Raw genomic sequence first — 57,506 nt, 5'->3', positions numbered from 1 at the left:
CGACCGCGCCGCGCGAGCCGAAGAACGGCCAGATCAACGCGGCCACGATCAGGCCGATGATGATGTAGCGCTGGGTGCGCGGCAGGGTCAGGAATTGGCTGACCTTGGGCGACACCAACGGCGCACGGTTGCCCTTGAGCAAGGCGCCGACCTGCTGGGTGAACAGCACGCGCAGGAACATCAGCACCGAACACAGGGCGATGATGGTCAGGGTCACGGGACCGGTGCCATGCACTTCCAGGTTGATGCCGACAATGCTCAGCTTGAGGCCGAGTACCGGGAAGGCCACGGCCCACACCAGCAAGGCGCTGAAAAACGCCGATTTAAGATATCTGCTCATACTTTCTCAACCTCCGGACGGCCCAGGATGCCGGTCGGACGGAACAACAGCACCAGAACCAACAGGCCGAACGCCACGACGTCCTTGTACTGGTCGCCGAAGATATCGGCGCCAAAGGCTTCGGCCACGCCCAGCACCAGCCCGCCGAGCATCGCGCCCGGGATGCTGCCGATGCCGCCCAACACCGCCGCGGTAAAGGCCTTGAGGCCTACCAGGAAGCCGGCGTTAGGGTTGATCACGCCGTACTGCATGCTCAGCAGCACCGCCGCGACGGCCGCCAATGCGGCGCCGATCACGAAGGTCAGGGCGATGATGTTGTTGGTGTTGATGCCCAGCAGGTTGGCCATCTTGATGTCTTCGGCGCAGGCCCGGCAGGCGCGCCCCAGACGGGAGCGAGAGATGAACAGGGTCAGGCCCAGCATGGCCACCAGGGTGACGACGAAGACCAGGATCTGCATATACGAAATCAGCACTTCTTGTGCGCCACCTGGGCCGAAGGAGAAGCTCCCCGGAATCAGGTTGGGAATGGACTTGTCCTTGGAGTCCTGGGACAGCAATACGGTGTTCTGCAGGAAAATCGACATGCCGATGGCGGAAATCAGCGGGATCAAACGGTTGCTGCCACGCAAGGGGCGATAGGCAACGCGCTCGATACTGTAGCCATAGGCACTGGTCACGACGATCGACGCAAGGAACGCGGCGGTCATCAACAGCGGCAGGGAATGGATACCCATCATGGCCAACCCGGCAAGGGCGATAAAGGCCACGTAGGAGCCAATCATGTACACCTCGCCATGGGCGAAGTTAATCATTCCAATGATGCCGTAAACCATTGTGTAGCCAATGGCTATCAAGGCATAGGTGCTGCCAATGGTCAGGCCATTAACCAGCTGTTGGAAAAAATGATAGATCTCAGGCATTACAGCGCTCCTAAAAACCCGATACGCATTTCACTGGTGGAGTCATTTCCGGCCTGTGCCCTGTTCTGTGAGCAGGTTGCACAAAGCGTTTGCCAGCGAACCGCTGGTGACGGTTTTAAGATTTTCAGGTGAGCCAGCGCCCGGATCGCGGGTGACAGGCCCATAAACCTCGTAAAACAAAGCCCACTGCTCTCACAGTGGGCTTGTTGGACCAGTAATGCCTGGCTTACTGAGGGGAAACTTCGGTTTTTGGCTTACCGAAGTGCCATTCGTAGACCACGAATTTGAAGTCTTTCAGGTCGCCCTTGGCGTCGAAGCTCAGCTCGCCGGTAGGGGTCTTGAAGGTGCCCGCGTGGATGGCGGCTGCCACTTTGGCGGTGTCTTCGCTCTTCGCTGCGGCAATACCGCCGGCGATCACTTCGATAGCCGAGTAGGCTGGGAACACGAATGGACCGGTTGGGTCCTGCTTGTTCTTGGCGAACTCTTCAACGATGGCTTTGTTGGCCGGATCGGTGTCGAAGGATTTAGGCAGGGTCACCAGCAGGCCTTCGGAAGCGCCCTGGGCGATTTGCGAGATGGAGTCGTTGCCGACGCCCTCTGGGCCCATGAACTTGGCGTTCAGGCCTTTTTCCTTGGCTTGGCGCAGGATCAGGCCCAGCTCAGGGTGGTAGCCGCCGTAGTAGACGAAGTCGACGTTGGCTTGCTTGAGTTTCTGGATGACCGAGGAGAAGTCTTTGTCGCCGGCGTTCAGGCCTTCAAAGACGGCAACCTTGGTGCCTTTTTTCTCGAGGGTCTGTTTAACGGCGGTGGCGATGCCTTCACCGTATTGCTGTTTGTCGTGCAGGACGGCAACGATTTTCGGCTTGACGTGGTCGGCGATGTAGTTGCCGGCCGCTGGGCCTTGTGCGCTGTCCAGGCCAATGGTGCGGAAGATCAGCTTGTAGCCACGTGCAGTGATTTCCGGGCTGGTGGCAGCCGGGGTAATCATGATCACGCCTTCGTCTTCATAGATGTCTGAGGCTGGCTGAGTGGAGCTGGAGCAGAGGTGGCCGACCACGAACTTGACGCCGTCGTTGACCACTTTGTTGGCGACAGCCACGGCTTGTTTAGGGTCGCAAGCGTCGTCGTACTCCTTGGCTTCGAGCATTTTGCCATCGACGCCGCCTTTGGCGTTGATGTCGGCGATTGCCTGCTTGGCACCCATGAATTGCATATCGCCGTATTGCGTCACTGGGCCGGTTTTAGGGCCTGCGATACCGATCTTGATGGTGTCGGCTGCGAACGAATGGCCGGCAACCCCAGCCAGGACCATAGCGGCAAACAGTTTGGAAATCTGCTTAGTAGCCTTATTCATAGTGCTCCACTCTTACTGTTGTATTTTTTATAGTTCTAGCGGCCTTGTGAGCTGCAGAACCGGATCAGATATCTCGGATATCCCCCCGGCAGTGCCCTGGCAACTGTACCGGTACAGTGTAGAGCGCCGGTTGATCGCTTGAAAAGCTGGCTGCTGGGGGCAAAACCCGGTGGTGTCGCATAAATGAAAGAAAAAGACAGAATTGCGGCGAGGTGATGCCAGAGTTCCGGGCAATCCTTGGCTTTCCTGACACTTTCTATCGATGACTCATTTGCAACTGGGTTTTTCTACCTGATGCGTGACGTTATGATTGCGCCGTTTTTTTCTTCAGGTGAAGTCCCATGACGCAAGAACCTAGCACCCTCTATGCCAAGCTGCTCGGTGAAACCGCCGAAATATCCTGGAAGGAGCTTGAACCGTTCTTTGCCAAGGGTGCCCTATTGTGGGTCGATGCCGGCCTGGATTTGATCGAGGCTGCCGAGGGAATGGCTGAGGACAACCGCGACAAAGTCGCTGCCTGGCTGGCTGCCGGGAGCCTTGGCGAAGTGTCTGCGACGCGGGCATTGGACCTGGTGGAGCGCGACCCGAGCTTATGGGCGGTGGTGGTTTCGCCCTGGATCCTGATCCAGGAAAGGGCAGTGCCCGCAGGCTGAGCACCGAAATGGTGCGTGCTTTGCCCGTTTGAAAGTGTGTAGCGGGGTAACCGCTGGCGCGGTGATGGCACCTTGCCGTGGAGAAAGGTCACAGCGCAGGGTGACGGGCACGTCATAGGAACAGTTTTCCGATGACCGAACAGGTCGGAGAATTGTTTCCCGGTGTGAATATATGCCCGGCAGCTGTCAGATCGCAGGGTAGGAAAGACTGAAATCCGGTAAAGTCCGCGGCTTGTTACTCGGAGCCAGTCATGCCCTCAACGCTGCCCCTCTCAGCGAAACCCTCGCACCAGTTGCTTTACCTTATCTACGGTAAACAGGATGTTTACCGGCGTGAGGCCAAATTCAGCATTCTCACTGCCCTGGCGCAGCTCAAGCAGGGTGAGTCGCTGTGCATCCGGGTCATGACTGACCGTCCCCAGGACTTCATCGGCTGGCCGGTGGAAACCATCGAGCTGGATGAGCAGACCCTGACCCAATGGCAGGGCGAAAACGGCTACCTCCACCGGCGCAAGGCGTGTGCAATCGCACAAGGGTTGAAGCTGGCGGACAAAACCCTGTTCGTCGACACCGACACGCTGTTCCTCAAATCCCCCCATTGCGTGTTTGAACTCATCAAGCCTGGCCAGTATGTGATGGACGAGCTCGAGTACGACTGGCATTACGTCTGCAAACGCCCGGACTACCTCAAGCTGGGCCAGCACCTGCACTCCCATGGAGTCTCTGCCAGCAACAGCTTCAAGCTCTACAACAGTGGCCTGTGCGGTGTGTGCGCCAGTGATACCGCGCTGCTCGAAACGTCGATCCGCTTGATCGACGAGTGGACCCAGGGTTCCTTTGATATCCACACCATCGAGCAAATCGCGATTTCCTTTGCGATGCGTGGCAAGACGGTGCGCGAGTCGAAGAAAATCGTTCATCACTATTACGCCGAAAAACGCTTCTTTCACGCCATGCAGGCGCATTTTTTCAGCCTTCACGGTGAAACCTTCGGGCCTGAGTTGGTCATGCGTTGCCTGGACGTGCCGCAGGTCAAGCCCTTGCCATCAGCCTGGCAGCGGCTGCTCATCAAATGGAAACTGCGCAATCAGCGCAAACACCTGAAAAGAGTCGGCCGCGACTTGCTCTACGGCAGCGCGGCACCAGAGAACCCCTATTACGACGTGTGCCGGCAGGGCTGGTGGGAGTCGGCTTCGCGTGAAATCCGCGGCTGGGATGAGGCTGAGCAGACGCAGTTTTTCGGCACGCAGGGTGCCGGTTGGCCAGAGCAGCTGCCCCGGCCAGCTAAGCCTGCAGACGAACAAGTCATCGTCGATTATCTGCAGAAACGAAGAGCCTGATGAAACAGTAACGGTACCGAGCGGTACCGTCGCAATGCCTCAGCCGGTCTTACCGGTGTGGTTATTCAACGATATAACCTTGGTCTTCCCGATCCGGTGACGATAAATCTCACGCAAGTACTTGATTGCCTTCTTCACACAATCCCGCGACAGGCGGATGTCATTGATTGACACGAACTTGTCTTTGTCGTTGATCAACTCGCGGTACTTCTTCTCATACATCGGCTTGATCGCGTACCAGTTGGTATCGAGGATCTTCGCCGGGTTCTCGAACTCGTTGAGCAGCTCGTCGATACGGTCTTCGTCGAAGTCTTCGTGGATGATGAAGTCCAGGATCGAGTTGTCCAGCGTGTCGTCGAAACGGTACGGGTTGCGCGCAAAGCAGCGTTTGATGAACGCCACGATCAACGTCAGGAAGTCATCCGACAGGCACGGGCTTTTCGCGATCAGGGTGGTCAGGGACAAGTTGGCTGAGGCGCCGATCACCAAGGCGTAGCGCTTGAGGGTGGTGTTGGGGAACAGGCTGTTAAGGTGGGTCTTGAGCCGGTTCAGGTCCATGTAGGACAGCTTGTAGTCCTTGGGCAGGGACACGATCGACACCACTGACGAGCAATTTTTGAAGAAGTGCAGGTCATGCAGCGCCGCCGCGTCGTAGCCGGAGTTCTTGTACTGCTCCAAGGAAGCCTTGTAGCGCTTCGATTCGATCGGCAAGAGGCTGATGCCTTCGATGGCCTGGGTGACCTTGTTGAAGTGCGGCAGGTCGATGGAACGGAAGAACAGGTCGTCGATGTTCAGGCGCTGTGGCTCTTTCTCGAAGACCTTGAATTTGTCATTCGACGGTGCCGGTGTTTCCGGAACCACTGACTCGGCGTAGGCAATCGCTACCGGTCCGGCCAGGCTCATGAACAGGTCGTTGGCATCCAGGCGAATGGTTTCGCCGATGTCGATACCGGCGCGGCGGAAGTAGTTCTGGTCGTAGTCGGTGGTGACAGCCTGGGCCGTGAGGATGTTGAAGATCTGCTGGGAAATGTATTGGTTGGCGTGTTTTTCCATGGCATTGACGTCAATGTTCTGGATATTGCCGTCATCGCTTTCTTCGGCGTAACGCATGATGTCGTTGGAGATCAGCATCATCGCGTTCCACGGCCGGATGCGGCCCTTCACACTGGCTTCGCTGCTGTCTTCGTTGTCGAAGTTGTAAGAGAAGTCCCATTCTTCCGACAGGTATTTGCACAGCAGTCGCCCGGCGTTGATGTGCAACGCCTCGGACATTTCGCTGCGGTGGTCGGAGATATTCGGCAGCACGCAGATGCCGCTGGTGAAGATCGGCTCGAACACAAAGGCGTGGCCGCTTTTGCTGTCGTGCTCGTCGGCGGGCTTGGTGTCGAACGTCTTGTTCATGTACGAGTGTTGCTGAGCCAGGCCGAATTCCGAGGCCATGCCCGAGCCGGTGCCGCCGCCGGCGCTGAAGATCGAGAAGTACAGGCGCGACTGGTTGGCCTTGATGCCGCAGGAGTCGATCAGGTACGAGTGGATCATCTTCCAATCGGGGCTGGAAAAACGCTGGGTGTCTTTATTGAGGATGATCTTGGCCAGGTACTGGCCGAGGATCGGCGCGTTACCGGCGCCGCCGGCATGGACTTCCGAGAGGTCCATGATTTTCATCTTGCTGTAATCGCGCAGGAAGCCGCTTTTTTCGCCCTTGCGCGAGAAGCGGATGCGCCCGGCGATGTCCTTGTCCAGGTCGCCGAGCATCACCAGCGGTTCCACCAGGAACACCGGTTTGCTCGCCTTGCCACTGCCTAGGCGCAGGTTGTTGCGGATCCACTGGGCCGGGCTGTAGCCCTTGTCCTGCGACTTGTCTTCGTTGCTGAACTCGTTCAAATAGAACTTGCGCGCGTTGTACACCAGCTCCGCCACGTCCAGCGCGATGTTCGAACCGCAGCGGCCCAGGCCGATCAGGCACACCGAGGGGAATTCCTGCTCGTTGCGCGGATCGCTGTCGCCTTCCAGGTGGGGCGGGCGCGGGAACACCATGTCGCGCAGGCCATCGAGATTGTCGAGGATGCGGTCGGTATTGGTTTCGGTGAAGTACAGGTATTGCTGGGTGGCCAGCGGCCGGGCGGTGCTCAATGACTTTGAACCTGAGGGCTTGTCCGCAGGAGCTGGGAGCAACACGTCGGATACCACGGTGGCAGAGTTATTTTTAGAGGTCATTGTGCGCCATGTGCCTGAACGGATGGCTGAAACAAATCAAAGGGCCATCACGGAATGGGTGTTCGCGACTTTGCAGTGCGTCCTTGTCCTGGCCGAAGGGGGATAACCCTGGTTTCTTCAGGGAAAACCCGGCCGGACTCTGATGAATCGGCCGTTCGTCGGTGTTCTTTAGGCGAATGATGGCGAAATGCCAAATATTGGGCGTCAGCGAATTGGCCTGACGATGGACGTAGAGCCACCGCGGCTTGAGGACGTTTCTTTCGGCGAGCTGTTGTCTTTGGCGCCCACCACGCTGTGCGGGTAGAGCGGGTTACGCATGTTGATGCTCTGGATCACACCCATGATGTCACTGGCCGCCACTGCCGGGCTCAGCAGGTAACCCTGGACGAAATCGCAGTCATGCTTGAGCAGCAGCTCGAATTGCGCCTGGGTTTCGACGCCTTCAGTGACTACCTGCAAGTGCAGGGTGTGGGCCATCCCGATAATCGCCTGAACGATCTCGATATCCGCAGTGGACTTGGGAATATCCTGGATAAACGAGCGGTCGATCTTCAAGGTATTGAGCGGCAGGCGCTTGAGGTAGGCGAGGGACGAGTAGCCGGTGCCAAAGTCGTCGATGGCCAGCGACACGCCCAGCGCGCGAATTTGCCGCAGCAGCGTCAGGGTGCTGCTGATATTGCCCATCAGCGCATTTTCGGTGACTTCCAGCTCCAGGCGGTTGGCGGCGACGCCGCTGAAGCGCAGCGCATCTTCGATTTCATCCGCCAGCTCGTCACGGGTCAGGTTCAGGGCCGAGCAGTTCACTGACATCGTCAGTTCGGTATAGCCTCTGTCAGAAAGCATGCTCAGGTCATGACAGGCTTGGCGCAACACCCAGTGGTCCAATTCGGCAATCAGCCCATTGCTTTCGGCGATGCCGATAAACCGATCTGGTGCCAGCAGGCCGTGCTTTGGGTGTTGCCAGCGTACGAGGGCCTCCAGCCGCGTAACTTTGCCCAGCTTCATGTCAAAGATCGGTTGATAGAACAGCACCAGTTGGTCGTGGGTGCGCAAAGCGCCGCGCAGTTCCTCTTCCAATTGCAGTTCGAGAAAGGCGCGGGTTTTCAGGTTGGAGCTGAAGAAGTTCAGGGTGTTGCGCCCAGTGTCCTTGGACTGATACAGCGCCAGGTCGGCAGTTTTCAGCAGCTCCTCGCAGGTGAGGCCGTCATCGGGGAACAGGCTGATGCCGATGCTGGTGGTCATTACCATGCGTCGACCGGCCAGCTCGATGGGTTCTTTCATCTGTTGCATGATGCGCTGGGCCAGGTGCCGGGCTTCGTCGCGGTGGTGGATGCTGATCAAGATGCAGAACTCATCGCCGCCGAACCGCGCAACCACGTCGGCATGGCTGCGCACCGAGCCCTTGATATGCGCGGCCAGCACGGTGAGCAACTGGTCACCTGCGTCATGCCCGAGGCTGTCGTTGATGCGTTTGAAGTGGTCGATATCAAGAAAAATCACCGCCATCATGCCGTGGGAGGCGGTTTTTTCGGCAAGCTTCTCTGCAAAGATTTGGTTGAAGCCCCGTCGATTGAGCAGGCTGGTCAGGGCGTCGTAATGGGCCACTTGTTGCAATGAAGCGCGCGCCTGATCCAGTTCGCTGAGCAACGCATTAACCCGGCGCAGGTCGCGTTCCTTATGCTGCAGTTTCTTGTCGGCCAGGGCAGCACTGATGCTGCTGCCAATCACCAGCAGGGTGATGACCGCCACCGACAAACCCAGCTGGATAGGGTTGTTATCCGAAGGCAATGAGAGGTCAGCCCCAGTGGGAACAATTAATTGCATCGCGGCCATGCCGGTAAAATGCATGCTCAGGATTCCCGCACCCAAGACCAGGCTGGCGGCGTATTTGAGCAGTTGATGAAACACGCCGGTGCCGGTGCGCAGGTAGCTCGACAGCAACAACGCAGCCAGGCTTGCGCCCATGGCGATGGCCACCGAGGCTATGAACAACTCCGTCTCAAAATACAGCTGGGCCTGGGAACGCATGGCCGACATGCCGACGTAATGCATCAAGGCGATGCCGACACCCATCCATAGGGAGGCCAGCCCATATTGGTGGAACCGCAGGTGAGGATGGCTGAGGGTCTGCATGGCGATCAACGAGGCGATCAGCGCGATGAGCAAGGACGCGAACGTCATCAACAGGTCGTAGTGAATCGCGATAGGCGCCTGGAAGGCCAGCATGCTGATGAAGTGGGTGGACCAGATCCCGCCCGCCAGGCAACTGGCGCCGAGCCAGCGCCAATGGCGCTGCGCGGTCGGGTTCTCGACATGACCTACGCGTTCAGCCATGTCGAGCGTGCCAAAGCCTGCCGCGCAAGCGACGAGGTAGGCCAACAGCACCAAAAAGGGGTTATGACTGCAATTGAGTAATAAATGCCCGCTTTCCGGAATCCCGGTGAACAAATGCAGACCCAGCCATTCCATAGCATGTCCCGTCATAGCGTCACGTCACTGCCTACGGCGATGACCTATGAGGTCAAGTATAGAAGCCTTACGGAATTTGCCAGGAATGATGGCACTTTGCTCTGAATTATTTTTGCATGCTGCTCATAGCGTTTGATGCTAAGCGCTGATGGGCAGCTCCAATTCGAATGGCGCATGCAACGGCGCCAAGCCAAACGCGGCGCGTGCGGCATCGCAATCGACGTTCTGCACGCCCTGGCTCCACGACGCTTCAAACTCGCGGCAGGGGCTTGAGCGTTGCTCATAGATCGAGCAACTCGTCCCTTTACCCACTTCACCTTCAAGGCTGCAGCAGCGGGCGGGTTTCTGGTCGGTACCGATCATCGCCACGCGCGTTGGGTTGATTTGCACCACCAGGTCGTCGGGCACCGTGCCACCCGATGAGGCGCACTCTCCCCAGAAGAAAGACACACGAAAGTATGAACAGCAGGCACCGCAACTCAGACACGGACTGGCTTCGGACATGGGCGTCATCAATAGGATAAGTAGAGGGGGGACTACGGGAAGGCTCGCCATTCTATCCGCGCCATGGCTGTTGGGAAGGGGGGCGCGGACTTATATTTTCGTAGGCAAAGTCCCGCAGCACCGGGTGAAATCATGCCCTATCAGCTTTACGAATCATTACAGACAACCGCCGCCCGCCTGACTATGTTGCAGGTACCGGGCAGGATGCAGCGGGCATCGCAGCTCTCATAACAATAAAAGAGACGGACCCATGCAGAACTCGACCCAAGCGGCGAATGCCTGGCGCATTCTGTTCCTGCTGTTCCTGGCCAACCTGTTCAACTTCTTCGACCGCACCATTCCGGCGATCATCATTGAGCCAATCCGTATGGAATGGCACCTGAGCGACTTCCAGCTCGGCATCATCGGCACCGCCTTTACCCTCGTCTACGCCATCGCCGGCTTGCCCCTGGGGCGTATGGCCGACACCGGCTCGCGCAGCAAGCTGATGGGGTGGGGCCTGTTCGCCTGGAGCGGGCTGACGGCGGTCAACGGCCTGGTCGGCAGTTTCTGGACGTTTTTGCTGGTGCGCATGGGCGTCGGCATCGGCGAGGCCAGCTATGCGCCAGCGGCCAACTCGCTGATTGGCGACCTGTTCCCGGCGCACCGTCGCGCGCGGGCCATGGGCATTTTCATGCTGGGCCTGCCCTTGGGGCTATTGCTGGCGTTTTTCACCATCGGTTGGATGGTCAAGGCGTTTGACAGCTGGCGCGCACCGTTCTTTATCGCGGCAGTGCCGGGGCTGATCCTTGCGGTGTTCATGTTCTATATCAAGGAGCCCAAGCGTGGCGCGGCGGAAACCGTGCAGGTTTCCCAGGAACGCGTCGACCGCCCGATTCGTCGCGTGCTGGCGGTGCCTACCTTCCTGTGGCTGGTGCTGGCCGGGCTGTGCTTTAACTTTGCCACCTACGCCTGTAACTCGTTCCTGGTGCCGATGTTGCAGCGTTACTTCCTGATGCCGCTGCAGGACGCCGCCGTGGCCACCGGGGTGATCGTCGGCCTGACCGGCCTGGTGGGCCTGACCCTAGGCGGCTGGATCGCCGACAAGATCCATCAACGCGTAGCCAATGGCCGGCTGTTGTTCGCCGCGTTCAGCCTGATCATCTCCACCGTGACCACTGCCTGGGCGTTGCACGCCGGGCGCATTGAGATTGGTGTGTTTGTGGCGTTGTTCAGTGTGGGCTGGTTGTTTGCCTATAACTTCTACACCTGCGTGTACACGGCGATTCAGGACGTGGTGGAACCGCGCCTGCGGGCCACGGCGATGGCGCTGTTTTTTGCCGGGTTGTACTTGCTGGGTGGGGGGATGGGGCCGATCGTCGTGGGTGGGCTTTCCGATCATTTTGCCCATTCGGCTATGTACGCGGCGGGGGCGGAGCAGATGACGGAGGCCTATAAGGCGGTGGGGTTACATGACGCCATGTACCTGATTCCGGTGGCGCTGTTCTTGACCCTGTTGTTTTTGTTTCAGGCGTCGCGCTGTTTTGTGCGGGATGCCAAACGGATGAAAGAGGGGTTGGTGGCGGTTGAGGTGCCGGCTGCTGTGGCTACGGCTTGAGACCGAGTGGACCCTTTCGCGAGCAAGCCCGCTCCCACATTGATCGGTGATCGACATGACAACTCGGTCAAATGTGGGAGCGGGCTTGCTCGCGAAGGCGCTATTAATGCCACAGATATTCTCAAGCGAATAAAAAAGGCCCGCATTGCGCGGGCCTTCTTTTTAGCGGAGCAGGGTGGTAATCAACCCGCTACCAGGACTCGAATCGCTTCCAGTCGCAGCGCCGCTTTATCCAGCATGGCCAAGCCTTGCTCGCGCTGGTTGCGCAGGGCAACCAGCTCGCTGTCACGCACGGTCGGGTTGACCGCTTGCAACGCGGTCAGGCGCGCCAGCTCTTCGTCGGTGTCCGCCGCCAGGCGACGTTTGGCCTCGGCTACGCGCTCGGCGTGGCGCGGGGTGATCTTCTCTTCACCGGCGTTGATCCGTGGCGTCAGATGGTCGCGCTGGGCCTGGATAAACTTGTTGGCGCTGGCCCGAGGCACGCTTTCCAACTGGTCGTTGAGGGTTTCGAACGACACGCGGCCCGACAGGTCGTTGCCATTGGCGTCCAGCAGGCAGCGCAGTGCCGCCGGCGGCAGGTAACGACCCAGTTGCAGCGCGCGCGGCGCGACCACTTCGCTGACGTAAAGCAGCTCCAGCAACACGGTGCCCGGCTTGAGCGCCTTGTTCTTGATCAGCGCCACGGCGGTGTTGCCCATGGAACCGGACAGCACCAGGTCCATGCCACCCTGCACCATCGGGTGTTCCCAGGTGATGAACTGCATGTCTTCGCGCGACAGTGCCTGGTTGCGGTCGTAGGTGATGGTCACACCTTCGTCGTCACCCAGGGGGAAGCTGGCGTCGAGCATTTTTTCGCTGGGCTTGAGGATCAGCGCGTTTTCCGAATGGTCTTCGCTGTCGATGCCAAACGCGTCGAACAGGGTTTCCATGTAGATCGGCAGGGCGAACTGGTCGTCTTGCTCAAGGATGTCTTCGACCAGCGCATCGCCTTCACCCGCGCCGCCGGAATTGAGCTCCAGCAAGCGGTCTCGACCGGTGTGCAGTTCCTGCTCCAGGCGCTCGCGTTCGACGCGGGCCTCGTCGACCAGGGCTTGCCACTCGCCGTCGTCGGCGTTTTCCAGCAGCGGCAGCAGGCGTGGGCCGAACTGGTGCTGCAAGGCGTTGCCGGTCGGGCAGGTATTGAGAAACGCGTTCAGCGCTTCGTGGTACCACTGGAACAGACGCTCTTGCGGGCTGGTTTCCAGGTAAGGCACGTGCAGTTCGATCACATGCTTCTGGCCGATCCGGTCCAGACGGCCGATCCGCTGTTCCAGCAAGTCAGGGTGGGACGGCAGGTCGAACAGCACCAAATGGTGGGAGAACTGGAAGTTACGGCCTTCACTGCCGATCTCGGAGCAGATCAGCACTTGGGCGCCAAACTCTTCATCGGCGAAGTAAGCGGCGGCGCGGTCACGCTCGAGGATGTTCATGCCCTCATGGAACACCGTGGCCGGGATGCCGGAGCGCACGCGCAGGGCGTCTTCCAGGTCCATGGCGGTTTCGGCGTGGGCGCAGATCACCAGGACCTTGGTGCGCTTGAGCATTTTCAGCTGGTCGATCAGCCACTCGACCCGTGGGTCGAAGCGCCACCAGCGGTTTTCTTCTTCGATGTCCGGCTGCGACTGGAAGCTGACTTCCGGGTACAGCTCGGCGTGTTCGCCCAGCGGCAACTCCAGGTATTCGTCCGGGTTTGGCAGCGGGTAGGCGTGTAGCTTGCGCTCCGGGAAGCCTTGCACAGCGGCGCGGGTGTTGCGAAACAGCACGCGGCCAGTGCCGTGGCGGTCGAGCAACTCACGCACCAGGCGCGCACTGGCTTCTGTGTCGCCATCGTTGACGGCGGTCAGCAGGGCTTCGCCTTCGTTGCCGAGGAAACCCTGGATGGTCGTGTGTGCGGCAGGGGAGAGGCGACCCTTGTCCAGCAACTCCTGCACGGCTTCGGCCACCGGGCGATAGTTTTCGCTCTCGGCGCGGAAGGCCGCCAGGTCGTGGAAGCGGTTCGGGTCCAGCAGACGCAGGCGCGCGAAGTGGCTGTCCTGGCCCAGTTGTTCCGGGGTGGCGGTGAGCAGCAGCACGCCGGGAATCACTTCAGCCAACTGTTCGACCAGTGTGTATTCGGGGCTGGCTTTCTCTTCATGCCACACCAGGTGGTGGGCTTCGTCGACGACCAGCAAGTCCCAGCCAGCCGCGAACAGTGCGTCCTGGGCCTTCTCGTCGTCCACCAGCCATTCCAGCGCGACCAGCGCCAGTTGGGTGTCTTCGAACGGGTTGGCGGCATCGCTTTCGATAAAGCGTTCTTCGTCGAACAGCGCGACTTGCAGGTTGAAGCGCCGGCGCATTTCCACCAGCCATTGGTGCTGCAGGTTTTCCGGGACGAGGATCAGAACGCGGTTGGCGCGACCCGAGAGCAGTTGGCGATGGATCACCAGGCCGGCTTCGATGGTCTTGCCCAAGCCTACTTCGTCGGCCAGCAATACCCGAGGCGCGATACGGTCAGCGACTTCACGGGCGATGTGCAGTTGGTGCGCGATAGGTTGCGCACGCACGCCGCCCAGGCCCCACAGCGAGGACTGCAATTGGCGGCTGGTGTGTTCCAGGGTGTGGTAGCGCAGCGAGAACCAGGCCAGCGGGTCGATCTGCCCGGCGAACAGACGGTCGCTGGCCAGGCGGAACTGGATAAAGTTGGAGAGTTGGGTTTCCGGCAGGGTGACCTGCTCGTGCTGCCCATTGAGGCCGTGGTACACCAGCAAGCCGTCGACATCGTCGACTTCCTGCACGGTCATTTTCCAGCCTTCGAAATGGGTGATGGTGTCGCCCGGCGAAAACCTCACGCGGGTGAGGGGCGCATTCCGTAGCGCATACTGGCGAGTGTCGCCAGTGGCCGGATAGAGCACGGTCAACAAGCGGCCGTCCTGTGCCAGAACGGTGCCTAACCCCAGCTCTGCTTCGCTGTCACTAATCCAGCGTTGCCCCGGTTGATACTGCTGCGCCATGCTGCCTGACTCCCGCCGTGAAAAAGCCGACTATCTTAACGGAACAAGGCCCCCATCCAAAGGACTCTGAGAAAAACTACTCTCTTTGGCGAGCGTATCCAGCGCTGAATCGACGGGTGGCGGGCACTTGCGAGTGTCGACTGGGTCACAGCTTGGCGTGCTTGTGCTCAAGTCGCCCTGCCACCCGCCGACAGCCTGTTGATCAGGAGAATAATCACTATGCTGCCACCCATGCTGCCCGTCAGCGTTGTGCCGGTCACGTCACAACTCGATCCGGTGCGACAGAAACCGGATATCCCGCCCGTGGTGCCAGTTCAGCCGGGCTCCAACGAAAGCACTATCGACCTGAAAAAGGGCGACGCCGAGACATCGGCGTTTTTGCTGCGCGAAGAACAACGCCGCCAGCAGGAACAACAGAAGCGCCGGCGTGAAGCCGATGAAAATCCGGAACAGCACCTGGCCATTCCGGGGGATGTGCTCAACGCCGACAACACCGTGCCAGTGATTCCGCTGATCGAAGACGCGCCGCGCCAGGGCTTGTGGGTCGACGTCGAGGTTTAGTCGGCCAATTCGCGCAAGGCCGCTGACAGCAACGCGATATCGTCCTCGTTGTTCAGCGGGCTGACTGAGATCCGCGCCACGCTTTGCAGGCCTCGCGCTTGCATATCTAACGGGGTATACGCCACGCCGTTGGCGCCGATGTTGATGCGCTGCAAGCCCAGGCGCCGTTTGAGTTCGAAGGCATCCCAACCGGCCAAGTTGAAAGCGATCAAGCCTGATTGACGGGTGCCCAAGTCATGCAGGGTAATGCCCGGAATCCCACGCAACGCTTCGCGAATTCGCTCACTGGTCTGCGAGACGCGCTCCCAGACGCGCTCGATGCCCAGTCGATTCATCTCCTGCAATGCATTGCCCAGCCCGGCCAGCAAGGCGAACGATGTCTCGCTGGTTTCAAAGCGGCGGGCATCGTTGCGCAGGTCGAAACCCTGGGCGGTCCATGGCGCTGAAAACACGTCGCGCTGAGCAGGCTTCAATCGCTCGAGAAACGCCGGCCGCACATACAACAGCGCTGTACCACGTGGCCCGCGCAGGTATTTGCGACCGGCCGACTTGAGCACATCACACTGCAGCGCGTGCACATCTACAGGCATCTGGCCGACGGCTTGGCCTGCATCGATGAAATAGGGGATGGCGTGGCGACTGGCGACCTCACCGATGGCCTGGGCGGGGTTGATCAGGCCACCGTTGGCCGGCAGCCAAGTGAGGTCGATCAACTTCACATGGGCATCGATCATTGATTCCAGCGCCACTGGGCAGGCCGCGCCGCTGTCATCGCAGGGGATGACTTCGATCCGTGCGCCGGCTTGCACGGCCAGTTCCATGCTCGCCAGGTTGCCGCCCCACTCATGACGGCCCACCAGAATGCGGTCGCCGGGCTGCCAGCGGCCCAAGGCCTGGAAGGCCATGCTCCAGGCGGTCGAGCCGCTGCTGGCAAAGGCAATTGAGGAAGCCGGGGCATTGAGTAACTGCCCGGCGGCTCGGCGGGCTTTTTCTAGCAGCACCTCGCCGTGTTCGCCGGCCTCCATCGGGCCGTCGCGGGCTTCGCGTTGCAGCTGCTCGATGATGGCGTCGAGGGTTGCCTGGCTGGGCAAGGAGGCGCCTGCATGGTTGAAATGCACGATGCCGGACTGGCAGCCTGGCGTTGCATCCCGCAGTTGTTGGATTTCGCGCGGGCTCATGGGCGCAACTCAAAAATCGCATCAACCTCCACCGCTACGCCGGCCGGAAGGCTGGAAACGCCCAGGGCGGTACGCACATGCCGACCTTTTTCGCCGAGGGCGTTGACCAACAGGTTGGAGGCACCGTTGGCGACCACGCTCTGTTGCTTGAAATCAGCGCTGCAGGCGATAAAGACCCCCAGGCGCAGCGTGCGCACCAGGCGCGACAGGTCATCACCCAGCGCATCGCTCAACTGCGCCAATAGGCTCAACGCGGCGAGTTCCGCCGCTTGGGCGCCTTCTTCATCATTCAAGGATTCACCCAGCCGGCCCACGTAGGCAGGTTTATCGTCCACCAGTGGAATTTGCCCGGAAATGAACAACTGGTGCTGGCTGATGACATGGCTGATGTAGTTGGCAGCCGGTTGGCTGGGGGCGGGCAGCGTGAGGCCGAGAGCTTGCACGCGTTGGCGGATGGAGTCGCTCATGATGAATCCTCTTGAGTCAGGAGGTTTCAGCATGTTGGTTGCTCAGAAAGGCGACAAACGGATAGATCTCACGCGACGTATCGAAATCACTCACGCGTCGGCGCAGGTTTCCTTCAACCATTGGCTGAAACACGCGGCTGCTTCATTCGTAGTGCCCTGCGGGGCGATGAGCCAGTAGCCAATGTCGCTGTGATAGGGCGGCCAATCGAAGGCTTGTACCAGGCTGCCGTCCAGAAGCTTGCGCTCGATCAGGCGATGACGGCCCATGGCGATGCCTTGGCCAGCCACAGCGGCTTCAACCACGATGTTGTAGTCGTGCAGCATCACACGGGGGTGGTTGGCGAGGTCGACGTGGTAATGCTCAGACCAATCGGTCCATTCAAACGGGCGGTGCGAAGTGGCCATCAGCAGCGGGCCGTCATGCCGGGCGTTGAACGCCGGGCTGCACACCGGGGAGAGGATTTCCGGCATCAGTCGCGTGGCCTGTACATCGGGCCAATCGCCCTTGCCATAGCGGATGGCCAGGTCGACCTCGGCGGCTGCGACGTTCGCCAGCTGGATCGCCGGCAACAACTCCACTTGGATATGCGGGTAGCGGTTGAGAAACCCGGCCAGGCGCGGTGCCAGCCACAGGGTGGCAAAGGAGGCCAGCAAGCCGATGCGCAATACCGTGGCGCTGGGGGTCACGCGTTGGGCACGGGTAGCGGCGGCAATGACGCCAAGGGCCGGGCTGATTTCGTCGTAGTAACGTTGTCCGTCGGCAGTCAGGTCAATCGCACGCGTGCGTCGGATAAACAGCGGTTTGCCCAAGTGTTGCTCAAGCTTCTGTACTTGATGACTCAGGGCGCTCTGGGTCACCGACAACTCGTTCGCGGCCTTGATAAAACTCAAATGCCGCGCCACCGCTTCAAAGGCGCGCAGCGCCAGCAACGGCGGAAGGTCCTTGTGCAGTGCCACCTGAGTGCGTCTCCTGATTAGGGGAAAAGTACCGATTTTGTGGGATGACCTGCCTTTTGTCGCCCGCTGATTTGCCGTTGGGCGGGGGAGGCCGCATTATTGAGCCATTCTAGCCACCACGTAAGCCAAGCCATGAGTGAAGACGCCAAACTGATCGACCTGGGTGCCGAACGCGCCAAGCGGGTGCACGACCTCAATGACAAGCGCTTGAATGGAGTACGCCAGGCGTTTGAACAGGCAATGCCGCTCGGCAAAGTTAAGAAGAAACCTAAGAACAAGCCGAAAAAGCGTTGAAACAGCCTGCATCCATTGATGCAGGTCAGTTATTTCCCTTCTTTACGCCCCGTCGTGGGCGACATTGATCCCCGTCAATTTTTCAATCCGCCTTCTCCATTAACTTAGCCCTATCGCAACAGGGCACGTGCAGGAGGCCGGTCATGTTTTTCGATAATGTGGTGTTTGCCGGAGTGCTGACTGTGAGCCTCATGGTGATGTTTTTTGTAGGGTTTGGATTTTTTATCTGGAAAGACGCGAACAAGCGTAAAAAATCATAGGTTTTTCCGGGTTACATGAGCACGCAAGGCATTTTGGGCGACTTCGGTCGCCCTTTTTTTTGCCTGTTATTTGATCGGTGAGGATCAACTGTGGGGATGGAATTGGGGCATAAAAAAAGGTGCGACCCTCGCGGATCGCACCTTTTTTATTACTGCTAGGTTATCAGCTACCGAGTGCCCAGGAGGCCAGCCAGAACAACCCGGCCGAAAGGCCCACGGTTGCCGGCAGGGTCAATACCCAGGCCATCAGGATGGTTTTGACGGTGCCGCCTTGCAGGCCGCTTTTGTTCGCAACCATGGTGCCGGCCACGCCCGAAGAGAGCACGTGGGTAGTGGACACCGGCAGCGCGAAGATGTTGGCAAAGCCAATCATGGTCGCGGTGGTGATCTGTGCCGACATGCCTTGGGCATAGGTCATGCCCTGCTTGCCGATCTTCTCGCCGATGGTCAGTACCACACGCTTCCAGCCCACCATGGTGCCCAGGCCCAAGGCCAGAGCTACGGCGAGGATGACCCAGAACGGCGCGTATTCGGTGGTGGCGGTCAGGTCTTTGCGCAGCTTGTCGAGGTCGGACTTCTCACGCGCCGGCAGGCCTGGCAATTTGCCGACTTTCTTTGCGGTATCGTCCAGGCAGAGCAGGTAGCGGCGCACTTCAATGCGGTGATCGGCGGTCAGCGAATGGTAGTCGGAGACCCCTTTCAGCGTGTCCAGCAATGCATTGATGGTCGGTTCGGTCTGCTGCGGGTTGCAACGGAACTTGCCCGGCAGGTCATCCTTCACGCTTTTACCCAAGGCCAGGAATTCACCCAGGGTCTCGTGGTTGCGCTGGTAGAACTGGTTCAGGTGCAAGGTCGCGTCGCGGGTACGCTCGATCTGGTAAGTGGTGCTGCCCAGGTCGAGTACAAACTGCGCCGGCACGATACCGATCAGCACCAGCATGATCAGGCCGATACCTTTCTGACCGTCGTTGGAGCCGTGCACGAAGCTCACCGCCATGGCAGAAATCACCAATACCAAGCGGTTCCAGAACGGCGGGTGCTTCTTGTCATCAAGCTTGCGGCGCTGGTCCGGGGTCTTGTGCATCTTCGACAGCGGGCGCCACCACTTCAGGCCAATCAGCACAAGGGCCGCGACCAGAAAGCCGGCCATCGGCGAGAACACCAGGGAGGCGCCGATATCGATCGCCTTCTGCCAATTCACACCGTCAGCCAGGGGGATGTCGTTGATCAGCGCATTGGCCAGGCCGACACCAAGGATCGAGCCGATCAGGGTGTGGGAGCTGGACGCGGGAATACCGAAGTACCAGGTGCCCAGGTTCCAGGTGATCGCCGCCGCCAATAAAGAGAAGACCATCGCCAAGCCATGGCCGGTGTTCACATTAATCAGCAACTCCACCGGCAGCAAATGCACGATGGCGTAGGCGACACCGACACCACCGAGCAACACGCCGAGGAAGTTGAACACCCCGGAGAAGAACACGGCCAGGTGCGGCGGCATGGCTTTGGTATAGATGACTGTGGCCACCGCGTTAGCGGTGTCATGAAAGCCATTGATGAACTCGAAGGCGAGGACAAAGGCCAGGGCGAGCAACAGGCTCACTAGAACCCAAGCATCCAGTCCGCTGAATAAATCGATCATGAAGGTTTTCTGACCCGGTCGTAAGGGGGCGCGATTATGCCAGAAAACCTCAGTAATCGATGCACTAGCTGCTCATCGGTAACAATCTTCCTTGAAAAAAACCGGCGCCAGGGGGCGTATCCCAGGGATTTCGGGGCTTTGGCAAGTCTTTGATTTATAAAGCAGAGGGGCTGCGGGGCAGGGGATTGTCACAAAAACGTCACGCCTGAAACATTTGTATGAAATTTTACCGCTGGTGGAGCGATGCAAGGTAGCTGGATGCTAGCTATATGCCAGCATCCAAGGCCAAAACCTTGAGTTCCAAACCGAATCGCTTATGGCTCTTCGGTTTTGAGTTCCTGTTCAATCTTTTGGATTTCCTGGGCGAACGCCTGGTCGAGGAGACTGGCTCGCTTGCGCCAGGGTTTGCGTTCAGGTTCAGGCTGGGCGGCGTAAGTGGTGACTTCCCCGCCGTAAACGTCCTTGTAACGTTGCTCCTGGCGCTCAAGTTCCGCGCGCAGTTCATCTTTCGTCACATCGTTACCTAATTGAGTTGAGTGTAAATACGTTGCAGCGTTATGCCTGAATGCCGTTCCTGGGGTATTCCAAGTTGAACCGTGAAAACGTCCAAGTTTGAAATAGGGACGGGCGGCCACCTGTTAGTGCAGTCATTCAAAGCAGGTAGTTGCGGTCGACAATGCACAACGTGCATCACCTGGCGAGCGCTGCTCTCGAGAGTAAACCGGGCAGAACGGCACATAGGGTGCATTATAGCGGCGCATTTGAATAACACTATCGGCATAAAGTTAAAAAGCGTCAACTTTGTGTGAGCGTTTTGTTACACGGGCGTGCCGGTAATTGCATGAATTCTGACGTCATAAAATCAACCCAACTTCAGACGTTATTAAGCGTGACTTCATTTTACTGCGCTCCGCTGGCTGGCCAGGGAAGGGAACCCACAAATTGCGATAATCGAATGACTGTCCGATAATCGCACAATGTTCTTGGCCCCGCCTTGTGCACGCGGCTGACGCGACTTGTAATAGCAGCCAAACCTCCCCTGCGGTTGACAATAAGAGTAAGGACCCCGACATGAACGATCAATTGCGCAACTCTTTCGCGTCAATGGCGCCGCCGATCGTTGCGTCCCCGGCCAAGCGTATCCAGGCGTTCACCGGTGATCCGGACTTCATGACCTCCCTCGCCCGTGGCCTGGCGGTGGTGCAGGCGTTCCAAGAGCGCAAGCGCCATCTCACCATCGCCCAGATCAGTCATCGCACCGAGATCCCCCGCGCCGCCGTGCGCCGTTGCCTGCACACCTTGATCAAGCTCGGTTACGCCACGACCGACGGGCGTACCTATTCGCTGCTGCCCAAAGTCCTGACCCTGGGCCATGCCTACCTGTCGTCCACGCCACTGGCGGTCTCGGCCCAACCCTACCTGGACCGCATGAGTGAGCAGCTTCACGAAGCCTGCAACATGGCCACCCTCGAAGGCGACGACATTCTCTATATCGCCCGTTCGGCCACTACCCAGCGCCTGATTTCCGTGGACCTGTCGGTGGGCGGGCGGCTGCCGGCCTATTGCACTTCCATGGGCCGCATATTGCTTGCGGCGCTGGACGACGCCTCGCTGCAGGATTATCTCGACCACGCCGACCTGCAAACCAAGACCAGCCGCACCTTGACCACGCCACAGGCCTTGCTCGAATGTCTGCAGCAAGTGCGTCAACAGGGCTGGTGCATCGTCGACCAGGAGCTTGAGCAGGGCCTGCGCTCCATCGCCGTGCCGGTGTATGACGCTTCGGGCCAGGTGTTGGCCGCGCTGAACGTCAGCACCCACGCCGGACGGGTCAGCCGCGCCGAGCTGGAACAGCGCTTCTTGCCGAGCATGCTGAGTGCCAGCTGCGAGCTGAGTGCGCAGCTGTTTGCCTAAGCTGTTCGGTGACCGCACAGATCCCGGTTTGATCAATTGACGGTGTTTCCCCAGGCTTACTAATGTGCGGCAGCGCTGTCAGCGCCACATAATAACGACGACCCCAGGTCGTCAGCCCGCCATCGGTGTGGAAATAAAAATAATGACTCAGCCCTCTGTCGGTACCACGCTGGACGTCCAGTCCTTCATCAACACCCAGCCACTGTCACGCTATCAGTGGCGCGTGGTGATCCTGTGTTTCCTGATTGTTTTCCTTGATGGCCTCGACACGGCCGCCATGGGCTTTATCGCGCCTGCGCTGTCCCAGGATTGGGGCATCGACCGCGCCAGCCTCGGCCCGGTGATGAGCGCCGCGTTGATCGGCATGGTCTTCGGTGCGCTCGGCTCCGGCCCACTGGCGGATCGCTTTGGGCGCAAGGTGGTGCTGGTAGGCGCGGTGTTGGTGTTTGGTGCGTTCAGCCTGGCGTCTGCCTACAGCGCCAACGTTGACCAGTTGCTGGTGCTGCGCTTTCTCACCGGGCTGGGCCTGGGGGCCGGCATGCCGAATGCCACCACGCTGCTGTCCGAATACACCCCGGAACGCCATAAGTCGCTGCTGGTGACCAGCATGTTCTGCGGCTTCAACCTGGGCATGGCCGGCGGCGGGTTTATTTCAGCCAAGCTGATCCCTGCGTTCGGTTGGCACAGCCTGCTGCTGATCGGCGGCATCCTGCCGTTGATCCTGGCGGTGGTGTTGTTGGTGTGGCTGCCGGAGTCGGCGCGTTTTCTGGTGGTGCGCAATCGCGGCACCGACAAGGTGCGCAAGACCTTGTCACCCATCGAGCCTTCAATCGTTGCCCAGGCCACCCGCTTCAGCGTGCCTGAGCAAAAAACCGTCAAGGCGCGCAACGTGTTCGCGGTGATTTTCTCCGGCACCTACAGCGTCGGTACGTTATTGCTGTGGCTCACCTACTTCATGGGCCTGGTGATCGTGTACCTGCTCACCAGTTGGCTCCCGACGCTCATGCGCGACAGCGGCGCCAGCATGGAACAGGCCGCGTTTATCGGCGCCTTGTTCCAGTTTGGTGGCGTGTTGAGCGCGGTGGGCGTGGGTTGGGCGATGGACCGGTTCAACCCTCACAAGGTCATCGGCATTTTCTACTTGCTGGCCGGGGTATTTGCCTACGCGGTAGGGCAGAGTCTGGGCAATATCACCGTGCTGGCGACCTTGGTGCTGATCGCCGGGATGTGCGTCAACGGTGCGCAGTCGGCAATGCCGTCCCTGGCCGCACGCTTCTACCCGACCCAGGGGCGCGCCACCGGCGTGTCGTGGATGCTCGGCATCGGCCGCTTCGGCGCGATCCTCGGCGCTTGGATGGGTGCCACCTTGCTCGGCCTGGGTTGGAACTTCGAGCAGGTGCTCACCGCGCTGGTGATTCCGGCTGCATTGGCGACGTCAGCCGTGGTGATCAAAGGCATGGTCAGCCACGCCGACGCGACCTGAGGCCGATCACTTTTCATGTGGGAGCCAGCTCCCACATTGACTGTGCTAATCCGGATGATTAGCAAGACAACAATCCGTTCGATAATCGAACGCTGAGTCGATTATCGGATTGTTTGGCCCACTTCCCCAGCTTAATCTTCAAGCACTCCGGCGCCACCTCAGCGCCTTTTTCGATCCACACCGGGAGCCCGAACCCCATGGCTGAAATCCTCGCGCTGCGTGACGCGGTGAAGCAATTTGTGAACGACGGCGACACCGTCGCTCTGGAAGGCTTCACCCATCTGATCCCTACGGCAGCGGGTCATGAAATCATTCGTCAGGGTAAGAAAGACCTGACGCTGGTGCGTATGACGCCTGACCTGGTCTACGACCAGTTGATCGGTGCCGGTTGCGCCCGCAAGCTGATTTTTTCCTGGGGCGGCAACCCGGGCGTGGGCTCCCTGCATCGCCTGCGCGACGCGGTCGAGAAGCAATGGCCGCAACCGCTGGAGATCGAAGAGCACAGCCACGCCGACCTGGCCAACGCCTACGTCGCCGGCGCTTCTGGCCTACCTTTCGCGGTACTGCGTGCCTACGCCGGTTCCGACTTGCCCAAGGTCAACCCGCTGATCAAGACCGTGACGTGTCCGTTCACCGGCGAAGTGCTCGCGGCGGTGCCGTCGGTGCGTCCGGATGTCACCGTGATCCATGCGCAAAAAGCCGACCGCAAGGGCAACGTGTTGCTCTGGGGCATTCTTGGCGTGCAGAAGGAGGCGGCACTGGCGGCCAAGCGTTGCATCGTCACCGTCGAGGAAATCGTCGATGACCTCAACGCACCGATGAACAGCTGCGTGTTGCCGACCTGGGCCCTGACTGCGGTGTGCCATGTGCCCGGTGGCGCCCACCCGTCCTACGCCCATGGCTACAACGAGCGTGATAACCGCTTCTACCAGGCGTGGGACCCAATCGCCCGCGACCGTGAGACCTTTACCGCCTGGATCGACGAATACATCCACGGCACCGCCGATTTCACTGAATTCCAGGCCAAGCTGGCCGCCGCGCAGGAGGCCAAGTAATGGCTTACTCGACCAATGAAATGATGACTGTCGCCGCTGCGCGGCGCCTCAAGAACGGCTCGGTCTGCTTTGTTGGCATCGGCCTGCCGTCGAAGGCGGCCAACCTGGCGCGCCTGACCTCGTCGCCGGATGTGGTGCTGATCTACGAGTCCGGCCCGATTGGCGCCAAGCCTAGCGTATTGCCGCTGTCCATCGGCGACGGCGAGCTGGCAGAAACCGCCGACACCGTGGTGCCGACCGGTGAGATCTTTCGTTACTGGTTGCAGGGCGGGCGCATTGACGTGGGCTTTCTTGGTGCGGCCCAGGTCGACCGTTTCGGCAATATCAATACCACCGTGGTCGGTGACTACCACCAGCCCAAAGTGCGCCTGCCGGGTGCCGGTGGCGCGCCGGAGATCGCCGGTTCCGCCAAGAGCGTGCTGATCATCCTCAAGCAGTCGGCGCGTTCGTTTGTCGACAAGCTGGACTTCATCACCTCGGTCGGCCACGGCGAAGGCGGCGACTCGCGCAAACGCCTGGGCCTGCCGGGCGCGGGGCCTGTAGGGATTATTACCGACCTGTGCATCATGGAGCCGGAAGAGGGCACCCATGAGTTCGTGGTTACCGCGCTGCACCCTGGTGTTACCCGTGAGCAAGTGGTGGCGGCCACCGGTTGGGCGATTCGATTTGCCGACAAGGTCGACACCACCGCTGAACCGACTGATGTAGAGCTGACCGCTTTGCGTGACCTTGAAGCACGTACCGCGACGGCCCATGGCCAAGCGCCGGGAGAAGCCTGATGCGCGACGTATTTATCTGTGACGCCATTCGTACCCCCATCGGCCGTTTCGGCGGTGGCTTGTCCACCGTGCGTGCCGATGATTTGGCGGCGTTGCCGATCAAGGCGCTGATCGAGCGTAACCCTTCGGTGGATTGGCGTGCGGTTGATGAGGTGTTCCTCGGCTGTGCCAACCAGGCCGGCGAAGACAATCGTAACGTGGCACGTATGGCGCTGTTGCTGGCGGGCCTGCCGGAGAGCATTCCAGGCGTGACGCTCAACCGCTTGTGCGCCTCGGGCATGGACGCCATCGGCACGGCCTTCCGCGCCATTGCCAGCGGTGAAATGGAGCTGGCGATTGCCGGTGGCGTCGAGTCGATGTCCCGTGCACCGTTCGTGATGGGCAAGGCCGACGCGGCGTTTTCGCGCAACATGAAGCTGGAAGACACCACCATCGGCTGGCGCTTTATCAACCCGTTGATGAAGGCCCAGTACGGCGTGGATGCCATGCCGCAGACCGCCGATAACGTCGCCGACGATTACCACGTATCCCGCGCCGACCAGGACGCCTTCGCCCTGCGCAGCCAGCAACGCACCGCTGCCGCGCAAGCCGCTGGGTTCTTCGCCGAAGAAATCGTGCCGGTGCGGGTCGCCCATAAAAAAGGCGAGACTGTTGTCGAGCAGGATGAACATCCACGTGACACCACGTTGGAAGCCCTGGCCAAACTCAAACCGGTCAACGGCCCTGACAAAACCGTCACCGCTGGCAATGCCTCGGGTGTGAATGACGGTGCGGCGGCGCTGATCCTGGCCTCCGCCGACGCCGTCAAGAAACACGGCTTGACCGCCCGCGCCCGCGTATTGGGCATGGCCAGCGCCGGCGTCGCACCGCGCGTGATGGGCATCGGCCCGGTGCCGGCGGTGCGCAAACTGGTGGAGCGGCTGGGCCTGGCGGTCACCGACTTTGATGTGATCGAACTCAACGAAGCCTTCGCCAGCCAAGGCCTGGCGGTGCTGCGTGAACTGGGCATCGCCGACGACGCGCCGCAGGTCAACCCGAATGGTGGTGCCATCGCCCTCGGCCACCCGTTGGGCATGAGCGGCGCGCGGCTGGTGCTGACCGCCCTGCATCAACTGGAAAAAACCGGCGGCCGCAAAGGCCTGGCGACCATGTGCGTGGGCGTCGGCCAAGGCTTGGCCCTGGCGATTGAACGCATCTAACAAGAGAGGATTGTTCCATGAGTGACAAGCCCGGATACCGGCGCCCGCAAGCGGGTACCCAACCTGATTACCTGCACCCGGCCTACCAGTCGACGAACCTGCGCTCGCCGTCCCAGCCGTTGGTGTTCTTGCCACACTCTTTATCGGAAATCACCGGCCCGACCATCGGCGCCGAGCGGATCAATGAGAAGGACAATGACCTCACCGCCCAGCATGAGGGCGAGCCCCAGGGCGAGCGCATCATCATTCACGGCCGCGTGCTGGACGAAAACGGCCTGCCGGTGCCGGGCATTCTTGTGGAAATCTGGCAAGCCAACGCTGCTGGCCGCTACAACCACAAGCGCGACCTGCACGATGCACCGCTGGACCCGAATTTCACCGGCACCGGGCGCACCGTGACCGACGCTGACGGCTGGTACCAGTTCCAGACCATCAAGCCCGGTGCCTACCCATGGGGCAATCACCACAACGCCTGGCGCCCGGCGCATATCCACTTTTCGCTGTTTGGCCCGAGTGTGCTGACGCGCCTGGTCACGCAGATGTACTTCCCCGGCGACCCGCTATTGGAATACGACCCGATCTACAACTGCGTGCCGGATACCTCGGCCAAGGAACGCCTGATCGCCCGTTTCGACCTGGAAAAAACCGTCCCGCACTACGCCCTCGGCTACCGTTGGGACATCGTCCTGCGTGGCCGCGACGCTACGCCGATGGAGAAATAAGATGACACTCAACGCGACCACGTCCCACACCGTTGGGCCTTATTACCACATTGGCCTGACCTGGCTGAACCGCGAAGACCTGACCGTGGCTGCCACCCTTGGCGAGCGCGTGGCGATCAGCGGGCAAGTGGTGGATGGCAACGGCGATGTCGTCAACGACGCCATGCTTGAAGTCTGGCAGGCCAACGCCGCCGGCAAATATGACCACCCGGAAGATGAGCAGGACAAAGCGCTGGACCCGAACTTCGAAGGTTTCGGCCGGGTGCCGGTGGATGCCGAAGGGCGATTTCGCTTTACCACCATCAAGCCGGGCGCCGTGCCGGGGTTGATGGGCACGACCCAGGCGCCGCATTTGGTGGTGCTGGTGTTTGCACGAGGGTTGGTGAAGCACCTGCTGACGCGGATTTATTTTGAGGGTGAGCCGATGAATGGGGATGACCCGTTGTTGGCGTGTGTGCCGGCGGAGCGGCGTAGCACCTTGATTACCAAGCCGGATGCGGCGGGTGTGCATCAGTGGAATGTGGTGTTGCAGGGGACGGATAAGGAAACGGTGTTCTTCGACTACTGAGTCGCTTGTCAGGGCCTCATTGGGGGCTTGCCCCCGATGAGGCCGGTTCAGCCGATACATATCCAAAGTCTGCTTGCGGAACACGGTTGTTGCAAAGTATGTCTAGGCTATAACCGTTCCCACTGAGTGAAAAAACCATGACAACAACCACCAGTCACTACACCGGAGAAGAACGCCGCAAACGGATTTTTGCGATTGTCGGTGCTTCGTCCGGCAACCTCGTCGAATGGTTCGACTTCTACGTCTACGCCTTCTGCGCCATCTACTTCGCCCCTGCGTTTTTCCCATCGGACGACCCCACGGTCCAACTGCTCAACACCGCGGGTGTGTTCGCCGCCGGGTTCCTGATGCGGCCTATCGGCGGCTGGCTGTTTGGTCGGGTGGCCGACAAGCACGGCCGTAAGAACTCGATGATGATCTCGGTGCTGATGATGTGCGCCGGCTCGCTGGTCATTGCCTTCCTGCCGACTTACAAGGACATCGGCGCCTGGGCCCCGGCGTTGCTGTTGGTCGCGCGACTTTTCCAAGGCTTGTCAGTGGGGGGCGAATACGGCACCACCGCGACCTATATGAGTGAAGTCGCGCTCAAGGGCCAGCGCGGTTTCTTCGCCTCGTTCCAGTACGTAACGCTGATCGGCGGGCAATTGCTGGCGGTGCTGGTGGTGGTGATCCTGCAGCAGATCCTCACCGAAGACGAATTGCGCGCCTGGGGCTGGCGGATTCCGTTCGTGATCGGCGCGATTGCGGCGGTGATCTCGCTGCTGCTGCGTCGCACCCTCAAGGAAACCACCAGTAAGGAAATGCGCCAGGACAAGGACGCCGGCAGCATCGCCGCGCTGTTCCGCAACCATAAGGCGGCGTTTATCACCGTGCTCGGCTACACCGCCGGCGGCTCGCTGATTTTCTACACCTTTACCACCTACATGCAGAAGTACCTGGTGAACACTGCCGGGATGCATGCCAAGACCGCCAGCTACATCATGACCGGCGCGCTGTTCGTGTACATGTGCATGCAGCCACTGTTCGGCATGCTTTCGGACAAGATCGGCCGGCGTAACTCGATGCTCTGGTTCGGCGCGCTCGGCACCCTGTGCACGGTACCGATCCTGCTGACCCTGAAAACCGTGACCAGCCCGTTCCTGGCGTTTGTGCTGATCTCCCTGGCCCTGGCCATCGTGAGTTTCTACACCTCGATCAGCGGGCTGGTGAAAGCAGAAATGTTCCCGCCGCACGTACGTGCATTGGGGGTGGGCCTGGCCTATGCAGTGGCCAATGCGATCTTCGGCGGTTCGGCGGAATACGTGGCCTTGGGCCTGAAATCCATGGGCATGGAAAACACCTTTTACTGGTACGTCACCGGCATGATGGCGGTGGCTTTCCTGTTCAGCTTGCGCCTGCCTAAACAGGCGGAGTACTTGCATCACGATCTTTAAGGGATGAGCTATGACGCTGCGCACGAGCAATCAATTGTTCGACGCTTATTTCACGGCGGACAGCATGGCCGAGGTGTTCTGCGACAGGGGACGCTTGCAGGGCATGCTGGATTTTGAGGCGGGGTTGGCCCGGGCCGAGGCTCGGGTCGGTTTGATCCCCCAGGCCGCGGTCGCACCGATCGCCCAGGCGTGCCTGGCGTCGCTGTATGACGTCGATGCCCTTGGCGTGGCGATTGCCACGGCGGGGAATTCGGCGATTCCGTTGGTGAAGGCATTGGGCAAGTTGATTGCCGCTGAAGACCCCGGCGCCGAACGTTATGTGCACCTGGGCGCGACGAGCCAGGATGTGATGGACACCGGGTTGGTGCTGCAACTGCGCCAAGCCGTGGCGTTGATCGAAACGGACTTGGCGCGCCTGGGCGACATTCTTGCCACCCAGGCCCAGCGCTATGCTGCTGTGCCACTGGCTGGGCGGACCTGGTTGCAGCATGCGACGCCGGTGACCCTGGGGATGAAAATCGCCGGTTGGCTGGGGGCAGTAACGCGCAGTCGGCAACGTCTCGCCGAACTGAAACCGCGCTTGCTGGTGCTGCAATTCGGCGGTGCCTCCGGAACCCTCGCAGCGCTGGGCGAACAGGCCATGCCGGTGGCCGAGGCGCTGGCAACAGAGCTGCAACTGACCTTGCCCGAACAGCCTTGGCACACCCAACGGGATCGCCTGGTGGAATTCGCGAGCGTGCTTGGCCTGGTCGCTGGCAGCCTCGGCAAACTGGGCCGCGATATCAGCCTGCTGATGCAAACCGAAGCGGCGGAAGTCTTTGAGCCCTCCGCGCCGGGCAAAGGCGGCTCATCGACCATGCCGCACAAGCGTAACCCGGTGGGCGCCGCAGTGCTGATCAGCGCCGCGACCCGCGTGCCCGGGTTGGTGGCGACAATGTTCAGCGCCATGCCCCAGGAGCACGAGCGCAGCCTGGGCCTGTGGCATGCCGAATGGGAAACCTTGCCGGAGATTTGCCGGTTGGTCTCCGGCGCGTTGCAACAGGCCTTGCTGGTGAGCGAAGGGCTGGAAGTCGACCCGCAACGCATGACGCATAACCTCGACCTGACCCAAGGCCTGGTGCTGGCCGAAGCCGTCAGCATCGTGCTCGCCCAGCGCCTTGGCCGTGAAACTGCACACCATCTGCTGGAGCAATGCTGCAAGCGCGCCGTCGCAGAAGGCCGGCATCTGCGCGCGGTATTGGCGGATGAGCCGCAAGTCACCGCCGAGCTGTCAGCAGCTGAGTTGGACCGCTTGCTTGATCCCGCCCATTACCTGGGCCAAGCCCGCACCTGGGTTACCCGCGCTGTAGCCGAACACTTTGCTTGAGGAGACCACCGTGGCATTTTTACAACTCGCCGAGGGCGAACTGCATTACCAATTGGATGGGCCTGAGGATGCGCCAGTACTGGTGCTCTCCAACTCGCTGGGCACCGACCTGCACATGTGGGATATCCAGATCCCGGCCTTCACCCAACATTTTCGCGTGCTGCGGTTTGACACCCGTGGCCATGGCAAATCCTTGGTTACCCCAGGCCCCTACAGCATTGAGCAACTCGGTCAGGATGTGATCGCGCTGCTGGATGCACTGGATATCCAACGCGCGCATTTTTGCGGGTTGTCCATGGGCGGCCTGATTGGCCAATGGCTTGGTATCAATGCTGGGCAGCGTTTGCAGCGCCTGGTGGTGTGCAACACCGCCGCCAAGATCGGCACGCCCGAGGTATGGAACCCGCGCATTGAAATGGTGTTGCGTGATGGCGCAGCGGCGATGGTAGCGCTGCGCGATGCATCGATTGCACGCTGGTTCACCGCGGACTTTGCGGCGGCCAACCCGCACCAGGCCAAGCAGATTACCGACATGCTGGCGGCCACATCGCCCGAAGGTTATGCCGCCAATTGTGCGGCGGTGCGGGATGCGGATTTTCGCGACCAACTGGCCTTGATCAAAGTGCCGACCCTGGCGATTGCTGGCACCGAAGACGCGGTCACACCGCCGGCCGGCAGCCACTTTATCCAGAACCATGTACAGGGTGCCGAGTACGCCGAGTTCTATGCGGCGCACTTGTCCAACGTCCAGGCCGGTGCTGCGTTCAGCGAGCGCGTTATCGAATTTTTACTCACTCGCTGACCTACATTGTAGTGAGCGGGCTTGCCCCGCGCTGGGGCGCGTAGCGGCCCTAACCCACTCACCGCAATCTTCCAGACAGAACGCGTTGAATGGGTGTGGGGCGGCTTCGCCACCCAGCGCGGGGCAAGCCCGCTCACTACAGGTCGCGTTTCATAGTGAATCAGGAGTTTTTTGTGGACGAGAAACAACGTTATGCCGAAGGCCTGCAGGTGCGCCGCGAAGTGCTGGGTGATGCCCATGTCGACCGTAGCCTCAATGCCCTGACCGAATTCAATAGCGAGTTCCAGGAAATGATCACCCGCCACGCCTGGGGAGATATCTGGACCCGCCCCGGCCTGCCTCGGCACACCCGCAGCCTGATCACCATCGCCATGCTGATCGGCATGAACCGCAGCGAAGAACTCAAGCTGCACCTGCGCGCCGCCGCGAGCAATGGCGTGACCCGCGCCGAGATCAAGGAAGTGCTGATGCAGAGCGCGATCTACTGCGGGATTCCGGCGGCGAATGCGACGTTCCATTTGGCTGAATCGGTGTGGGATGAGCTGGGCGTAGAGTCGCGCCAGCAAGACTGAACCAGAAATACGATCAAATGTGGGAGCTGGCGGTCTCCATCGCACCGGGAATCAGTGCGAATCCGCATCCCACACCCAGTTCCACACACCCGGCAGATGCACGTCTTCACTCACATCCTTCACGGTCCTTGCCAGCGCCGCGCGCTGAAGCTGGGCGGTATCGGTGTAGAACGGTTCAGCGGCCGTTTTCATGCCGGTGACGCGAGCGCTGTCCAGCAGGATCTGCAAGTACTCCTGCATATGGATCGCGGTATAGCGGTTGATGTCGTGGAACGTCACCACCACCGGTATCACGCCGTCCACGGTCGGCAGTTGCCCCAAGGCGATGCGCTCGCGTACCACCGACAGTTGCCGATACAAATTCGCCCGGCGCCGCGGGCTGCCGTTGAAGCCCCAGATCTTGCCGTCATTGGCGCTCAGGTCAGTCAACAACACATGCATGCCATGGCGCCTGTAGGCGGCGAAGGTGCGGCGGTCGTAGTTCCAGAACGGTGGGCGTACCAGCGTGGGCGGTGCACCGGTGATGGCGGCAATGTCGGCGGCGCCCTGGGTGAGGGTGCTTTCAAGTGTCGCGTCATTCAGCCAACGATGGTTGGTATGAAACGCCGTGGCCGTGTGGAAGGCCAGGATATGCCCGCCCGCGTATTCACGCTCCATGGTCTTGCGGCCCCGCGAACTGCCACCGGAGCGGGCCGCTTCGGTTTGCAGGAAAAACACCGCCTTGATCCCCGGCAACACCGGGTTCTGCGCCAGGTCGGCCACCACAGAACGGCTCGGGTTGTTGTAGCCCGACGCGCTGGGGCCGTCATCGAAGGTCAGCAGAAAGCGGATCGGCGCCTGGGCTTGCAGGCGTTGTTCGGTCTGCGGTGTCAGGGCGATGGGCGCGCCGATGCAGCCGCTGAGGCTCAGGGCCAGGGCAAGCATGGCGGATGCGATGGCGAACGATTTCATGGTGGGCGCGGGCTCAAATAGAAGGCCGCTGCTGGGTGGGATCAGCAGCGGCAGGCGCGCACGATACATCAAGAGCGGCTGTGTGAGGTTACAGTCTGACAGGCGAGCGCTGATCAGCGTCAGCCCAGGTATTGGCCGTTGCTGAAGACCGCAGGGCGCGCAGTCGTCGAACTGTGCGCCACATTCGGTTGCTCGCGTGAGCGTGTGTAACAGGTTTTGAAACGTCCAGGTGTCGTCCTTTTCGCGGAGCCAGGTGTTGACCCTCTCTCTTGGAATGGGTCGGACGCGCCAGATCGTTCCCCCATAAATGTAATTCGGGTTTACAGCAGACTGATTGGATAGCTGATGATCAACCGATTCTCATCAAACTCATTGTTGCTGTAGTCACGCCGCATGCTCGAATTGCGCAGGCGCACCGTCAGGTTTTTCGCGGCGCCGCTTTGCACGGTGTAGCCCAATTCGCTTTCGCGGCCCCATTCCTTGCCATCGGTGATCGTCCCGGTGTGCACATTGCTGCCACTGATATAGCGATTCATCAGGGTCAGGCCAGGCACGCCAAGGGCGGCGAAGTTGTAGTCGTGACGCACCTGCCAGGATTTCTCTTGGGCGTTGTCGTAGCTCGAGTTGTAGCTGTCGTTGGCCAGGGTGCCGCCGCTGGTGCCGTTGACGCGCATCCAGGCGCTGTTGCCGGCGAGTTTTTGCAGGCCGACATAAAAGGTGTTGCCGCCGTACTTGGCCGAGAACAGGCCGGACCAAGTCTTGTTGTCCAGCTCGCCTGCGCGGGCGCTGCCGTCGTCCTTGCCGTAGAAAAAGCCAAGGTTGGCGCCCAGGGTCCAGTCGCCCAACGGTTGGCTGTGGATCAGGTTGACGAACTGCTGGCTGTAGATGTCCTTGAGCTGCGCATTCCACAGGCCGATCTGCGTGCGTTTGTCGTTGAACGCGTACTCGCCGCCCTGGAAGTTGAAACGGTCGGAAGTGAACGCGGTTTTACCGACCATCGACATGTCGGTCATGCTGCTGTCGTCACGCGGGCTGTTGGCGCGGAACTGGCCGCCGTAGAGAGTCAGGCCGTCGATTTCCTTGGAGGTGATCTGCCCGCCGCGCAAGGTTTGCGGCAGGGAGCGACCATCGTCCGAGCGCAGGATAGGCAGCACCGGCATCCATTCGCCGACCTTCACTTCGGTCTTGGAGAGGCGCGCCTTGAACGCTACACCGAGGCGTCCGAACTCATCCGCAGGGCGGCCATCATGGTCCAACGGCAGCAACTGGGTACCCCCGGTGCCGCGCCCACCGTCCAGCTTCAACGAATACAGCCCCAGCACATCCACGCCAAAACCCACGGTGCCTTGGGTGAAACCGGACTTGGCGTCGAGGATGAAACTCTGCGTCCACTCCTGCGCGCCGCCCTGGGTTTTGGTGGGGTTGGTGAAGTTGCGGTTGAAGAAGAAGTTACGCAGGTTGAGGTTGGCGCTGGCGTCTTCGAGAAAGCCGTGTTCTTCGGCGACGACGGGCAGGGCAAGGCTGGCGACAGCGGTTGCCAGCAGGAATTGGCGCGGGTGGAAAGTGCTCATGGCGTAAGGACCTGTTGTTATTGGGTTTATGCAGGTGGCGGCCATGGTGCGGGGCGGTGCGCGACGGGTTCAATCGGGGAAGGGCGGGTTGTGGGCGATGATCGAACGCAAGTTGCCGGGCCGGACTCATGAGGTCCGGCCCGGTTTTCCGGGTTCAGTGCAGGGTGTTCAAACTGGTCCACGGGATGGCGGGCAGAAATTTCTGGCAGGCGAGGGTTGCGGCCACCATTGCCATCAAGAACACCACTTGCAGCGGGCTCCAATAAGCCCAGTGCAACCCTTTGATCCACGGAATCCTGGCATTGAAGTTTTCGTTGACCTTGCCGATTCGCCGCGAGTGAAACAGGCTGATCAGGATCATGCCCAGGTAGGTCAGCATGCCCATGACCCCGAGAATGTAGCCAAACACCAGTAGCATCACCAATTGGGGAATACCATGGCGTAGCACGAGTCTGAACTGGCGGACGCTGAGCCGCTTGGGCAACAGGCGTTCGCTGAGCCATAGGTCCTGGACGATCAGGCGTGAGGTGAAGTCGGCCCATAATTGGGCGCCGCGCAGGGCGCAGAGCGCGGGAATGACCGACAGCAGGATAAACAAAAAGAATTTGGCCGGCAGCGAGGTGTCGAGGACTTGATGAAAGGCCAGGCCGTTGGCCAGGGCTAATCCGGCCCAGACTCTGATCCAGCTATCCAGGGTCACCCCACGCGGCAGGAATTTTCGCCAGAAGAAAACGTGCGAATCCGGCAGTCGTTCGAGCAAGTCCGGGTAGCGCCAGGTCAGGACTTCAGACAGGTGTTGAGTGGCATTCCACGCATTCTCATCAAAGCCTGCGACCAAGCGGTATTGTTCCTTCACGCTCATCGGCGTAAGCAACAGGCGCGCCGCCAACGCATCGGCAGAGGTGCGGCGGGTGTCGTTTGCCTTGTCTTGCAGGTTGACGAAGAAGCTTTCCTGCTCGCAGCGCGACACCAACTGGCGCCACATCCACGCCGGTTCCGGGTAGACGCCTTTCTGGTCGTCCCAACCAAACACCTGGCACACCCGCTCGAACAGCGGCACGCTCCAGGTGGTGTCGTGGAGCAGGTGCAGGATGATGCGTTGCCACTGCTGTTGCAGGTCGAACACCCGTAGCCAGGGCTGGTTGTTGTACTGCGTGAGCTGTGTGATGAACTCGCGTTCGGCCTTTTGTTCCAGCCGTTCCTGCAAGGTGTGGCGATAGTCCTGCAGCAGTTCGCTGGTCAGCGCATCGTATTGCCACGTGGTCATTGCCACCTGCTGCCACGGGGTCAGCCATTCCAGGTGTTGTACCGCCCATTGGGCGATGGGGCTGCGTTCGCCCGGTGCTTCAAAGCAGTGGCGCAGCAGGCCAGCCTGGAAAGTGTCGGTGCAGTCCTGATGATTGGCCAGGTTCCAGCGTTCGATGAAGTTGCTGGCGTTGAGGCCACTGAGCAGGGCATGCGCCGGGTCGGCCTTGGGCGCTTCGAAAGGGGCAGGGTGCAGGACGCTGACGTCCATCAACTCGGCGAGGTCGTTGAGGTTACCGTAGGCCTGTTCGACGGCGGGCGTTGTAACGCTGCTTTGCTCTTCTTCGCAGTCGGCTCGCCAGCGTGCGTAGGCCAGCGCTTCTTCATAGGCTTCGCGCAACCGCTGGAAGCCTGCGGCATCGTCATCCGGCCGGCAGCTTTTCAGCAGCCGCGCATAGCTGCGCTTGATGGTGCGCTCGTCAGCGTCTTCCGACAGTTGCAGCACGTTCCAGCAATCCATGGTGTGTTCCCTCAGCGCCAGAACCCGTTGTCGAGTTGCTCAAGTTGCCGCGTCAGTTCGCTGCGGGCTTCACGAATGCGGCGTTCATCCTGGGAGTCGAGCACCTGTTGGAACTGCCCGGCCCAGTGCCCAAGCTGCTCGCGAAGTTCGCCGAGGCTTTCCTGGTAGAGCCGCTCGAGGCGCGCGGTGAGTACGGTATTGACCTGCTGGTCGCGCGGGTGAACCTTCAACTGCGCCAGGGCTTGCAGGCGTTGCTGGATCTCGTCGGGGCTGAGCACGCCAGGGTTGTTTTCGATCACCAGCGAATGTTGCTCGCCGGTCAGCGGGATGCTCACCTGGGCTTCCAGCAGGCCGTTGTTGTCGTAAGTGAAGCGCACGTCCAGCGAGACTTCACCGGCCTTGCGCTTGGGCACGGGAATTTCCAGTTGGCCCAGCTCGATGTTGTCTTTGACCAGGCGGCTTTCGCCTTGGTAGATCTTCAGCAGTACGCGGGTCTGGTCGTCAGACAGGGTGACCACGCTTTTGACCCTGCTCACCGGCACGCTGCTGTTGCGTTCGATCAGCGGCAGGTAATGGCCGCTCTCGATATGGCTACCGTACTGGTTAGAGGTTTCGATGCCCAAGGTGTAGGGGCAGACGTCGGTCAGCACCACTTCTTCCAATGCGGCGGAGCGGGCTTTGAGCGCCGCCTGGATCGCAGCGCCATGGGCGACCACTTGGTCAGGGTCGAGGCTGATGGACGGGAAGCGCCCGAACAACCCGGCGGCGAGTTTGCGCACCAGCGGCATGCGCGTGGTACCGCCCACCAGCAGGATTTCATCCAGGTCGCCCACACGAATCCGCGCATCACGCAGGGCCCGTTCGATCGGTGCGCGCAGGCGTTCCAGCAGCGGCGTGTAGAGCTTGGCGAGTTCCTGTTGGGTGATGGTCGTCACCCATTGCTGGCCGTCGACGCGTAGGGCGAAGTCGGCGCTGTCGTCCTGCCCAAGGGCCTTGCGCACGCGTTCAGCTTCGCGGCGCAGAGCTTGCAGTACGCTGCTGGTGGGCGGGAAGCCTTGGGCGTTGCGCTGGCTGTCGACGAAGTGTTCCAGCAGCAGGGTGTCGAAGTCTTCGCCGCCGAGGAAGTTGTCGCCGGCACTGGCACGGACTTCCATCACGCCGTCGAACAGCTCGATGATCGACACGTCGAAGGTGCCGCCACCGAGGTCAAAGACCAGGAACGAGGTTTCCTTGTCGCGCTGGTGCAGGCCGTAGGCGAGGGCGGCAGCGGTGGGTTCGTTGATCAGTTTTTCGACGTTGAGCCCGGCCAGTTCACCGGCGATGCGCGTGGCTTTGCGCTGGCCGTCGCTGAAATAGGCGGGCACGCTGATGACGGCTTCGGTGACGGTATGGCCGTAGGTGCGCTCGATGTCTTCCTTCAGGCTTTTGAGCACCAGCGCGGACAGTTCTTCCGGACGGAACGAGCGATCGCCCAGGCGCACTTCGGTGGCACTGCCCATGTAGCGCTTGAACAGCGACGTGGTCAGGTGCGGGTGAGTGTGCAGGCGCTCTTTGGCCGCCTGGCCGACCAGGACACGGCCTTGATCATCCAGCCCGACCACGCTGGGGGTCAGCAACTGGCCAAGGGCATTGGGCACTAATTCGGCAGCATCACCGCGCCAGACCGCGGCGAGACTGTTGGTGGTCCCCAGGTCGATTCCTACGATCATTACGACAAGCTCCCTCTGTGGTCTGTAAGAATCTGTGACCAATTTTATCCTGAAAGGTTGGGCGAAAAGCAAGGCAGCGGGCGTTCGCGCCATGTAGTGAGCGGGCTTGCCCCGCGCTGGGCTGCGCAGCGGCCCTAACCCAGGCGCCTCAAATCAATCTGACTTATCTGTGTGGCCCTATTGGATTGCTGCGCAACCCAGCGCGGGGCAAGCCCGCTCACTACAAAAGGCGGCATAAAAAAAACGCTTCCGATGAGGGAAGCGGTTTTTTGTTTACGCCAGCATCAGAACAACTTCAGTGCCGGTGCTTCTTCTTTCAACGGCTCGTTCTTCGCGGTTTGCTCGTTCCAGCCACCGCCGAGGGCCTTGTACAGGTTGACCTCGCTGTTCAACTGCGCCAGGCGGTCGGTGATCAGCGACTGCTGGGCACTGAACAGTTGGCGCTGGGCGTCGAGGAAGGTCAGGTTGCTGTCGACACCAATGCGATAGCGACGCTCGGCCAGGCGGTAGTAATCCTGGTTGGCCGCGACGAAGCCCCGCTGGGCCTCCAGTTGCTGTTTGTAGGTCTCACGCGCGGCGAGGCCGTCGGACACTTCCTGGAAGCCGGTCTGGATCGCCTTCTCGTAGTTCGCTACGTTGATTTCTTTCTGGATCTTCGAGTAGTCCAGGCTGGCGCGAAGGCTGCCGGCGTTGAAGATCGGGATGTTGATCTGCGGGGCGAACGACCAGGTGCCCGAGCCGCCTTTGAATAGGCCGCCGAGGTCTGGGCTCAGGGTGCCGGCGTTGGCCGTCAGGCTGATGCTCGGGAAGAACGCTGCACGGGCCGCGCCGATATTGGCGTTGGCCGCCTTGAGGTTGTACTCGGCCTGCAGGATGTCTGGGCGACGTTGCAGCAGGTCCGAGGGTAACCCGGCCGGCACTTCGCTGAGCAGGTCATCCGACAGCGGCTTGCTGGCGATATTCGCCGGCAGGCCGGTGCCCAGCAGTAGGGTCAGGTTGTTTTCGTCCTGGGCGACCTGGCGCGTATACCGGGCCAGCTGCACGCGGGCGTTTTCCACCGAGGTGCGTGCCTGGCTCAGGTCGAGGGCCGAGGCCACGCCGACTTCGTTGCTGCGCGAGGTGAGCTTGAAGCTCTGCTCGAACGCGCCCAGGGTGTCCTGGGTCAGCTTGAGCAGTTCCTTGTCGGCCTGCCAGGTCAGGTAGGCATTGGCCACGCTGGCCACCAGGCTGATCTGGGTGCTGCGGCGGGCTTCTTCAGTGGCGAAGTACTTCTGCAGCGCTTCTTCACTCAGGCTGCGTACGCGACCGAACAGGTCCAGCTCATAAGAGCTGATCCCGAGGGTGGCCGAGTATTGGCTGGTGATGTTCGCTTCGCCGGTCTGCGAGGCACGGGCCGGGACACGCTGGCGGCTGCCGCTGCCATTGGCCGACACGGCCGGGAACAGGTCGGCACGCTGGATGCGGTACTGCGCCGCGTAGGCGTCGATGTTCAGGGCCGCAACGCGCAGGTCACGGTTGTTCACCAGCGCGGTCTGGATCAACTGTTGCAGGGCAGGGTCATGGAAAAACTGCTTCCAGCCCTGTTCGGCAGCGGCCTGGCTCGGTGCCTGGGCCGACGAATACGCCGGCCCCTGCGGGAACTGTGCGGCCACCGGCGCTTCGGGGCGCTGATAGTCAGGTATCAGCGAGCAGCCACTGAGCACGAATGCCGTGACGGCTAGGGAAAGTAGCGACTTGCTCATTGGCCAGCCTCTTTAGGGGTTTGCTTGGTTTCTTTCGGTTTACGGTCGCCGATGGCGGACACGGTTGCAAAGAACAACGGTACCCAGAAGATCGCCAACACTGTGGCCGTGATCATACCGCCAATTACACCGGTGCCGATCGCGTGCTGGCTGCCTGAACCTGCGCCTGAGGAGATCGCCAGCGGCAGTACGCCGAGGATGAACGCCATGGAGGTCATGATGATCGGACGCAGACGCATACGGGACGCCTCGATGGCCGCCTCGACGATGCCTTTGCCCTGTTCGTGCAGCTCTTTGGCGAACTCCACGATCAAGATGGCGTTTTTCGCCGCCAGGCCCACCGTCACCAACAGGCCCACCTGGAAGAACACGTCGTTGGACAACCCGCGCATGCTGGTGGCGATCAACGCACCCACCACGCCCAGCGGCACGACGAGTACCACCGCAATCGGGATCGACCAGCTTTCGTACAGTGCCGCCAGGCACAGGAACACCACGAGCAGCGACAACGCGTACAGCGCAGGCGCCTGGGAGCCGGACAAGCGTTCTTCGTACGACAAGCCCGTCCAGGCGTAGCCGATACCCGCCGGCAATTGCTTGGCGATGCGTTCGACTTCCGTCATGGCGTCACCGGTGCTGTAGCCCGGTGCCGGGGTACCGAGGATTTCCATCGCCGCCACACCGTTATAGCGCGAGAGCTTCGGCGAGCCGTAGATCCACTTGCCCGAGGCGATGGCCGACAGCGGCACCATCTTCCCGGAGTCGCTGCGCACGTACCATTTGTTCAGGTCTTCAGGCGACATGCGGCTGGCGGCTTCACCTTGCACGTAGACTTTCTTCACCCGACCACGGTCGATGAAGTCGTTGACGTAGCTGCCACCCAAGGCAATTGCCAGGGTCTGATTGATGTTCGACAGCGTGATGCCCTGGGCGCTGGCCTTCTCGTCGTCGACGGTGAGCTCATACTGCGGCTCATCGTTCACGCCGTTGGGGCGCACACCCGCGAGGATCTTGCTCTGGGCAGCCATGCCCAGGAACTGGTTACGGGCCGCCATCAACTTCTCATGGCCGACACCGCCCTGGTCTTGCAGGAACACGTCGAAACCGGTGGCGTTACCCAGCTCCAGAACAGACGGCGGCACAATGGCGAATACCATGGCGTCCTGGAAGGTCTGCATGAAGTAACCCTGGGCGCGCTTGGCGATTTCAAACACGGAGGTGGACGCATCACGTTCATCCCACGGCTTGAGCATCACGAAGGCCAGGCCCGAACTCTGGCCACGACCGGCGAAGTTGAAGCCGTTTACGGTAAACACCGATTTCACGCCTTTGCCTTCGCCAGGCTCGCCTTCCTTGTCATTGAGCAGGTAGCTACGCATGTCATCGATGACTTTCTGCGTACGTTCAGCCGAAGAGCCCACAGGCGTCTGCACCTGGGCAAAGATCACGCCCTGGTCCTCATCGGGCAGGAACGCGGCAGGGATGCGCATGAACAGCCAGATCATGCCGGCGAAGATCAGTGCGTACACCAGGAACGCCGGGATCTTATGCTTGATCATGTTGCCCACGCCGCGCTCGTAGCTCAGTACGCCACGGTCGAAGGTGCGGTTGAACCAGCCGAAGAAACCGCGCTTGGGTTGGCCGTGTTTTTCAGGGTCGATCGGCTTGAGCATGGTGGCGCACAAGGCCGGGGTGAAGATCAGGGCAACCAGTACCGACAGCGCCATGGCCGAAACGATGGTGATGGAGAACTGTTTGTAGATCACACCGGTGGAGCCGCCAAAGAAGGCCATCGGCAACAGTACCGCCGACAGTACCAGGGCAATACCCACCAGGGCGCCCTGGATCTGGCCCATGGACTTGACCGTCGCTTCTTTCGGCGACAGGTGTTCCTCGGCCATTACCCGCTCAACGTTTTCCACCACCACGATGGCATCGTCCACCAGCAAGCCGATGGCCAGGATCATGCCGAACATGGTCAGGGTGTTGATGGTGAAGCCGAACGCCGCGAGGATCCCGAAGGTACCCAGCAATACCACCGGCACCGTCATGGTGGTGATGATGGTGGCGCGGAAGTTCTGCAGGAACAGGAACATCACCAGGAACACCAGCACGATCGCTTCGACCAGGGTGTGCACCACACCGGAGATCGATTCGGTCACTACAGGCGTGGTGTCATACGGCACCACCGCCTTCATGCCTGGCGGGAAGAACGGCTCCAGGGACGCCACGGTGGCGCGGATAGCCTTGGCGGTGTCCAGGGCGTTGGCGCCGGAAGCCAGTTTGATCGCCATACCGGAAGCCGGGTTGCCGTTGAACTGCGCGCTGATGCTGTAGTTCTGGCCACCCAGTTCGATACGGGCAACGTCATGCAGGCGAACCTGGGAACCGTCGGCATTCACCTTCATCAGGATGTTGCCGAATTGCTCGGCCGTCTGCAGACGGGTCTTGCCGATGATGGTTGCGTTCAGCTGGTTGCCGGGCAGGGCAGGCAGGCCGCCCAACTGACCGGTGGCGACCTGGACGTTCTGTGCGGAGATGGCCGTGCTGACGTCGACCGGGGTCAACTGGAAGTTGTTCAGCTTGGCCGGGTCCAGCCAGATACGCATGGCGTACTGCGAACCGAACACCTGGAAGTCACCGACACCCGCGGTCCGCGAGATTGGGTCCTGGATGTTGGACACGATGTAGTTGGACAGGTCGTCCTTGGTCATGCTGCCGTCTTCCGACACCAGACCAATCACCATCAGGAAGTTCTTCACCGACTTGGTCACGCGGATACCCTGCTGCTGCACTTCTTGCGGCAGCAGTGGGGTCGCCAGGTTCAGCTTGTTCTGCACCTGAACCTGGGCGATGTCCGGGTTGGTACCCTGGTTGAACGTCGCGGTGATGGTCATGCTGCCGTCGGAGTTACTGTCCGAGGCGACATAACGCAGGTTGTCGATACCGTTGAGCTGTTGCTCGATCACCTGTACTACGGTGTCCTGCACGGTTTGTGCGGACGCGCCTGGGTAGGTCACCTGGATGTCGATGGCGGTTGGCGCGATGGCCGGGTATTGGTTGATGGGCAACTTCAGGATCGACAGTGCCCCGACCAGCATGATCACCAGGGCAATTACCCAGGCGAAAATGGGACGGTCGATAAAAAATTTCGACATGGATTACTCCCCTTTGCCCGTAGTGGCAGCAGGAGCAGCAACCGTTCCGGCAGGCTTGGCGTTATCCGCCTCCTTGACCTTGACCTCGGCGCCCGGCTTGACGTATTGCAAGCCTTCGGTGATCACACGGTCACCGGCGTTCAAGCCTTTTTCCACCAGCCAGTAGGCGCCGGCGGTGCGGTTGGCAACCAGGACGCGCTGCTCGACCTTGTTGTCGGCATTGACGACCAGGGCCGTCGGGATGCCTTTGAGGTCGCGTGTTACGCCTTGCTGCGGAGCCAGGATCGCCTTGCTGTTCACGCCGGCTTGCAACTGGGCGTGTACAAACATGCCCGGCAGCAGGGTGTGGTCAGGGTTGGGGAACACGGCGCGCAGGGTCACGGAACCGGTGGTCTGGTCAACCGACACTTCGGAGAACTCCAGCTTGCCGTCCTGGCCGTAGTCGCTGCCGTCTTCCAGGGTCAGCTTGACCTTGGCGGCATTGGCGCCGGCTTTTTCCAGCTGGCCGCTTTCCAGGTCGCGGCGCAGTTTCAGCATTTCGGCCGAAGACTGCGTGACGTCGACGTAGATCGGGTCAAGTTGCTGGATGACGGCCATGGAGTCGGCTTGGCCGTTGCTGACCAGTGCGCCTTCGGTGACCGAAGAACGGCCGATACGGCCGGCGATCGGCGCGTACACCTTGGTGTAGCGCACGTTGATCTGCGCGGTTTGAACGTTTGCTTCCGCAGTCATGCGATTGGCGACGGCGGTGTCGTATTCCTGACGGCTCACGGCTTGCTCATCGACCAACTGCTTGTAACGGTCGGTGATGGATTTGGTCTGGGTCAGCGTGGCTTGCGCGCTTTTCAGAGTGGCTTCATACACCGATGGGTCGATCTGGTAGAGCTGTTGCCCTTCCTTCACGTCCGCGCCTTCCTTGAACAGGCGCTTGAGAATGATGCCGTTGACCTGCGGGCGAACTTCCGCGATGCGGTAGGCGGTGGTGCGGCCTGGCAGCTCGGTCGTCAGGGTGAAGGCTTGCGGTTGAAGGGTGACCACGCCGACCTGAGGGATTTGAGCGGGCGGAGCCGCCTCTTCCTTTTTACATCCGCTGAGCAGCGATGCCAGGGCGACGGCAGTGACCAGAGCGGTAACAGCTGGCTTAAGTTGCATGAAGATCCTCGGGTCAGGCGCGCAGAGTGCGCACAAGCAGTGTGGAAGGGTGAAAAACAAACGGTGAGTGGATAAGTAGCTTGCTACGCAATATACTTACGTTCATGGTTGTTTGTAAACTCTTGACAGGCTTTGCGGATTGTTGACAAAGCAACACCCAAAGCCTCGATTCCATTACGTTCGGCACCCATGATGGTGTCGTCCCACAAATATTCAGATGATCGTTACCGGCTATTAATTCTGCGTTAACGATAGTCTCAAGTGTCCTGATTGAGGTTTTACTGCCATGGTTCGTCGCACTAAAGAGGAAGCTCAGGAAACGCGCAGCCAGATCCTCCAAGCCGCCGAGCAAGCCTTCTATGAGCGCGGCGTTGCGCGCACTACGCTGGCGGACATCGCCGCGCTGGCCGGTGTGACGCGGGGGGCTATCTACTGGCATTTCAGCAACAAATCCGATTTGCTGCAGGCGCTGCTCGATACGCTGCATGAGCCGCTGGACGAATTGGCCAGGGCCAGTGAAAGCGAGGACGAACTCGACCCGCTGGGCTGCATGCGCAAGCTGCTGATTCATTTGTTCCATCAAGTGGCCCTGGACCCGAAAACCCGGCGCATCAACGAGATCTTGTTCCATAAGTGCGAATTCACCGATGAAATGTGCGACATGCGCCGCCAGCGCCAGACCCACAGCCTGGAATGCAACCTGCGCATCGGCCTGACATTGCGTAACGCGGTCCATCGCGGGCAACTTCCGGAAAACCTCGACACCACCCGTGGCGCGGTGTGTATCCACGCCTACATCAACGGGCTGATCGGCCAGTGGCTGCTGGTCCCCGACAGCTTCCAGCTCCATCAGGAAGCCGAGCGCTGGGTGGACGCAGGGCTGGACATGCTGCGCTGGAGCCCCAGCCTGCGCAATTGAGACAAAGTGCGTAATTGCATCAGGTTGTGTCAACAGTAAAGCGTAAGGATGGTCAATCGTCCTTCTGCCTGATTGGTGGGGTGACTTTATATACGGGCTGGCGGGTGGTTGATAGGTAGCCGGCTAAGTATTTTGTAGCGATTTTGTTGCGATTCTGTGAAGCAATGTTTTCCTGGGGGCACGCGTTCAAAAATGTGGGAGCGGGCTTGCTCGCGAAAGCGGTGGTTCAGTCAATTATTCAGTGACTGACACGCTGCATTCGCGAGCAAGCCCGCTCCCACATGGGTCAGCTGATGCATTCAAGATATGTGTAAAAAAGCCCCGGTTCCTGCGAACCGGGGCTTTTTCATTTCAGCTCGTTACCTCAGAGCGCCAGCGTCGGGTAGTCGATATAACCGACCGGGCCCTTGCTGTAGAAGGTGTCCGGGCGTGGATCATTCAGCGGAGCATCCGCCTTCAACCGCGCTGGCAAGTCCGGGTTGGCAATAAACGGCACGCCCCAGGCCACCGCATCCGCCTTGCCTTCAGCCAGCCAGGCATTGGCGCTGTCCTTGGTGAAGCGTTCGTTGGCGATGTAGACGCCGCCAAAGGCCTTTTTGAGGTGTGGGCCGAGGCTGTCAGGGCCTTCCTTTTCACGCGAGCAGATGAAGGCGATGCCACGCTTGCCCAGTTCGCTGGCGACGTAGGTGAAGGTCTCCGCCAGGTTGTCGTCGCCCATGTCGTGGGAGTCGGCGCGGGGTGCCAAGTGCACACCCACACGGCCGGCGCCCCAGACTTCGATGGCCGCGTCAGTCACTTCCAGCAGCAGGCGTGCACGGTTTTCTAGGGAGCCGCCGTACTGGTCGGTGCGCTTATTAGTGCTGCTCTGCAGGAACTGGTCGAGCAGGTAGCCGTTGGCACCGTGGATTTCCACGCCGTCAAAACCGGCGGCCTTGGCGTTCTCGGCCCCTGTGCGGTAGGCGTCGACGATGTCGGCGATTTCAGCGGTTTCCAGCGCGCGAGGGGTCGGGTAGTCGGCCAGTGGGCGCACCAGGCTGACGTGGCCTTTAGGCTGGATCGCGCTCGGTGCCACCGGGGTTTCGCCGTTCAAGTACGACTCGTGGGAAATACGGCCCACGTGCCACAGTTGCAGGAAGATCTTACCGCCCGCGCCGTGAATCGCCTTGGTTACGTTGGCCCAGCCGCGCACCTGGTCGTTGGACCAGATGCCCGGGGTGTCCGGGTAGCCCACGCCCAGGGGCGTCACGGAGGTGGCTTCGCTGAGGATCAACCCGGCGGCAGCGCGTTGCACGTAGTACTCGGCCATCAGCGCGTTGGGTACGCGACCGGCGTCTGCACGGCAGCGGGTCAGCGGCGCCATGATGATGCGGTTCGACAGTTCCAGGTCGCCCAGTTTGATCGGATCGAAAATAGTCGTCATCGGGAAAATACCTTTGTCTTTGAAGTGGATCAGTTGGTCGCAGGGGCCAGGCCGGCATCGCCGCTCTGACGGAAAGTAATCAGGGTCACCACCAGCGCGAGGATCGCCAGGGCCGCTGCGGCTAACGGCACACTGGTCAAGCCGAAACCGTGGGCTATCACACTGCCGCCAACCCAGGCACCCAGCGCGTTGCCGATGTTGAAGGCGCCGATGTTCAGGGTGGACACCAGGTTCGGCGCGGCCTTGCCGAAGGTCACCACGTTGATCTGCAACGCAGGCACGGCGGCGAACGAGGCGGTGGCCCACAGGAACAAGGTGATTTCAGTCGGGATGATGGCGACGCTGGTCCAGGTCAGCGCGGTGGAAACCACCGCCATACTGATGAACACGCCGATCAGGGTGGCCGCCAGGCGTTTATCCGCCAGCTTGCCGCCAATGATATTGCCCACGGTGAGGCCCAGGCCGATCAGCAGCAGGGTCCAGGTCACGCCCTTGGGCGACACGCCGGTGACATCGCCGAGCAGCGGCGCAACGTAGGTGAAGAGGGTGAACATGGACGCGGCGAACAGCGCAGTCATGCTCAGCGACAGCCAGATGCCGGCGCCTTTGAGCGCGGCCAGTTCGGCGCGCATGTCGAGTTTCTCTTCATCACGCTTGGCGGGCAGGAAGCGGATCAGGCCAATCAACGCCACCACACCAATCACCGTCACCGCCCAGAACGTCGAGCGCCAGCCGGCTTCCTGGCCCAGCGCGGTACCCAGGGGTACGCCGAGCACGTTGGCCAGGGTCAAACCGGTGAACATCAAGGCTACGGCCGAAGCACGCTTGTTAGCCGGCACCAGGTTGGCCGCTACCACTGAACCAATCCCAAAGAAAGCACCGTGGCACAGCGCCGTGACGACGCGGGCAAACATCAGCACGTTGTAGTCACTGGCCAGGGCGCAGAGCAGGTTGCCGATAATGAAGATACCCATCAACGCTACCAGGGCGGCCTTGCGTGGCAGCTTGGCGGTGGCCAGTGCCATGAAAGGTGCACCGATGGCCACGCCCAGGGCGTAGCCGGTGACCAGCCAGCCGGCGCCGGGAATCGACACACCCAGGTCCGCCGCTACATCGGGCAGCAAGCCCATGATGACGAACTCGGTGGTGCCGATGGCGAAGGCGCTGAGTGCCAGTATGAGTAGCGAGAGGGGCATTATCGTTTCCTTGTTACAGCGCTGCGTTTTCGTCAGCGCTGAGTTCAGTGATGAGCGCCGCGAGGAAGGCCTGGATGGTGTCCTCGTTGCGTTTGAAAAAGTGCCACTGGCCGGCCTTCTGGCTGCTGATCAGCCCTGCGCGTTGCAAGGTGGCGAGGTGGGCCGACACGGTCGACTGGGACAAGCCGCAGCGCTGGTCGATCTGCCCGGCGCAGATGCCGTACTCGTGGTTGTGCAGTTGCTCGGGGAACTGCACTTTCGGGTCTTTCAGCCAAGTGAGGATGTCTCGTCGTACTGGGTGCGCCAGGGCTTTTATTATTTCGTCGAGGTCGATGGACATGGCAGGTGCTCGGTTTTTTACAGCGTTATATCGCGATGAGGCGAACTTTAAATCGCTATATCCCGATATACCAATATGATTTTGATCTGAGTCTAGGCTCAATCGGTATATCGGGTTATAACGATACGTTGACGGCAGTGATAGACTGCGCGCCATGAATTATCTCGCACATCTGCACCTGGGCGGCCAACTTCCTGCGCAATTGCTGGGCAGCCTGTATGGCGACTTTGTCAAAGGCCGCCTGCAGGGGCAGTTCAGCCCGCAAATCGAATCGGCGATCCAGCTGCACCGCTCGATTGACCGTTTTACCGACAGCCACCCGTTGGTGGGGGAGGCGTTGTCACGCTTCAGCCTGACCCGCAGGCGCTATGCCGGGATCGTCCTCGATGTGTTTTTCGACCACTGCCTGGCGCGGGATTGGGCGTTGTATGCCGACCAACCGCTGGAGCGCTTCACGTCGCAGGTGTACCGCGTGCTGGCGGCCGAGCCGCAGTTGCCAGGGCGGCTGGCGCAGATTGCGCCGTATATGGCGGCGGATGATTGGTTGGGTTCTTACCGCGAGTTTGCGGTGATGGAGCAGGTGTTGCGCGGGATCTCGCGGCGGCTGACACAGCCGGAGGCGTTGGGGTTTGCGATGCAGGAGTTGCGGGTGTTGTATGAGCCTTTGAGTGAAGACTTCCGGGTGTTCTATCCAGAGCTGCAGGCCTTTGCACGCAACCACCTGACCACTGGGGTTTAAAGGTGGGAGCTGGCTTGCCTGCGATTGCAGTCTGCCAGTTGATACCTGTGTTGCTGACCCACCGCTATCGCAGGCAAGCCAGCTCCCACATTTTGACCGTGCCCGCTTTATGCCGCGAATGCCGGCCGAACCGCGATCTGTTCTGCTTCCGGCAACGGCCCAAACAACGCCTTCTGCACCGCCTGCTGCGCCTGATACGCCAGCGCCGCGCGCTCCTGCCCGGCACAGGCAATCGGCTTGAGCACATGAATCTCCACATCACCTTGGTCATTGCCAAACAGACGCATCAGGTGCGACAGCAAATCATCATCGCCAATAAACGGTGCCAGCGGGTCCACTTGGCCGTCGCGCAAATAACGGATCGCCACCGGTTGCAGCGACACATCCGCATCGATCGCACTGGCCAGCAAGCGCCCGTGGAACGTGCGCAGGCTGCGGCCGTCGGTGGTGGTGCCTTCCGGGAACATCAGCAGCGGGTGCTGTTGTTCCAAGTGACGGGTCATCTGCTTGCGGATCAACTGACTGTCACCCGAACCCCTGCGGATAAACAGGCTGCCTGCTTTAGCCGCCAACCAGCCGGCCACCGGCCAGGTGCGCACTTCGGCCTTGGACAGGAACGACATCGGCGCCACAGCGCCCAGCAGTGGAATATCGGTCCAGGACACGTGATTGCTCACCCACAGCATGGGCTGCGTCGGCAACTCGCCGTGCACCGTCACGCGAAAGGGCAGGGCATTGGTCAGGCGCGCCATGAAGAACCGCGACCAACGCTGGCGGCGCACCATCGAGTTGGCCACGCCCAAACGCTCAAACAGGCCAAACACGCTGGCCATGCTCAAGCCCAGCGCCACCACCACCAGCACGCGGGCAATGCGCCCGTAGATCCGCAGGCGGCTCATCACATGGCTGCCTTGAAGTGGCGGGCGTAACGCGGGCATAGCTCATCGCGCTTGAGCAGGATGAACACGTCGGCCACTTGGAAATCTTCATCCCAGCACGGCTCGCCGCAGATCTTCGCACCCAGGCGCATATAGGCCTTGAGCAGCGGTGGCATCTCGGCGATTACGTTGGACGGCAGGTCCAGTGCCGGCAGTGGTTTCTTCGGTTCGGCACGCAGGTGTTCGTTGCACAGGTAGCGTTCGCGCAGACGCTGCATGATCGCGTGGGCCTGGATGCCGCCGTCGTGCATCGGAATGCTTGCGCACCCCATCAGGTAGCTGTAGCCGCCTTGATTCAACACTTCGGCCAACTCGCCCCACAACACGGCAATCGTGCCGCCGTTGCGGTAGGCGGGGTCGACGCAGGTGCGGCCGATTTCTAGGATAGGGCCCTGCAAGTGCAGCAAACCGTGCAGGCTGAATTCTTCTTCGCTGTAGAACCGGCCCAGGGTGCTGGCGGCCTGGTGGTCGAGCAAACGGGTGGTGGCGACCAATCGACCGCTGTTCAAATCCCGCACACCGATATGGCTGCAGTGAACATCATAGTCATCCATGTCCAGGCCCAGTTCCGCGCCTTTCAGCTTGGCGTTGAACTCGCCGCTGAACACGTTGAACCGCAAGGCCTGGGCTTCCTGCAAAGCCTGTGCGCCGATCAGGCGTTCGGCTTGCAGACGGCGTTCATTGCCGGTGTCGCTGATGCGGGCGATCTGAGTCATGGCGAGTCTCCGAGTGCCGGCCACGTTTCGGCCGGTCGACTTTGTTGTCCAAAGTCAGGCTATGTAGGCTCGGTGTCATCTCCATGAAGTTACGGTGACGGTTGGATGACAGCCCTCCCTGTCGCAAATCTGTCATCACCCTCGGCTAGGCTCGCGGGCTTGAATGCCCCCTTGAGTTTGCGTCCATGGTTAGAGGCTTGTTGTGCGTTGCCTTGCTGCTCGTCACCGTGACTGCCCACGCTGAAACCTGGCCCGATAAAGAATGGGCCAAGGGCACACCGCTCGCAGGTCCTGCCGTCGACGCTTTGGATGCTTACGCTTTCCCTGCGCGAGACGACACCACCCGCCAAGGCATTCGCACCGACGCGTTGCTGGTGATCCGCGACGGCGAGGTTATCTACGAACGCTACGCCGCACCCACCACCCCCAGCACGCCGCACCTCACCTGGTCCATCAGTAAAAGCCTGATGGCCACCGTGCTGGGCGTGGCCTATGGCGATAACCGCTTTAAATTGACCGACCCGGTCGCGCGCTTCTACCCGCCGATGAAGCAACACCCAACCGTGACCATGGCCGATTTGCTGCACTGGGCCTCGGGCCTGGACTGGCAGGAAGACTACGAATACGCGCCACTGAAATCTTCAGTGGTGGCGATGCTCTACACCCGTGGCCGCGCCGATATGGCTGACTTTGCCGCGGACACGGAGGCGGCCAGCGCACCCGGCCAGGCCTTTCGTTACTCCAGCGGCGACACCAACATCTTGTCCGCCGCTCTCAAAGGCATGCTCGGCCTCAAGGCTTATATGAGTTACCCCTGGGATGCCCTGTTCAAGCCCTTGGGTATCCGCAGTGCCACGTGGGAAACCGACGCCGATGAAACCTTTGTCGCCTCGTCCTACGCCTACCTCACCGCCCGCGACCTGGCGCGCGTCGGCCTGCTGATGGCGCGGGATGGTCGTTGGGGGGATCAACAGTTGCTGCCAAAGGATTGGGTGACCTTCAATCGCCAGCCGTTCGATAAATACAAAGCCGGCCAGGACGAAGCCGTCCCCGGCGGCCATTGGTGGCTCAATCAAGGCGCCCCACGGCCCTGGCCCGACGCCCCCGCCGACACCTTTGCCGCCCTCGGCCATTGGGGCCAGGCGCTGTATGTGATGCCCGACGAACGCCTGGTGATCGTGCGCTATGGCGACGACCGCGACGGCAGCTACCGCCACAACGAACTGCTCAAACGCGTGCTCGCGGCGGTGCAACCATGATCCGCCGTCGTCCGTTTACCAGCCTGTTTCTCCTGCTGCTTCTCGCCCTGCTGGGGTGGATCTGGCACGAGCGCGTCAACCTGCAAGCCTTCCCCGACATCATCGCGGCGTACACCGCCAAGGAGTATTGCTCGTGTCGGTATGTGGCGAACAACCCGGCCGAGTATTGCCGCGGGTATGTGAAGCAATACGTGCCGACCAGCGCATTCAGCGACAACCCGGCGCGCAGTGAAGTGACGGCGAGTGGGTTGGGGCGTACCCACAGTGCGCGGTGGTTGGGCGACCGCCAGGGCTGCCGCCTGACGCCCTGACGCCCCAAACGTCCCCACATTGGATTTGCGCCGTTCATGAGATTGCGCTTAAGGTTCGTTCAGGTTTTTCCCCCGCGAGTCTTTATGTTCAACGCTTCTCTATTCAACCCCCTGGCCTTCGCCCTCCTGGCCACCGTCGCTGTGCCTGCCCACGCCGACTGGTACCTGGATAACGAATCCTCGCGCCTATCGTTCGTTACCACCAAAAACACCGAGATTGCCGAAGTCCATCGCTTCCTGGTGTTGCACGGCAAGGTCGACAGCAAAGGTGCGGCCCAGCTGGAAGTGGAAATGGAGTCGGTCAACAGCGGCATTCCCCTGCGCGATGAGCGCATGCGCAACCAGTTGTTCGAGATCAAGACCTTCCCCGAAGCGTTGATCAGCGCACAGATCAATCTGCAACCCATCAATGACCTCGCGCCCGGAGCACAGTTGGAATTGCGCCTGCCGCTGTCCGTGACCCTGCATGGCAAAACCCAGACCTACAGCGCCGAATTGCTGGCCACGCGCTTGGACGACCGACGTTTCCAAGTAGTGACCCTGGAACCGGTGGTGCTGCACGCCGAAGATTTCGATCTGGCGCCGGGTGTGGCGGCGTTGCGCAAGGCGGCGGGGCTTGCGTCGATCAGTTTGTCGGTACCGGTGGGTGCGGTGCTGATCTTTACGGCGCGCTGACATGAGCGGCGCGGTGTTTCCATGGCGCAGCGCCAATCGGTTCGAGTTGCTGATCGACGGCCCGCAATTCTTCCCGCAGATGCTGGTGGGCATCGCCCGTGCCGAGCGGCAAGTGGACCTTGAACTCTATCTGGTGGAGGCCGGAGCCTGCGCCGAAGCGCTGGTACAGGCGCTGGTGCTGGCGGCCGAGCGTGGTGTGCAGGTGCGTTGCCTGTTTGATGATTACGGCAGCCTGGCGTTTACCCTCGGCTTGCGTAAACGCCTGACCGATGCCGGTGTACAACTGCGTTTCTACAATCGCCTGAGCTGGCGCCGCTGGATGCGTAATTTTTACCGCGACCACCGCAAGCTGTTGCTGATCGACCAGAGCAGTGCGGTGGTCGGCGGAACGGGGGTGACGGATGAATTCTGGACCCCTGGCCAAGACACCGCCGACTGGCATGAAGTGATGGTGCAAATCAGCGGCCCGCTGGTGCTGGACTGGCAGGCGCTGTTCGACCGTCAATGGCACGCTAACGCGGCGCGCCGGGAATGGAAGCCCGCCACCCACTTTGGTTTACCGCGTTTGCCCAAGGTGCCGGCGACTGGGCCGGGCCTGGGCCGCGTGGCCTACGCCGACGCCCGTCAGCATCGCGATATTTTGCAATCGCTGATCCGTGCCCTGAATAACAGTCACCAGCGCATCTGGCTGGCCACGCCCTATTTTCTGCCAACCTGGGGCGCTCGTCGCGCTTTGCGCCGTGCGGCCGGGCGCGGGGTGGATGTGCGTTTACTGCTCACCGGCCCGCGCACCGATCACCCGTCTGTACGTTACGCCGGGCACCGGTATTACCCGCGATTGCTGCGCTCGGGCGTGCAGATATTTGAATACCAGCCGTGCTTTTTGCACCTGAAGATGGTGCTGGTGGATGACTGGGTCAGCATTGGCTCGTGCAACTTCGATCACTGGAACCTGCGTTTCAACCTGGAGGCCAACCTGGAAGCGTTGGACCCCGAGCTGACGCTGGCGGTGAAGGGCAGTTTCGAACGCGATTTTGCCCAGAGCCAGGCAGTGAGCCTGGAGGCGTGGAAGTCGCGGCCATTGTGGCGGCGGGTGAAACAACGGGTGTGGGGGTGGATTGATCGCTTGGTGGTGAACTTGCTGGACCGACGCGGCTAGCCAGACCACTGAGATCAAATGTGGGAGCTAGCTTGTCGAATCGTCGAACCGCTGCGATAGCCATAGGTATCTACACATCTTGAGGGAGCCCTCTGCGTAGCAGCTGTCGAGCCCCGGCGAGGCTGCGTTTGCGGGCTGTCTGACACACCGCTGACGCAGCCTCGCCGGGGCTCGACAGCTGCTACGCAATTTCACTTTGAAGATGTAGATACTTATGCTGCGATAGCGGTAGTGAATTCACCACCGCTATCGCAGGCAAGCCAGCTCCCACACTGACTGCGTTTACAGCGTTAGATCAGAGCAGTTCGAACGTCTGCTGCTGCACATCCTGGGAATCCAGCCCGATCTGCACGTTGAACTCACCCGGCTCCGCCGCGAACTTGAGCTGGGTGTTGTAGAACTTCAGGTCTTCCTCGGTGATGGTGAAGTGCAGCGTGCGCTCCTCACCCGCCTTGAGCATGACCTTCTGGAAGTTTTTCAACTCCTTGATCGGGCGGATCATCGAGCCGGCCACATCCTGGATATACAGCTGCACCACGGTTTCGCCATCCACCTTGCCGGTGTTGGTCACAGTGACACTGGCGTCGAGCTTGCCGGTCTTGTTCAGCGTAGTGGACGACAGCGCCATGTCCGACAGGTTGAACGTGGTGTAGCTCAGGCCATAGCCAAACGGGAACAGGGGCCCGGTGGTGTCATCGAAGTACTGCGAGGTGTAGTTGCCCGGTTTGCCTGGGGTGAACGGTCGGCCGACGGTCAGGTGGTTGTAGTACGTCGGAATCTGCCCTACCGAGCGTGGGAACGTGATCGGCAGCTTGCCCGACGGGTTGTAGTCACCAAACAGCACGTCGGCAATGGCGTTACCGCCTTCGGTGCCGGCGAACCAGGTTTCCAGGATCGCGTCGGCCTGTTGGTTCTCTTCAACAATCGACAGCGGGCGGCCGTTCATCAGCACCAGTACCAGCGGCTTGCCGGTGGCTTTCAAGGCCTTGATCAGGTCGCGCTGGCTTTGCGGGATGTTCAGGTCGGTGCGGCTCGAGGATTCGTGCGACATGCCACGGGATTCACCCACGGCAGCCACCACCACATCGGCATCCTTGGCGGCCTTTACGGCCTCGTCGATCATCACTTGGGCAGGGCGGGTGTCATCCACCACTTCCGGCGCATCGAAGTTGAGGAAGTTCAGGTAGTCGACCACGGCCTTGTCGTTGGTGATGTTGGCGCCACGGGCATAGATGATCTTGCCTTTTTCGCCGATCACCGCGTTTAAACCGTCGAGCAGCGTCACCGATTGCGCAGGCCGTCCGGCGGCGGCCCAACTGCCCATCATGTCAATAGGCGCCTTGGCCAGCGGGCCGACCAGGGCGATGGTCGCGGATTTTTTCAGCGGCAGGGTGTTGTTCTGGTTTTTCAGCAACACCAGGCTGCGGCGTGCGATGTCGCGTGCGTCGGCACGGTGCAGGCGGCTTTCGGCGTAGGTGTCGGCCGGGTCATCCTCGGCCTTGCCGATGCGCAGGTACGGGTCCTTGAACAGGCCCATGTCGTATTTGGCACCGAGCACTTCGCGCACGGCGTTATCGATGTCGCTCTGTTCGATCTCGCCGGACTTGAGCAGCCCCGGCAATTCTTTGGCATACAACGAGTCGTTCATGCTCATGTCGATGCCGGCCTTGATCGCCAGCTTGGCGGCTTCGCGCCCGTCTTTGGCCACGCCGTGCTTGATCAGCTCGAAGATCGCGCCATGGTCGCTCACGGCCACGCCCTTGAAGCCCCAGTCCCGGCGCAGCAGGTCATTCATCAGCCAGGTGTTGGCGGTGGCAGGCACGCCGTTGATCGAGTTCAGCGCCACCATCACGCCGCCGGAGCCGGCCTTGATCGCCGCGTGGTACGGCGGCAGGTAGTCCTGGTACATCTTGACCGGGCTCATGTCGACCACGTTGTAGTCGCGACCGCCTTCCACCGCGCCATACAGGGCGAAATGCTTGACGCTGGCCATGATGCTGTCGGCATTCGCGGGGCTCACGCCCTGGAACGCCTTGACCATCACTTCGGCGATGCGCGAGACCAGATACGTGTCTTCACCAAAGCCTTCGGACGTACGGCCCCAGCGCGGGTCGCGGGAGATGTCGACCATCGGCGCAAAAGTGATGTCGAGGCTGTCGGCGGCGGCTTCCTGGGCAGCGACGCGCCCGGAGCGGCTGATGGCCTCCATGTCCCAGCTGGATGCCAGGGCCAGGCTGATCGGGAAGATCGTGCGGTGGCCGTGGATCACGTCGTAGGCGAAGAACATCGGGATCTTCAGCCGGCTGCGCATGGCCGCGTCCTGCATCGGACGGTTTTCCGGGCGGGTGATGGAGTTGAAGGTGCCACCGATACGGCCGGCGGCGATTTCCTTGCGGATCAGCTCGCGGGGCATCTCGGGGCCGATGCTGATCAGGCGCAATTGGCCGATCTTTTCGTCCAGGGTCATCTGCTTGAGCAGGTCGCTGACAAACGCGTCCTTGTCTTTAAGCGCAGCAGGCTTTGTTTCTGCCCATACGGGGTGACTGGCCAGAGTGGCAACAAGGCCGAGCAAACACAGCTTTTTCATGAATATCCTTTTTCGGCTCACTGCACAGCATTGGGGTGAATGCTGATCGGCCAAAATGTGGGGAGCGTCTATTGTTGTTCGGGTGTTGTTCAGATAAATGCAGCACACTCTGAACTCTTGTTCGCGCTGGGCATCTTTGTAGCTGATTGGCTCGATGCATTCCAGTGGTGGCGGATTATGCCCCAAGCGCGTGGTGTATAGGGTTAGTCGTAACATTCCATCAAGATTGGGCAGGAGAAACACCATGCAAGCAGCACAAGGTTACCGCTGGGGCTTGAAAGCCGCGGTTTTGCTATTGATCAGCAGCGTGCTGAGCGGTTGCGGCATCAACAACATCCCGACCCTGGACGAACAGGCCAAGGCCGCCTGGGGCCAGGTGCAGAACCAGTACCAACGCCGCGCCGACCTGATTCCCAACCTGGTGGAAGTGGTCAAGGGCTACGCCGCCCATGAGCAAGACACGCTCACCGCCGTGATTGAAGCGCGGGCCAAGGCCACGTCGATCCAGGTGGATGCCAGCACCCTCGACAATCCGGAAAAACTCAAGCAGTTCCAGCAAGCCCAGGATGGCTTGAGTGGCGCACTCAGCCGTTTGATGGTGGTGTCCGAGCGCTACCCGGACCTGAAGGCCAACCAGAATTTCCTGGCCCTGCAATCGCAGCTTGAAGGCACCGAAAACCGTATCGCCGTGGCCCGCCGCGACTTTATCCAGGCCGTACAGGCCTACAACACCGAGATTCGCACTTTCCCTGGCCGTCTGTGGCACAGCGTGATGTACAGCGACTTGCCGGTCCGCGCCACGTTTGAGGCCACCAGTGCCGATGCCGATAAAGCGCCGCAAGTGAAGTTCAAATAAAGCTGCATTGAGGTGTCGATGCGTTTATTACGGATAGGCCTGGCGCTGTGGCTGTTGGCCTGCGTGGGCGTGGCCCAGGCAGCGCTGACCTTCCCGGCGCTGACCGGGCGGGTGGTGGATAACGCCCAGATGATCGACGCAGCCACGCGCCAGCAGCTGACACAGCAGTTGCAGGCGCTGGAACAGACGTCCGGTGACCAGATCGTAGTGGTCACCGTGCCTGACTTGCAGGGCGTACCGATTGAGGACTTCGGTTATCAGTTGGCTCGCCAGTGGGGCATCGGCCAGAAGGGCAAGGATAACGGCGCGCTGTTGATCGTCGCCCGTGATGAGCGCAAATTGCGTATCGAAGTCGGCTACGGCCTGGAAGGCGTGCTCACCGATGCGCAGTCGTGGGTGATCATCAATCAGGTGATTGCACCGGCGTTCAAGGCCGGCAATTACAGCAAAGGCATCAGCGATGGCGTGGCCGCGATGGTGCAAGTGGTGGGCGGTGAACCCTTGGCCGTGCCAGCCCATGTGGCGGATGGCAACTTTGCCAAGGATAATCCCGGGCTTTCCATCGGCCTGTTTGTCCTGCTGATCGGCGTGTTGTGGCTGTGCAACCGGATGGGGCTGCCAGTCGGTGCAATCCTGCTGGCGATTCTCAGCAGCAGCGGGCGCGGCGGTGG

At 60.7% G+C, this 57,506-nt stretch carries 50 protein-coding genes (1 of these 50 running past the window's edge); 25 read left to right on the top strand and 25 right to left on the bottom strand.

From position 1 onward, the window contains the following. From BFP95_RS17600 to BFP95_RS17590, 3 genes are all read right to left on the bottom strand, one after another. Positions 1-340: the start of a high-affinity branched-chain amino acid ABC transporter permease LivM gene (locus BFP95_RS17600; protein WP_065873280.1), read on the bottom strand. Its footprint begins 914 nt before the window's first position; the window shows 340 of its 1,254 coding nt (coding positions 1-340); its start codon is at positions 338-340; its stop codon lies beyond the left edge, outside the window. Then, positions 337-1,260 (bottom strand): high-affinity branched-chain amino acid ABC transporter permease LivH, encoded by a 924-nt coding sequence (gene livH / locus BFP95_RS17595; protein WP_003231100.1) that lies wholly within the window; start codon positions 1,258-1,260, stop codon positions 337-339. The genes BFP95_RS17600 and livH overlap by 4 nt, the downstream gene beginning before the upstream one ends. A 226-nt stretch (positions 1,261-1,486) precedes the next feature. Then, on the bottom strand, positions 1,487-2,614 hold the full coding sequence (locus BFP95_RS17590) for a branched-chain amino acid ABC transporter substrate-binding protein (protein WP_065873279.1): 1,128 nt from the start codon (positions 2,612-2,614) through the stop codon (positions 1,487-1,489). A 341-nt stretch (positions 2,615-2,955) separates the two neighbouring features. Here BFP95_RS17590 and BFP95_RS17585 point away from each other — a divergent pair, with 341 nt between their 5' ends. Both BFP95_RS17585 and BFP95_RS17580 read left to right on the top strand, forming a co-directional pair. After that, on the top strand, positions 2,956-3,267 hold the full coding sequence (locus BFP95_RS17585; protein WP_065873278.1) for a DUF2288 domain-containing protein: 312 nt from the start codon (positions 2,956-2,958) through the stop codon (positions 3,265-3,267). Between the two features lie 251 nt (positions 3,268-3,518). Next, a complete protein-coding gene (locus BFP95_RS17580; protein ID WP_065910489.1) occupies positions 3,519-4,607 on the top strand; it encodes a hypothetical protein in 1,089 nt (362 codons plus the stop codon). A 39-nt stretch (positions 4,608-4,646) separates the two neighbouring features. Here BFP95_RS17580 and BFP95_RS17575 read toward each other — a convergent pair whose 3' ends face one another. The 3 genes from BFP95_RS17575 to BFP95_RS17565 all read right to left on the bottom strand — a co-directional run bounded on the left by BFP95_RS17575 (position 4,647) and on the right by BFP95_RS17565 (position 9,797). Beyond that, positions 4,647-6,824, bottom strand: coding sequence for a hypothetical protein (locus BFP95_RS17575; protein WP_065880045.1), 2,178 nt, complete (start codon positions 6,822-6,824; stop codon positions 4,647-4,649). A 204-nt stretch (positions 6,825-7,028) separates the two neighbouring features. After that, complete coding sequence (locus tag BFP95_RS17570) at positions 7,029-9,293, bottom strand: putative bifunctional diguanylate cyclase/phosphodiesterase (protein WP_065910488.1); 2,265 nt, start codon at positions 9,291-9,293, stop codon at positions 7,029-7,031. Between the two features lie 138 nt (positions 9,294-9,431). Beyond that, on the bottom strand, positions 9,432-9,797 hold the full coding sequence (locus BFP95_RS17565; RefSeq protein WP_065880043.1) for a YkgJ family cysteine cluster protein: 366 nt from the start codon (positions 9,795-9,797) through the stop codon (positions 9,432-9,434). Positions 9,798-10,047: 250 nt separating this feature from the next. Here BFP95_RS17565 and BFP95_RS17560 point away from each other — a divergent pair, with 250 nt between their 5' ends. After that, positions 10,048-11,394: a spinster family MFS transporter gene (locus BFP95_RS17560; RefSeq protein WP_065880042.1), complete on the top strand. Its 1,347-nt coding sequence runs from the start codon at positions 10,048-10,050 to the stop codon at positions 11,392-11,394. Positions 11,395-11,576: 182 nt separating this feature from the next. Here the strand turns inward: BFP95_RS17560 and rapA are convergent, their stop codons facing one another. Next, on the bottom strand, positions 11,577-14,423 hold the full coding sequence (gene rapA, locus BFP95_RS17555; protein WP_065873272.1) for an RNA polymerase-associated protein RapA: 2,847 nt from the start codon (positions 14,421-14,423) through the stop codon (positions 11,577-11,579). A 219-nt stretch (positions 14,424-14,642) separates the two neighbouring features. Between rapA and BFP95_RS17550 the strand changes: the two genes are divergently transcribed. Then, positions 14,643-14,984: an aspartate-semialdehyde dehydrogenase gene (locus tag BFP95_RS17550; protein WP_065910487.1), complete on the top strand. Its 342-nt coding sequence runs from the start codon at positions 14,643-14,645 to the stop codon at positions 14,982-14,984. Here BFP95_RS17550 and BFP95_RS17545 read toward each other — a convergent pair. The 3 genes from BFP95_RS17545 to BFP95_RS17535 all read right to left on the bottom strand — a co-directional run bounded on the left by BFP95_RS17545 (position 14,981) and on the right by BFP95_RS17535 (position 17,586). Continuing rightward, a complete protein-coding gene (locus BFP95_RS17545) occupies positions 14,981-16,162 on the bottom strand; it encodes an aminotransferase class V-fold PLP-dependent enzyme (protein ID WP_065910486.1) in 1,182 nt (393 codons plus the stop codon). The two genes, BFP95_RS17550 and BFP95_RS17545, sit on opposite strands and share 4 nt — an antisense overlap. Beyond that, entirely contained in the window at positions 16,159-16,629 is a 471-nt protein-coding gene (locus BFP95_RS17540) for a RidA family protein (RefSeq protein ID WP_065873270.1), read from the bottom strand. The genes BFP95_RS17545 and BFP95_RS17540 overlap by 4 nt, the downstream gene beginning before the upstream one ends. Before the next feature lie 90 nt (positions 16,630-16,719). Next, positions 16,720-17,586, bottom strand: a complete 867-nt coding sequence (locus BFP95_RS17535) for a LysR substrate-binding domain-containing protein (protein WP_065910485.1) — start codon at positions 17,584-17,586, stop codon at positions 16,720-16,722. Positions 17,587-17,718: 132 nt separating this feature from the next. Between BFP95_RS17535 and BFP95_RS29815 the strand changes: the two genes are divergently transcribed. Both BFP95_RS29815 and ccoM read left to right on the top strand, forming a co-directional pair. Next, positions 17,719-17,880: a hypothetical protein gene (locus BFP95_RS29815; RefSeq protein WP_175405984.1), complete on the top strand. Its 162-nt coding sequence runs from the start codon at positions 17,719-17,721 to the stop codon at positions 17,878-17,880. Positions 17,881-18,023: 143 nt separating this feature from the next. Further along, positions 18,024-18,140, top strand: a complete 117-nt coding sequence (gene ccoM / locus BFP95_RS30220; protein WP_305884516.1) for a cytochrome c oxidase subunit CcoM — start codon at positions 18,024-18,026, stop codon at positions 18,138-18,140. 163 nt (positions 18,141-18,303) lie between these two features. Here the strand turns inward: ccoM and BFP95_RS17530 are convergent, their stop codons facing one another. Both BFP95_RS17530 and BFP95_RS17525 read right to left on the bottom strand, forming a co-directional pair. Then, positions 18,304-19,779 (bottom strand): inorganic phosphate transporter, encoded by a 1,476-nt coding sequence (locus BFP95_RS17530; RefSeq protein ID WP_065873268.1) that lies wholly within the window; start codon positions 19,777-19,779, stop codon positions 18,304-18,306. Positions 19,780-20,093: 314 nt separating this feature from the next. Then, positions 20,094-20,294 carry a hypothetical protein gene (locus tag BFP95_RS17525; protein WP_003189295.1) on the bottom strand — a complete coding sequence of 67 codons (201 nt, stop codon included), beginning with the start codon at positions 20,292-20,294 and terminating at the stop codon, positions 20,094-20,096. A gap of 556 nt (positions 20,295-20,850) precedes the next feature. Here BFP95_RS17525 and pcaR point away from each other — a divergent pair. The 11 genes from pcaR (at position 20,851) to pcaC (ending at position 31,672) form a co-directional block, all read left to right on the top strand. Beyond that, positions 20,851-21,693: a pca regulon transcriptional regulator PcaR gene (gene pcaR, locus BFP95_RS17520; RefSeq protein ID WP_065873267.1), complete on the top strand. Its 843-nt coding sequence runs from the start codon at positions 20,851-20,853 to the stop codon at positions 21,691-21,693. A gap of 142 nt (positions 21,694-21,835) precedes the next feature. Next, positions 21,836-23,176, top strand: a complete 1,341-nt coding sequence (locus BFP95_RS17515) for an MFS transporter (RefSeq protein ID WP_065873266.1) — start codon at positions 21,836-21,838, stop codon at positions 23,174-23,176. A 197-nt stretch (positions 23,177-23,373) separates the two neighbouring features. Beyond that, the gene (locus BFP95_RS17510; protein WP_065873265.1) at positions 23,374-24,231 is read left to right on the top strand and encodes a CoA transferase subunit A; all 858 of its coding nucleotides are present in this window, start codon (positions 23,374-23,376) and stop codon (positions 24,229-24,231) included. Further along, entirely contained in the window at positions 24,231-25,010 is a 780-nt protein-coding gene (locus tag BFP95_RS17505) for a CoA-transferase subunit beta (protein ID WP_065880920.1), read from the top strand. Before BFP95_RS17510 ends, BFP95_RS17505 begins: the two co-directional genes overlap by 1 nt. Next, a complete protein-coding gene (gene pcaF / locus BFP95_RS17500; RefSeq protein WP_175405780.1) occupies positions 25,007-26,209 on the top strand; it encodes a 3-oxoadipyl-CoA thiolase in 1,203 nt (400 codons plus the stop codon). The genes BFP95_RS17505 and pcaF overlap by 4 nt, the downstream gene beginning before the upstream one ends. A 17-nt stretch (positions 26,210-26,226) precedes the next feature. Continuing rightward, positions 26,227-26,931: a protocatechuate 3,4-dioxygenase subunit beta gene (pcaH, locus tag BFP95_RS17495; protein ID WP_065873262.1), complete on the top strand. Its 705-nt coding sequence runs from the start codon at positions 26,227-26,229 to the stop codon at positions 26,929-26,931. 1 nt (position 26,932) lies between these two features. Beyond that, positions 26,933-27,499 (top strand): protocatechuate 3,4-dioxygenase subunit alpha, encoded by a 567-nt coding sequence (gene pcaG, locus BFP95_RS17490; RefSeq protein WP_065873261.1) that lies wholly within the window; start codon positions 26,933-26,935, stop codon positions 27,497-27,499. Between the two features lie 137 nt (positions 27,500-27,636). Then, positions 27,637-28,932, top strand: a complete 1,296-nt coding sequence (locus tag BFP95_RS17485; RefSeq protein ID WP_065873260.1) for an MFS family transporter — start codon at positions 27,637-27,639, stop codon at positions 28,930-28,932. A gap of 10 nt (positions 28,933-28,942) precedes the next feature. Continuing rightward, entirely contained in the window at positions 28,943-30,298 is a 1,356-nt protein-coding gene (locus tag BFP95_RS17480; RefSeq protein WP_065873259.1) for a 3-carboxy-cis,cis-muconate cycloisomerase, read from the top strand. A 10-nt stretch (positions 30,299-30,308) separates the two neighbouring features. After that, the gene (gene pcaD / locus BFP95_RS17475; RefSeq protein WP_065873258.1) at positions 30,309-31,100 is read left to right on the top strand and encodes a 3-oxoadipate enol-lactonase; all 792 of its coding nucleotides are present in this window, start codon (positions 30,309-30,311) and stop codon (positions 31,098-31,100) included. A 173-nt stretch (positions 31,101-31,273) separates the two neighbouring features. Beyond that, positions 31,274-31,672 carry a 4-carboxymuconolactone decarboxylase gene (gene pcaC, locus BFP95_RS17470; protein ID WP_003189316.1) on the top strand — a complete coding sequence of 133 codons (399 nt, stop codon included), beginning with the start codon at positions 31,274-31,276 and terminating at the stop codon, positions 31,670-31,672. A 51-nt stretch (positions 31,673-31,723) separates the two neighbouring features. On the opposite strand, the gene BFP95_RS17465 is transcribed toward pcaC, so the two are convergent. The 7 genes from BFP95_RS17465 to BFP95_RS17435 form a co-directional block, all read right to left on the bottom strand. Beyond that, a complete protein-coding gene (locus tag BFP95_RS17465) occupies positions 31,724-32,623 on the bottom strand; it encodes a polysaccharide deacetylase family protein (RefSeq protein WP_065873282.1) in 900 nt (299 codons plus the stop codon). A 320-nt stretch (positions 32,624-32,943) separates the two neighbouring features. Next, positions 32,944-34,194 (bottom strand): OprD family porin, encoded by a 1,251-nt coding sequence (locus BFP95_RS17460; RefSeq protein WP_065873257.1) that lies wholly within the window; start codon positions 34,192-34,194, stop codon positions 32,944-32,946. 154 nt (positions 34,195-34,348) lie between these two features. After that, entirely contained in the window at positions 34,349-35,959 is a 1,611-nt protein-coding gene (locus BFP95_RS17455) for a J domain-containing protein (RefSeq protein WP_065873256.1), read from the bottom strand. 11 nt (positions 35,960-35,970) lie between these two features. After that, entirely contained in the window at positions 35,971-37,668 is a 1,698-nt protein-coding gene (locus BFP95_RS17450) for a molecular chaperone HscC (protein WP_065873255.1), read from the bottom strand. A 284-nt stretch (positions 37,669-37,952) separates the two neighbouring features. Further along, the gene (gene adeC, locus BFP95_RS17445; protein WP_065873254.1) at positions 37,953-39,410 is read right to left on the bottom strand and encodes an AdeC/AdeK/OprM family multidrug efflux complex outer membrane factor; all 1,458 of its coding nucleotides are present in this window, start codon (positions 39,408-39,410) and stop codon (positions 37,953-37,955) included. Then, on the bottom strand, positions 39,407-42,568 hold the full coding sequence (locus BFP95_RS17440) for an efflux RND transporter permease subunit (RefSeq protein WP_065873253.1): 3,162 nt from the start codon (positions 42,566-42,568) through the stop codon (positions 39,407-39,409). Before BFP95_RS17440 ends, adeC begins: the two co-directional genes overlap by 4 nt. A gap of 3 nt (positions 42,569-42,571) precedes the next feature. Continuing rightward, positions 42,572-43,720, bottom strand: coding sequence for an efflux RND transporter periplasmic adaptor subunit (locus tag BFP95_RS17435; protein WP_065873252.1), 1,149 nt, complete (start codon positions 43,718-43,720; stop codon positions 42,572-42,574). Between the two features lie 286 nt (positions 43,721-44,006). Between BFP95_RS17435 and BFP95_RS17430 the strand changes: the two genes are divergently transcribed. Further along, entirely contained in the window at positions 44,007-44,639 is a 633-nt protein-coding gene (locus BFP95_RS17430; RefSeq protein WP_010212311.1) for a TetR family transcriptional regulator, read from the top strand. Between the two features lie 364 nt (positions 44,640-45,003). On the opposite strand, the gene BFP95_RS17425 is transcribed toward BFP95_RS17430, so the two are convergent. The 3 genes from BFP95_RS17425 to BFP95_RS17415 are packed head-to-tail and all read right to left on the bottom strand — an operon-like array spanning position 45,004 to position 47,595. After that, positions 45,004-46,059: an alkene reductase gene (locus tag BFP95_RS17425; protein ID WP_065910484.1), complete on the bottom strand. Its 1,056-nt coding sequence runs from the start codon at positions 46,057-46,059 to the stop codon at positions 45,004-45,006. Positions 46,060-46,088: 29 nt separating this feature from the next. Continuing rightward, complete coding sequence (locus tag BFP95_RS17420) at positions 46,089-47,255, bottom strand: MFS transporter (protein WP_065872051.1); 1,167 nt, start codon at positions 47,253-47,255, stop codon at positions 46,089-46,091. A 13-nt stretch (positions 47,256-47,268) separates the two neighbouring features. Next, positions 47,269-47,595, bottom strand: a complete 327-nt coding sequence (locus BFP95_RS17415) for an ArsR/SmtB family transcription factor (protein WP_065872050.1) — start codon at positions 47,593-47,595, stop codon at positions 47,269-47,271. A 154-nt stretch (positions 47,596-47,749) separates the two neighbouring features. On the opposite strand from BFP95_RS17415, the gene BFP95_RS17410 reads away from it, so the two are divergent. Continuing rightward, positions 47,750-48,334, top strand: a complete 585-nt coding sequence (locus BFP95_RS17410) for an acyl carrier protein phosphodiesterase (protein WP_065872049.1) — start codon at positions 47,750-47,752, stop codon at positions 48,332-48,334. A 107-nt stretch (positions 48,335-48,441) separates the two neighbouring features. Here the strand turns inward: BFP95_RS17410 and BFP95_RS17405 are convergent, their stop codons facing one another. Continuing rightward, entirely contained in the window at positions 48,442-49,233 is a 792-nt protein-coding gene (locus BFP95_RS17405) for a lysophospholipid acyltransferase family protein (RefSeq protein WP_065872048.1), read from the bottom strand. Further along, positions 49,233-49,988, bottom strand: a complete 756-nt coding sequence (gene olsB / locus BFP95_RS17400) for an L-ornithine N(alpha)-acyltransferase (RefSeq protein ID WP_049709576.1) — start codon at positions 49,986-49,988, stop codon at positions 49,233-49,235. Before olsB ends, BFP95_RS17405 begins: the two co-directional genes overlap by 1 nt. Before the next feature lie 185 nt (positions 49,989-50,173). On the opposite strand from olsB, the gene BFP95_RS17395 reads away from it, so the two are divergent. The 4 genes from BFP95_RS17395 to BFP95_RS17380 all read left to right on the top strand — a co-directional run bounded on the left by BFP95_RS17395 (position 50,174) and on the right by BFP95_RS17380 (position 53,392). Then, positions 50,174-51,247, top strand: coding sequence for a serine hydrolase domain-containing protein (locus BFP95_RS17395; protein ID WP_065890072.1), 1,074 nt, complete (start codon positions 50,174-50,176; stop codon positions 51,245-51,247). Then, complete coding sequence (locus BFP95_RS17390) at positions 51,244-51,558, top strand: amidase (protein WP_065872046.1); 315 nt, start codon at positions 51,244-51,246, stop codon at positions 51,556-51,558. The genes BFP95_RS17395 and BFP95_RS17390 overlap by 4 nt, the downstream gene beginning before the upstream one ends. A gap of 84 nt (positions 51,559-51,642) precedes the next feature. Further along, the gene (locus tag BFP95_RS17385; protein ID WP_065910483.1) at positions 51,643-52,233 is read left to right on the top strand and encodes a YceI family protein; all 591 of its coding nucleotides are present in this window, start codon (positions 51,643-51,645) and stop codon (positions 52,231-52,233) included. A gap of 1 nt (position 52,234) precedes the next feature. Further along, the gene (locus BFP95_RS17380) at positions 52,235-53,392 is read left to right on the top strand and encodes a phospholipase D-like domain-containing protein (protein WP_065910482.1); all 1,158 of its coding nucleotides are present in this window, start codon (positions 52,235-52,237) and stop codon (positions 53,390-53,392) included. 295 nt (positions 53,393-53,687) lie between these two features. On the opposite strand, the gene bglX is transcribed toward BFP95_RS17380, so the two are convergent. After that, positions 53,688-55,979 (bottom strand): beta-glucosidase BglX, encoded by a 2,292-nt coding sequence (bglX, locus tag BFP95_RS17375; RefSeq protein ID WP_065872043.1) that lies wholly within the window; start codon positions 55,977-55,979, stop codon positions 53,688-53,690. A 244-nt stretch (positions 55,980-56,223) separates the two neighbouring features. On the opposite strand from bglX, the gene BFP95_RS17370 reads away from it, so the two are divergent. Together BFP95_RS17370 and BFP95_RS17365 are read left to right on the top strand one after the other, a co-directional pair. Next, positions 56,224-56,835 carry a LemA family protein gene (locus BFP95_RS17370; RefSeq protein ID WP_049709565.1) on the top strand — a complete coding sequence of 204 codons (612 nt, stop codon included), beginning with the start codon at positions 56,224-56,226 and terminating at the stop codon, positions 56,833-56,835. Positions 56,836-56,853: 18 nt separating this feature from the next. Beyond that, the coding region (locus BFP95_RS17365; RefSeq protein WP_065910481.1) for a TPM domain-containing protein at positions 56,854-57,506 on the top strand (653 nt) is incomplete at its 3' end.

The organism is Pseudomonas sp. 58 R 12, from assembly GCF_900005865.1.
GTDB lineage: Bacteria > Pseudomonadota > Gammaproteobacteria > Pseudomonadales > Pseudomonadaceae > Aquipseudomonas > Aquipseudomonas tritici.
This window is presented reverse-complemented; position numbering and strand designations above follow the sequence as displayed.

Bases quoted from the DNA above. Each gene is read 5' to 3' on its own strand.
- pcaH (WP_065873262.1), top strand. From the start codon at position 26,227: ATGAGTGACAAGCCCGGATACCGGCGCCCGCAAGCGGGTACCCAACCT.
- BFP95_RS17565 (WP_065880043.1), bottom strand. From the start codon at position 9,797: ATGTCCGAAGCCAGTCCGTGTCTGAGTTGCGGTGCCTGCTGTTCATAC.
- BFP95_RS17430 (WP_010212311.1), top strand. From the start codon at position 44,007: ATGGTTCGTCGCACTAAAGAGGAAGCTCAGGAAACGCGCAGCCAGATC.
- rapA (WP_065873272.1), bottom strand. From the start codon at position 14,423: ATGGCGCAGCAGTATCAACCGGGGCAACGCTGGATTAGTGACAGCGAA.
- BFP95_RS29815 (WP_175405984.1), top strand. From the start codon at position 17,719: ATGAGTGAAGACGCCAAACTGATCGACCTGGGTGCCGAACGCGCCAAG.
- BFP95_RS17570 (WP_065910488.1), bottom strand. From the start codon at position 9,293: ATGGAATGGCTGGGTCTGCATTTGTTCACCGGGATTCCGGAAAGCGGG.
- BFP95_RS17515 (WP_065873266.1), top strand. From the start codon at position 21,836: ATGACTCAGCCCTCTGTCGGTACCACGCTGGACGTCCAGTCCTTCATC.
- BFP95_RS17395 (WP_065890072.1), top strand. From the start codon at position 50,174: ATGGTTAGAGGCTTGTTGTGCGTTGCCTTGCTGCTCGTCACCGTGACT.
- pcaR (WP_065873267.1), top strand. From the start codon at position 20,851: ATGAACGATCAATTGCGCAACTCTTTCGCGTCAATGGCGCCGCCGATC.
- BFP95_RS17435 (WP_065873252.1), bottom strand. From the start codon at position 43,720: ATGCAACTTAAGCCAGCTGTTACCGCTCTGGTCACTGCCGTCGCCCTG.
- BFP95_RS17405 (WP_065872048.1), bottom strand. From the start codon at position 49,233: ATGAGCCGCCTGCGGATCTACGGGCGCATTGCCCGCGTGCTGGTGGTG.
- BFP95_RS17545 (WP_065910486.1), bottom strand. From the start codon at position 16,162: ATGAGCCCGCGCGAAATCCAACAACTGCGGGATGCAACGCCAGGCTGC.
- pcaG (WP_065873261.1), top strand. From the start codon at position 26,933: ATGACACTCAACGCGACCACGTCCCACACCGTTGGGCCTTATTACCAC.
- ccoM (WP_305884516.1), top strand. From the start codon at position 18,024: ATGTTTTTCGATAATGTGGTGTTTGCCGGAGTGCTGACTGTGAGCCTC.
- BFP95_RS17480 (WP_065873259.1), top strand. From the start codon at position 28,943: ATGACGCTGCGCACGAGCAATCAATTGTTCGACGCTTATTTCACGGCG.
- BFP95_RS17385 (WP_065910483.1), top strand. From the start codon at position 51,643: ATGTTCAACGCTTCTCTATTCAACCCCCTGGCCTTCGCCCTCCTGGCC.
- BFP95_RS17465 (WP_065873282.1), bottom strand. From the start codon at position 32,623: ATGAAATCGTTCGCCATCGCATCCGCCATGCTTGCCCTGGCCCTGAGC.
- BFP95_RS17575 (WP_065880045.1), bottom strand. From the start codon at position 6,824: ATGACCTCTAAAAATAACTCTGCCACCGTGGTATCCGACGTGTTGCTC.
- BFP95_RS17510 (WP_065873265.1), top strand. From the start codon at position 23,374: ATGGCTGAAATCCTCGCGCTGCGTGACGCGGTGAAGCAATTTGTGAAC.
- BFP95_RS17450 (WP_065873255.1), bottom strand. From the start codon at position 37,668: ATGATCGTAGGAATCGACCTGGGGACCACCAACAGTCTCGCCGCGGTC.
- BFP95_RS17415 (WP_065872050.1), bottom strand. From the start codon at position 47,595: ATGTCCATCGACCTCGACGAAATAATAAAAGCCCTGGCGCACCCAGTA.
- BFP95_RS17410 (WP_065872049.1), top strand. From the start codon at position 47,750: ATGAATTATCTCGCACATCTGCACCTGGGCGGCCAACTTCCTGCGCAA.
- BFP95_RS17550 (WP_065910487.1), top strand. From the start codon at position 14,643: ATGCTGCCACCCATGCTGCCCGTCAGCGTTGTGCCGGTCACGTCACAA.
- BFP95_RS17530 (WP_065873268.1), bottom strand. From the start codon at position 19,779: ATGATCGATTTATTCAGCGGACTGGATGCTTGGGTTCTAGTGAGCCTG.
- BFP95_RS17455 (WP_065873256.1), bottom strand. From the start codon at position 35,959: ATGGATTGCTGGAACGTGCTGCAACTGTCGGAAGACGCTGACGAGCGC.
- BFP95_RS17420 (WP_065872051.1), bottom strand. From the start codon at position 47,255: ATGCCCCTCTCGCTACTCATACTGGCACTCAGCGCCTTCGCCATCGGC.
- BFP95_RS17505 (WP_065880920.1), top strand. From the start codon at position 24,231: ATGGCTTACTCGACCAATGAAATGATGACTGTCGCCGCTGCGCGGCGC.
- BFP95_RS17540 (WP_065873270.1), bottom strand. From the start codon at position 16,629: ATGAGCGACTCCATCCGCCAACGCGTGCAAGCTCTCGGCCTCACGCTG.
- livH (WP_003231100.1), bottom strand. From the start codon at position 1,260: ATGCCTGAGATCTATCATTTTTTCCAACAGCTGGTTAATGGCCTGACC.
- BFP95_RS17460 (WP_065873257.1), bottom strand. From the start codon at position 34,194: ATGAGCACTTTCCACCCGCGCCAATTCCTGCTGGCAACCGCTGTCGCC.
- BFP95_RS17370 (WP_049709565.1), top strand. From the start codon at position 56,224: ATGCAAGCAGCACAAGGTTACCGCTGGGGCTTGAAAGCCGCGGTTTTG.
- BFP95_RS17485 (WP_065873260.1), top strand. From the start codon at position 27,637: ATGACAACAACCACCAGTCACTACACCGGAGAAGAACGCCGCAAACGG.
- adeC (WP_065873254.1), bottom strand. From the start codon at position 39,410: ATGAGCAAGTCGCTACTTTCCCTAGCCGTCACGGCATTCGTGCTCAGT.
- BFP95_RS17425 (WP_065910484.1), bottom strand. From the start codon at position 46,059: ATGACGACTATTTTCGATCCGATCAAACTGGGCGACCTGGAACTGTCG.
- BFP95_RS17580 (WP_065910489.1), top strand. From the start codon at position 3,519: ATGCCCTCAACGCTGCCCCTCTCAGCGAAACCCTCGCACCAGTTGCTT.
- bglX (WP_065872043.1), bottom strand. From the start codon at position 55,979: ATGAAAAAGCTGTGTTTGCTCGGCCTTGTTGCCACTCTGGCCAGTCAC.
- BFP95_RS17590 (WP_065873279.1), bottom strand. From the start codon at position 2,614: ATGAATAAGGCTACTAAGCAGATTTCCAAACTGTTTGCCGCTATGGTC.
- BFP95_RS17380 (WP_065910482.1), top strand. From the start codon at position 52,235: ATGAGCGGCGCGGTGTTTCCATGGCGCAGCGCCAATCGGTTCGAGTTG.
- BFP95_RS17390 (WP_065872046.1), top strand. From the start codon at position 51,244: ATGATCCGCCGTCGTCCGTTTACCAGCCTGTTTCTCCTGCTGCTTCTC.
- BFP95_RS17560 (WP_065880042.1), top strand. From the start codon at position 10,048: ATGCAGAACTCGACCCAAGCGGCGAATGCCTGGCGCATTCTGTTCCTG.
- BFP95_RS17440 (WP_065873253.1), bottom strand. From the start codon at position 42,568: ATGTCGAAATTTTTTATCGACCGTCCCATTTTCGCCTGGGTAATTGCC.
- BFP95_RS17585 (WP_065873278.1), top strand. From the start codon at position 2,956: ATGACGCAAGAACCTAGCACCCTCTATGCCAAGCTGCTCGGTGAAACC.
- olsB (WP_049709576.1), bottom strand. From the start codon at position 49,988: ATGACTCAGATCGCCCGCATCAGCGACACCGGCAATGAACGCCGTCTG.